45 protein-coding genes (2 of these 45 running past the window's edge) are annotated in these 57,671 nt (G+C 32.9%); 30 read left to right on the top strand and 15 right to left on the bottom strand.

Annotation, left to right across the window (positions count from 1 at the left end; genetic code table 11):
- Positions 1 to 562, bottom strand: the 5' portion of a protein-coding gene (locus tag ACZ2G2_RS15470; protein ID WP_470393189.1) for a universal stress protein. The gene continues 272 nt to the left of window position 1, outside the view; 562 of the gene's 834 nt are visible here — the first part of the coding sequence; its start codon is at positions 560 to 562; its stop codon lies off the left edge, out of view.
- 356 nt (positions 563 to 918) lie between these two features.
- Here ACZ2G2_RS15470 and ACZ2G2_RS15465 point away from each other — a divergent pair, with 356 nt between their 5' ends.
- From ACZ2G2_RS15465 to tssD, 22 genes are all read left to right on the top strand, one after another.
- Entirely contained in the window at positions 919 to 2,295 is a 1,377-nt protein-coding gene (locus ACZ2G2_RS15465) for a sugar porter family MFS transporter (RefSeq protein ID WP_470393187.1), read from the top strand.
- 410 nt (positions 2,296 to 2,705) lie between these two features.
- On the top strand, positions 2,706 to 3,068 hold the full coding sequence (locus ACZ2G2_RS15460) for a DUF6567 family protein (protein ID WP_090840383.1): 363 nt from the start codon (positions 2,706 to 2,708) through the stop codon (positions 3,066 to 3,068).
- 191 nt (positions 3,069 to 3,259) lie between these two features.
- Positions 3,260 to 3,619 (top strand): hypothetical protein, encoded by a 360-nt coding sequence (locus ACZ2G2_RS15455; protein WP_470393185.1) that lies wholly within the window; start codon positions 3,260 to 3,262, stop codon positions 3,617 to 3,619.
- A gap of 154 nt (positions 3,620 to 3,773) precedes the next feature.
- Entirely contained in the window at positions 3,774 to 4,895 is a 1,122-nt protein-coding gene (locus tag ACZ2G2_RS15450; protein ID WP_470393184.1) for a hypothetical protein, read from the top strand.
- 18 nt (positions 4,896 to 4,913) lie between these two features.
- Positions 4,914 to 7,283: a type I restriction-modification system subunit M gene (locus tag ACZ2G2_RS15445; RefSeq protein WP_470393183.1), complete on the top strand. Its 2,370-nt coding sequence runs from the start codon at positions 4,914 to 4,916 to the stop codon at positions 7,281 to 7,283.
- Complete coding sequence (locus tag ACZ2G2_RS15440) at positions 7,283 to 8,602, top strand: restriction endonuclease subunit S (protein WP_470393182.1); 1,320 nt, start codon at positions 7,283 to 7,285, stop codon at positions 8,600 to 8,602. The genes ACZ2G2_RS15445 and ACZ2G2_RS15440 overlap by 1 nt, the downstream gene beginning before the upstream one ends.
- Entirely contained in the window at positions 8,603 to 9,661 is a 1,059-nt protein-coding gene (locus tag ACZ2G2_RS15435; protein ID WP_470393181.1) for a toll/interleukin-1 receptor domain-containing protein, read from the top strand.
- A gap of 75 nt (positions 9,662 to 9,736) precedes the next feature.
- The gene (locus ACZ2G2_RS15430) at positions 9,737 to 10,381 is read left to right on the top strand and encodes a hypothetical protein (protein WP_470393179.1); all 645 of its coding nucleotides are present in this window, start codon (positions 9,737 to 9,739) and stop codon (positions 10,379 to 10,381) included.
- A 3-nt stretch (positions 10,382 to 10,384) separates the two neighbouring features.
- On the top strand, positions 10,385 to 11,572 hold the full coding sequence (locus ACZ2G2_RS15425) for a protein NO VEIN domain-containing protein (protein WP_470393178.1): 1,188 nt from the start codon (positions 10,385 to 10,387) through the stop codon (positions 11,570 to 11,572).
- Positions 11,573 to 11,575: 3 nt separating this feature from the next.
- Complete coding sequence (locus ACZ2G2_RS15420) at positions 11,576 to 12,940, top strand: DUF262 domain-containing protein (protein ID WP_281846769.1); 1,365 nt, start codon at positions 11,576 to 11,578, stop codon at positions 12,938 to 12,940.
- Positions 12,930 to 14,900 (top strand): DUF262 domain-containing protein, encoded by a 1,971-nt coding sequence (locus ACZ2G2_RS15415; RefSeq protein WP_470393176.1) that lies wholly within the window; start codon positions 12,930 to 12,932, stop codon positions 14,898 to 14,900. The genes ACZ2G2_RS15420 and ACZ2G2_RS15415 overlap by 11 nt, the downstream gene beginning before the upstream one ends.
- Positions 14,893 to 17,976 (top strand): type I restriction endonuclease subunit R, encoded by a 3,084-nt coding sequence (locus ACZ2G2_RS15410; RefSeq protein ID WP_470393174.1) that lies wholly within the window; start codon positions 14,893 to 14,895, stop codon positions 17,974 to 17,976. The genes ACZ2G2_RS15415 and ACZ2G2_RS15410 overlap by 8 nt, the downstream gene beginning before the upstream one ends.
- A 49-nt stretch (positions 17,977 to 18,025) precedes the next feature.
- The gene (locus ACZ2G2_RS15405; RefSeq protein ID WP_470393173.1) at positions 18,026 to 19,291 is read left to right on the top strand and encodes a hypothetical protein; all 1,266 of its coding nucleotides are present in this window, start codon (positions 18,026 to 18,028) and stop codon (positions 19,289 to 19,291) included.
- The gene (locus ACZ2G2_RS15400) at positions 19,273 to 19,770 is read left to right on the top strand and encodes a TIGR00725 family protein (protein ID WP_281846773.1); all 498 of its coding nucleotides are present in this window, start codon (positions 19,273 to 19,275) and stop codon (positions 19,768 to 19,770) included. The genes ACZ2G2_RS15405 and ACZ2G2_RS15400 overlap by 19 nt, the downstream gene beginning before the upstream one ends.
- On the top strand, positions 19,763 to 20,557 hold the full coding sequence (locus ACZ2G2_RS15395) for a polysaccharide deacetylase family protein (RefSeq protein WP_470393171.1): 795 nt from the start codon (positions 19,763 to 19,765) through the stop codon (positions 20,555 to 20,557). The genes ACZ2G2_RS15400 and ACZ2G2_RS15395 overlap by 8 nt, the downstream gene beginning before the upstream one ends.
- A gap of 18 nt (positions 20,558 to 20,575) precedes the next feature.
- The gene (locus ACZ2G2_RS15390) at positions 20,576 to 22,135 is read left to right on the top strand and encodes a carbamoyltransferase C-terminal domain-containing protein (protein ID WP_470393169.1); all 1,560 of its coding nucleotides are present in this window, start codon (positions 20,576 to 20,578) and stop codon (positions 22,133 to 22,135) included.
- Positions 22,132 to 22,854, top strand: a complete 723-nt coding sequence (locus ACZ2G2_RS15385) for an SAM-dependent methyltransferase (RefSeq protein ID WP_470393167.1) — start codon at positions 22,132 to 22,134, stop codon at positions 22,852 to 22,854. The genes ACZ2G2_RS15390 and ACZ2G2_RS15385 overlap by 4 nt, the downstream gene beginning before the upstream one ends.
- 2 nt (positions 22,855 to 22,856) lie before the next feature.
- Positions 22,857 to 24,722 (top strand): glycosyltransferase family 2 protein, encoded by a 1,866-nt coding sequence (locus ACZ2G2_RS15380; protein ID WP_470393165.1) that lies wholly within the window; start codon positions 22,857 to 22,859, stop codon positions 24,720 to 24,722.
- Positions 24,723 to 24,732: 10 nt separating this feature from the next.
- Positions 24,733 to 25,545, top strand: coding sequence for a M20/M25/M40 family metallo-hydrolase (locus tag ACZ2G2_RS15375; protein WP_470393164.1), 813 nt, complete (start codon positions 24,733 to 24,735; stop codon positions 25,543 to 25,545).
- 396 nt (positions 25,546 to 25,941) lie between these two features.
- A complete protein-coding gene (locus ACZ2G2_RS15370; RefSeq protein ID WP_470393162.1) occupies positions 25,942 to 26,301 on the top strand; it encodes a hypothetical protein in 360 nt (119 codons plus the stop codon).
- 158 nt (positions 26,302 to 26,459) lie between these two features.
- Positions 26,460 to 27,149 carry a hypothetical protein gene (locus ACZ2G2_RS15365; protein ID WP_470393161.1) on the top strand — a complete coding sequence of 230 codons (690 nt, stop codon included), beginning with the start codon at positions 26,460 to 26,462 and terminating at the stop codon, positions 27,147 to 27,149.
- Between the two features lie 45 nt (positions 27,150 to 27,194).
- Positions 27,195 to 27,596 (top strand): type VI secretion system tube protein TssD, encoded by a 402-nt coding sequence (gene tssD / locus ACZ2G2_RS15360; protein WP_090840353.1) that lies wholly within the window; start codon positions 27,195 to 27,197, stop codon positions 27,594 to 27,596.
- A gap of 202 nt (positions 27,597 to 27,798) precedes the next feature.
- Here the strand turns inward: tssD and ACZ2G2_RS15355 are convergent, their stop codons facing one another.
- Positions 27,799 to 28,194, bottom strand: coding sequence for a hypothetical protein (locus ACZ2G2_RS15355; RefSeq protein ID WP_090840351.1), 396 nt, complete (start codon positions 28,192 to 28,194; stop codon positions 27,799 to 27,801).
- A gap of 149 nt (positions 28,195 to 28,343) precedes the next feature.
- Between ACZ2G2_RS15355 and ACZ2G2_RS15350 the strand changes: the two genes are divergently transcribed.
- On the top strand, positions 28,344 to 29,336 hold the full coding sequence (locus ACZ2G2_RS15350) for a hypothetical protein (RefSeq protein ID WP_470393159.1): 993 nt from the start codon (positions 28,344 to 28,346) through the stop codon (positions 29,334 to 29,336).
- Positions 29,337 to 29,400: 64 nt separating this feature from the next.
- On the opposite strand, the gene ACZ2G2_RS15345 is transcribed toward ACZ2G2_RS15350, so the two are convergent.
- Genes ACZ2G2_RS15345 through ACZ2G2_RS15325 form a run of 5 tightly spaced genes read right to left on the bottom strand, consistent with a single transcriptional unit; the run spans position 29,401 to position 37,428 of the window.
- Positions 29,401 to 30,036: a response regulator transcription factor gene (locus tag ACZ2G2_RS15345; RefSeq protein ID WP_090840346.1), complete on the bottom strand. Its 636-nt coding sequence runs from the start codon at positions 30,034 to 30,036 to the stop codon at positions 29,401 to 29,403.
- Between the two features lie 6 nt (positions 30,037 to 30,042).
- Positions 30,043 to 32,010: a tetratricopeptide repeat-containing sensor histidine kinase gene (locus ACZ2G2_RS15340; RefSeq protein ID WP_470393158.1), complete on the bottom strand. Its 1,968-nt coding sequence runs from the start codon at positions 32,008 to 32,010 to the stop codon at positions 30,043 to 30,045.
- Between the two features lie 28 nt (positions 32,011 to 32,038).
- Positions 32,039 to 34,282, bottom strand: coding sequence for a tetratricopeptide repeat protein (locus ACZ2G2_RS15335; protein WP_470393157.1), 2,244 nt, complete (start codon positions 34,280 to 34,282; stop codon positions 32,039 to 32,041).
- A complete protein-coding gene (locus tag ACZ2G2_RS15330; RefSeq protein ID WP_470393156.1) occupies positions 34,279 to 34,938 on the bottom strand; it encodes a DUF1266 domain-containing protein in 660 nt (219 codons plus the stop codon). Before ACZ2G2_RS15330 ends, ACZ2G2_RS15335 begins: the two co-directional genes overlap by 4 nt.
- Positions 34,939 to 34,941: 3 nt before the next feature.
- The gene (locus ACZ2G2_RS15325; protein ID WP_470393155.1) at positions 34,942 to 37,428 is read right to left on the bottom strand and encodes a hypothetical protein; all 2,487 of its coding nucleotides are present in this window, start codon (positions 37,426 to 37,428) and stop codon (positions 34,942 to 34,944) included.
- A gap of 224 nt (positions 37,429 to 37,652) precedes the next feature.
- On the opposite strand from ACZ2G2_RS15325, the gene ACZ2G2_RS15320 reads away from it, so the two are divergent.
- From ACZ2G2_RS15320 to ACZ2G2_RS15305, 4 genes are all read left to right on the top strand, one after another.
- Entirely contained in the window at positions 37,653 to 38,558 is a 906-nt protein-coding gene (locus ACZ2G2_RS15320; RefSeq protein ID WP_470393154.1) for a DUF6892 domain-containing protein, read from the top strand.
- A 279-nt stretch (positions 38,559 to 38,837) separates the two neighbouring features.
- Positions 38,838 to 39,974 (top strand): hypothetical protein, encoded by a 1,137-nt coding sequence (locus ACZ2G2_RS15315; protein ID WP_470393153.1) that lies wholly within the window; start codon positions 38,838 to 38,840, stop codon positions 39,972 to 39,974.
- A 42-nt stretch (positions 39,975 to 40,016) separates the two neighbouring features.
- Positions 40,017 to 40,697 (top strand): hypothetical protein, encoded by a 681-nt coding sequence (locus ACZ2G2_RS15310; protein ID WP_470393152.1) that lies wholly within the window; start codon positions 40,017 to 40,019, stop codon positions 40,695 to 40,697.
- Between the two features lie 57 nt (positions 40,698 to 40,754).
- Positions 40,755 to 41,186, top strand: a complete 432-nt coding sequence (locus ACZ2G2_RS15305; RefSeq protein ID WP_470393151.1) for a hypothetical protein — start codon at positions 40,755 to 40,757, stop codon at positions 41,184 to 41,186.
- A gap of 150 nt (positions 41,187 to 41,336) precedes the next feature.
- Here ACZ2G2_RS15305 and ACZ2G2_RS15300 read toward each other — a convergent pair whose 3' ends face one another.
- The 8 genes from ACZ2G2_RS15300 to ACZ2G2_RS15265 form a co-directional block, all read right to left on the bottom strand.
- Complete coding sequence (locus ACZ2G2_RS15300) at positions 41,337 to 41,711, bottom strand: hypothetical protein (RefSeq protein WP_470393150.1); 375 nt, start codon at positions 41,709 to 41,711, stop codon at positions 41,337 to 41,339.
- Positions 41,712 to 41,802: 91 nt separating this feature from the next.
- Positions 41,803 to 42,423: a DUF1444 domain-containing protein gene (locus tag ACZ2G2_RS15295; protein ID WP_470393149.1), complete on the bottom strand. Its 621-nt coding sequence runs from the start codon at positions 42,421 to 42,423 to the stop codon at positions 41,803 to 41,805.
- Between the two features lie 218 nt (positions 42,424 to 42,641).
- A complete protein-coding gene (locus tag ACZ2G2_RS15290) occupies positions 42,642 to 43,631 on the bottom strand; it encodes a hypothetical protein (protein ID WP_470393148.1) in 990 nt (329 codons plus the stop codon).
- 58 nt (positions 43,632 to 43,689) lie between these two features.
- A complete protein-coding gene (locus tag ACZ2G2_RS15285) occupies positions 43,690 to 44,205 on the bottom strand; it encodes a GNAT family N-acetyltransferase (protein WP_470393147.1) in 516 nt (171 codons plus the stop codon).
- 192 nt (positions 44,206 to 44,397) lie between these two features.
- Positions 44,398 to 44,811: a hypothetical protein gene (locus ACZ2G2_RS15280; RefSeq protein ID WP_090840321.1), complete on the bottom strand. Its 414-nt coding sequence runs from the start codon at positions 44,809 to 44,811 to the stop codon at positions 44,398 to 44,400.
- Positions 44,812 to 44,931: 120 nt separating this feature from the next.
- On the bottom strand, positions 44,932 to 49,935 hold the full coding sequence (locus ACZ2G2_RS15275; RefSeq protein WP_470393145.1) for a DUF5724 domain-containing protein: 5,004 nt from the start codon (positions 49,933 to 49,935) through the stop codon (positions 44,932 to 44,934).
- Between the two features lie 236 nt (positions 49,936 to 50,171).
- Positions 50,172 to 51,503, bottom strand: coding sequence for an exonuclease domain-containing protein (locus ACZ2G2_RS15270; RefSeq protein ID WP_470393143.1), 1,332 nt, complete (start codon positions 51,501 to 51,503; stop codon positions 50,172 to 50,174).
- A complete protein-coding gene (locus ACZ2G2_RS15265) occupies positions 51,500 to 52,273 on the bottom strand; it encodes an XRE family transcriptional regulator (protein ID WP_090840314.1) in 774 nt (257 codons plus the stop codon). Before ACZ2G2_RS15265 ends, ACZ2G2_RS15270 begins: the two co-directional genes overlap by 4 nt.
- 52 nt (positions 52,274 to 52,325) lie before the next feature.
- On the opposite strand from ACZ2G2_RS15265, the gene ACZ2G2_RS15260 reads away from it, so the two are divergent.
- From ACZ2G2_RS15260 to ACZ2G2_RS15250, 3 genes are all read left to right on the top strand, one after another.
- Positions 52,326 to 53,540 (top strand): DNA polymerase Y family protein, encoded by a 1,215-nt coding sequence (locus ACZ2G2_RS15260; RefSeq protein WP_470393141.1) that lies wholly within the window; start codon positions 52,326 to 52,328, stop codon positions 53,538 to 53,540.
- Positions 53,540 to 56,497, top strand: coding sequence for a DNA polymerase III subunit alpha (locus ACZ2G2_RS15255; protein WP_470393139.1), 2,958 nt, complete (start codon positions 53,540 to 53,542; stop codon positions 56,495 to 56,497). Before ACZ2G2_RS15260 ends, ACZ2G2_RS15255 begins: the two co-directional genes overlap by 1 nt.
- A gap of 291 nt (positions 56,498 to 56,788) precedes the next feature.
- Positions 56,789 to 57,671 carry the 5' portion of a ShlB/FhaC/HecB family hemolysin secretion/activation protein gene (locus tag ACZ2G2_RS15250; RefSeq protein WP_470393137.1) on the top strand. It continues 2,681 nt past the right edge of the window, so the window shows 883 of its 3,564 coding nt (coding positions 1–883); it begins with the start codon at positions 56,789 to 56,791; its stop codon lies off the right edge, out of view.

Raw genomic sequence — 57,671 nt, 5'->3', positions numbered from 1 at the left:
AGATATGCACCACCTTAATTTTAGAATCGTATAATTTACTAAAGTCCTTTAAAGGCTGTAACTCGTTGCCAAAAAACCGACTATAATCCGTTGCAAACGCCATCTGTTTTGGTGGCACAAACGCATAACCATCCGGTATAATAACCATCGGGCAAAGCTTCAGTTTTTTTATAAGTGTAATGGTATTACTCCCAAATAAGATTTCTTTGGATTTAGAGCTTCCTTTGGTGCCCATAAAAACAAGATCTATATCATGTGCTTTAACCGCAGTGTCAACAGCATCGTGCAGTTTTTCGGTACTAAAAATAATCTCGAAAGTATGCTTAGACAATTGATCAATAGCATCCGCTTGATTTTTAAGGTCAAATAACTGTTTTTCAGCATCTGCTTTTAAAGTATCAATATAGTTTGTGGTAATATAAGTGCGTGTGGTTGACTTAACGGACCAGGCATGTAATAAATAAAAGGTACAGGCTTCATTTTTATATAAATTTAAAGTGTATAATAAAGCACTCCAAGCATTATCAGAAAAGTCAGTTGGAATTAAAATCGATTGTTTCATAACTAAAAAAAATAGGGTTTTAAATAGTGTTTTCGCTAGACACTAATTATACCTCGAAGGTAGATTAAAAGCCGAGTTCTAAAAATGATATAAGTCATATCAAACCATAAAATAATTATAAAAATAAGTACCGCATAGTATCGCAATTCAGGCCAGAATTTCACCTTAAAACAGCAAAAAAGTAATCAAAAACAACACTACAAAATCAGATTTTGGATACCATTTAGACGTGATTTGTCAAGTATAGCTCAAAAAAGGCAACAATACACCTATACAAAAACCATACAGGGCACATTTTTGACAAACCCCACACATTATAATTGGTATATTGATGTACTAACTAAAAACTAAACAACATGAAAAAAGGCGTTTTTTTACTTTTAATAGCTGCAGTTTCGGCATTAGGAGGTTTACTATTTGGATATGACACGGGTGTCATAAACGGAGCACAATTTTACTTAACAGAGCATTTTAATTTAAGCGCAGCCTTAAAAGGTTGGGTCGTAGGAAGTGCCCTTTTAGGATGTTTTGTCGGAGCCATCATAGCAGGACCTTTAAGCATTAAAATTGGTAGAAAATGGTCTTTAATAATATCAGCCCTACTATTTACATTATCCGCTTACGGATCAGGCTTACCAGAAATGTTTCCGCAGTCGGTAAGCATGTTAGTCTTTTTCAGGATTTTAGGAGGACTAGGTATCGGAGTAGCGTCCATGAACGCACCCATGTATATTGCCGAAATCGCACCATCAAACATCCGTGGGCGTATGGTAACCTATTACCAATTAGCCATAGTAATCGGATTTTTTATCGTGTTTTTAGCCACCTATTATATTGGTAACAACTTAACACAAACAGAGAATATCGCTTTTGGATGGCGTCGTATGTTCTGGTCAGAATTAATACCAAGTGGCTTATTTTTAGTCCTATTGTTTTTTGTGCCAAAAAGCCCACGTTGGTTGGCCTTAAAAGGAAAAGACGACGAAGCCTTAGTGGTACTAGAAAAAATTAACGAAGCCGATATCGCCTCAAAAGAACTACTACAAATCAAACAATCGTTAAACCAAGTAGACGCAGGCGTAAAAGTCAGTTATTTCTCAAAAGCCATATTAGCTATCATCGCCATAGGTACCGTATTATCTATGTTGCAACAATTTACAGGGATTAATGCGGTCATGTATTATGGCGCAGATATTTTCGAGAAAGCCTTAGGATTTGGAAAAGAAGACGTCCTAGCACAACAAATACTATTAGCCTTTGTTAATCTAGTATTTACGTTTGTAGCCATGTTTACAGTAGATAAATTTGGACGTAAACCATTATTATACATTGGATCAATAGGGATGATCGTCGGGTTTTTATTATTAGGCGTAACACTGCAACAAGAAAGCGTTGGGATGCTGTCATTAATAGGCGTGCTAATCTTTATTGCCTCATTTGCACTATCCATGGGACCAGTCGTTTGGGTCTTATTATCAGAGATGTTTCCAAACAAAATCCGTAGTGTAGCCATGTCCGTAGCAGTTGCGGCACAATGGGCAGCAAACTATGTGGTATCACAATCCTTTCCAATGGTTATGGGTAGCGAGACTAATAATAGTGCCCCATGGAACGGGTCATTGCCATACTTTATATTCATAGCCTTTATACTAGTAATCGTATACGTAACCTATAAATTTATACCAGAAACAAAAGGAAAAACACTAGAGGAGATAGAGCAATTCTGGGATTAATTGTTTTGGGCGTTACCCACGTTTGCTTTTAGTAGCAAACGTGCGTCAGGCTGTCCATTATATCTTTTTTACTAGTTGGTTTGGGCGTTGCTCATGCTTCACAACACCACCAACTTACGTAAAAAAGGATGCCATTTCCATCCTTAACGCGGGGCAAGCGTCGGTGGTAATAGTACCATTTGGTTTATAACGTAAACACAACTACTTGTCAGGAAAACAATAAAAAAAAAGGGCTTTGTCAAACAAGATAAAGACCCGTAAATCATAAATAAAATAACACAATCTACAAGCCTTACGGGAAACCGTAAGGTTTTCTTTTTTTAACACGGTATGTTTGACGCTTCAAGTCAGAATAAGCCGAAAACAGACTATAAAAAGGAGTAGGTTATTAAAAAATCAAATATTTATTTATGAAAAAAATGACTTTCTTATTACTCGTAATGACGTTGTTTCTATCCAGTTGTGCAACCCATTATGGTTTACCAAAAAACTACAACCAAAACACAACCGAAGTTGTACTAACTAAAAAGAATTTTAAAGTGGTACAAATCGTTAAAGGCGAAGCGCAAGCCACCTATATTTTTGGAATTGGAGGATTAGCTAAAAACGGATTAATAGCAGAGGCTAAAGCAAAAATGCTAAAATCAGCAGGTATGGAAGGCGCTGCTAGAACTGTAGTAAACGAGATTGTAGAGGTCAAAACATCTGGCTTTTTATTTGTAAATAAATATAAAGTGATCGTCTCAGGACAAATAGTAGAGTTTACAGAATAAAACAGTGCTATAAATCAATGCTATTAATCAATTAGATTTATACACTACAAAAGCCTTGCGTAACCAGAGCAAGGCTTTATTTTTTTAAGGTGTTTTGTAAATTACGCAAGCCTTACGGGAAACCGTAAGGTTTTCTTTTTTTAAGGGTTTAAGTTTACAATTAATAATATACCTAACAAATACATCTAACCATGAAAAAACTATTATTCGCCCTATTGTTTATGTTAAGCAGCTATATTGCTAGCGCGCAATCCTGCGAAGACATGATGGATTTAGTAACCAAAGATAATTATGGAAGCACTTATAGCAGTCCAACAAGTGATGCAATCTCTAAAGTCACATTTTATAGTAAACAAATAGAATATCAAAGCTACTATTTTGCAGTCGTCTGTTTTAAAAAGGAGTTTTCTTATAACTGTACAGAATATCTATATCAAGTAGCCTCAAATACACAGCTTAACTATTCATTACATTATTTAGATAGTGCCGGTAAAGCCTTTTGGGAATACATCAAAGCGTACAACAAAAATTTGCAATGTGCAACGGATTAGTGTAATCTGTTTTAAATCAAACAGTTGCTATTTATGTAAAAAAAACGGGCTGAGTTTATGACAAAGGTCTTATATTTAAACTCTCCCTTTAAGTACTGATTGATATATTTTATTGCACTAGATGTTTAATTATCTGGGATTTATTCATTTTAAGTTGAGTAAATCTTTATTATTTGAAATCTCTATGAAGTTAAGTAAAAACGAAGTAAAAAAAGCGTTATTAATTAGTAAGACAATACAAAAAACAATTGAATCAACAGGCAGTACAAACATGAGAAGCACAGATGTGTTTCCGTATTTAGTTAAAAAAGGACTATTTGAAGAAGATAGACATAATGGAGTCTATTTTAGACGCTTTTTAAATAGATTAGCTAAATTAGGAGAGCTGCAAAGCTTAATTCCACAATGTACAAGAGTTAATCCTGTAAAAGATGAAATTTTCAGCGAATGGTATTTTCATGATGCAAAAGACCAAATGCCAAAATCTAAATATAAAATAGAAACTAATTTAAATAGTGAAATAACCCAAGTACAAAGTCAAGATTTAGAGGAGGAATCCTTGATGTCTATTACAGAAGCTACAGATATTGTAAAAGCATTAATTGCAGGTGTAAATCCTATAACAGGTGTGTATTTAGATAATCAAGATGTTTGTTTAGATCCAATGGTTAGTGAGGCGTTAGAGGTGATTATTAATCCAGATAGTTATGACCTTTATAAAATTAGAGAAAAGGCAGCTAATAAGACGTTATTGTTAAATAAAGAAATTTGGTATAATCAAACCCAAAGTCAAATACTTAAATGGCCAAGTGATATAAGTGCAGATGTTAACAAAGCTAATATTATTGAAATTAGGAAATCGCACCCCAGAGCTTTTGAAAAATGGACAGATGCGGAACGTGATATATTAAAAAAGGCAAACGAGTTATTTGACGATAAAAAAAGAATAGCATGCCTACTGCTACGCACAGAAGGGTCTATTTTAGCAATGTTAAAACACTTAGAAGGACATAAAAATATATTAGAATACAACGATTCAAAAGCAGCGCCAAAAACGGAAACAGTTACAAAACAAAAGTTTTTATCGGCTACTGCTTTAGGTAAATTAAAAGATAAAAATTATCAAGATGTTATTAATACTATGATAAGTAAAGAATATATAGAAGATTCTAATATTATCACGTATATCGGGCAACAAATAGGATTAAAACACAAACACAACTCTAAAGGAGAAAAATGGATTGTTTATCCACACACTTTAGCAGATATATTATAAGACAATACAGTATATAAAATGAACAAATCATCACACAATAAATTAGTATCCTTCATTTGGTCTATCGCAGACGGCTGCCTTAGAGATGTTTACGTACGTGGTAAATATCGCGACGTTATTCTACCAATGATTGTTTTACGTCGTTTAGACGCACTTTTAGAACCAACAAAAGATGCGGTTTTAGAAGAATTAGCATTCCAACGAGACGAAGCTGGTTTTACCGAATGGGACGAAACAGGATTGCGTGAAGCCTCGGGTTACGTATTTTATAACGTAAGCACCTGGACACTTCAAAAACTAAAAGATACCGCTACCAATAGCCAACAAATATTACAAGCCAATTTTGAAGATTACCTAAACGGTTTTAGTCCGAATGTGAAGGAAATCATCGAGAAATTCAAATTACGCAGTCAAGTACGCCATATGGCTACTAAAGATGTTTTGTTAGATGTGTTAGAAAAATTTACATCGTCTTACATCAACTTAACACCTTTTGAAAAAGAAGATCCAGAAGGTAGAAAATTATCTGCGCTTTCTAATTTAGGCATGGGTTATGTATTTGAAGAATTGATTAGAAAATTCAACGAAGAAAATAACGAGGAAGCAGGAGAACACTTTACACCACGTGAAGTGATTGATTTAATGACACATATTATCTTCGACCCTATAAAAGACAACTTACCACCTGTAATGACTATTTACGATCCTGCTTGTGGCTCTGGTGGAATGCTTACCGAGTCTCAAAACTTCATTAAAGATGAAGAAGGAGACATTCGTGCAACAGGAGATGTCTATTTATACGGAAAAGAAATCAACGACGAAACCTACGCCATTTGTAAGTCTGATATGATGATTAAAGGCAACAACCCTGAAAACATCAGAGTGGGTTCTACCTTATCTACAGACGAGTTTGCAGGCAAGTCTTTCGATTTTATGTTATCCAATCCACCATACGGAAAATCATGGTCTAGTGAGCAAAAATATATCAAGGATGGTAAAGATGTGATTGATCCACGTTTTCAAATCAGTTTAAAAAATTATTGGGGAGTTGAAGAAGAAGCAGACGCTATTCCACGTTCGTCCGACGGACAATTACTGTTTTTAATGGAAATGGTAGATAAAATGAAATCCTTATCCCAAAGTAAAACAGGAACACGTATTGCTTCGGTACATAATGGTAGTAGCCTTTTTACAGGAGATGCAGGAGGTGGCGAAAGCAACATCCGTAGACACATTATAGAAAACGATTGGCTAGAAGCTATTGTGCAATTACCAAACAACCTGTTTTATAATACAGGAATTACCACTTATATCTGGATTTTAAGCAATAATAAAACTGCCAACCGTAAAGGCAAAGTGCAACTCATTGATGCAGGACAACTGTACCGTAAACTGCGTAAAAACTTAGGAAACAAAAACTGCGAGTTTTCGCCAAAACACATTTCTAAAATTGTAAATACGTATACCAACATGAGCGTTGCAGAGCGCGAAGGCGATCAAGGTATCTCAGCTCAGGTATTTGATAATACAGATTTTGGTTATTACAAAGCAACTATAGAACGACCAAAACGCCTAAAAGCACAATTTACAGCAGCACGTATAGTAACCTTACGTTACGACAGAGTTTTACAAGAACCAATGCAATATGCATTTGAAACTTTTGGAGATAGCATATACACCAATACCAAACAACATGAAAAAGAGTTGTTAGAATGGTGCGAAAAAAACGAGTTAAACTTATCATCTGCCAATAAAACAAAACTGACCAAGCCAGCAACATGGCAAAAACACTTAAACTTAGTAAAAACAGGAACTGTGTTGTTAAAAGCTATTGGTGAAACTGAGTATAATGATTTTAACGACTTTAAAACGTTAGTAGATGCCGAAATTAAAACCCAAAAACTAAGTATTTCTGCAAGCGATAAAAAAGCCATTTTAAATGCGGTTAGTTGGTATGATGCTGAAGCAGAAAAAGTCATTAAAAAAGTAGAGAAACTATCTGGTGATAAACTTACCAAACTCTTAGCACATTTAGATTGCGAAGAAAAAGATTTAGCAGATTTTGGATATTTTCCAAACTGTCACACTGAGCGCAGTCGAAGTGCAAAAGGAGAATACATAACCTACGAAACAGAAAGCGACCTAAGAGACACAGAAAACGTACCACTAAAAGACAACATACATAGCTACTTTTTACGCGAAGTAAAACCACACGTATCAGAAGCGTGGATACACCTAGACGCTACCAAAATTGGTTATGAAATTAGCTTTAACAAATACTTTTACAAGCACACACCATTGCGTAACATAGAAGACGTTACCAAAGATATTCTAAACTTAGAAAAACAAAGTGATGGTTTAATTTCTGAAATCTTAAACTTGGTGTAATGGTAGAAACTGAAACACAACGTTACGAGAGCTATAAAGATTCTGGAGTAGAATGGTTGGGTGAAATTCCTGAGCATTGGGAAGTTCATCGTCTTAAAAATCAAATAGATATGATAACCGGTTATCCTTTTAAGAGTGAAAAATACACCGATAAAGGAATAAAGCTGGCAAGAGGTATTAATGTGAAGGAAGGAGTGCTAGATTGGAAAGAAACAAGATTCTGGCCAGAAATAGAGAAACATTTAGTAGATTACTTATTAAAAGATGGTGATGTCTTAATAGCTATGGATGGCTCAAAAGTTGGAAAGAATTTTTGCCAAATTAAAGAATCAGATTTACCTATTTTATTACTTCAACGTGTTGCGAGGTTAAGACCTAAAGTAACATTAACCTCTAATTATCTCTATTTTAATATTGTTAATCGAAATTTTTTGCTTTGGGTTGAAATGACTAAAACAGATCCAATGGTTCCTCATATAGCACCAGCAGATATTAAAAATTTTCAAATATTAATTCCACCACTTTCAGAACAAACCAAAATAGCACAATTTTTAGACGATAAAACCACCAAAATAGACGAGGCTATTGCAATTAAACAGCAACAAATAAGCTTACTTAAAGAACGTAAACAAATTTTAATACACAAAGCCGTAACACGTGGTTTAGATGATAGTGCGACCTTGAAAGATTCTGGTGTGGAGTGGATTGGTGAGATCCCTGAGGGTTGGGAGGTGAAGAAAGTTACACATTTGTTTGATAGAATTGGAAGTGGTACAACGCCAACTTCTGGTGATAATAGATATTATGATGGTAATTACAATTTTTTACAAACAGGTGATTTAAATGATGATAAAATTACTTTCACCAAGAGAACCTTAAAAGAAAGGGCATTTAGAGATTTTAGTAGTTTGAAAATTTATCCAAAAGGTAGTTTAGTTATGGCAATGTATGGAGCAACAATAGGTAAGCTCGGAATATTGGATATTGAAGCTGCTACGAATCAAGCTTGTTGTATTTTTAGAAAATCAAATAAAATACGAACAGAATATTTTTTTCAAGTTTTATTAGCCTTTAGAACACAGATAATTTCATTTGGTTATGGAGGTGGTCAGCCTAATATAAGTCAAGATTTAATTAAATCACTTAGATTTCCAATTGCACCACTTTCAGAACAAAAAGAAATTTCAGAATATATAGAAACGGCTTCCCAAAAAATAGAAACCGCTATTGGTTTAAAACAGCAAGAAATAGATAAGTTAAAAGAGTATAAGAGTAGTTTAATAAATGGAGTTGTAACTGGTAAGGTAAAGGTTGTATAAATGGAAAAAGCATTGCATATTTTTATATCCTATTCTTGGGATAATGAAACTCATAAAGAATGGGTGTTAAAGCTTGCTAATTATTTAATAGAGCAAGGAGGTTGCGATGTAACTTTAGACCAATACGATTTAAGTACAGGAGGAAACATGACGCATTTTATGGAAAAAGCAGTTGCAGAAACTGATAAAGTATTATTAATTCTCACACCTAATTACAAGCTAAAAGCAGATGGAAGACAAGGAGGTGTTGGTATGGAATATTCCATGATTTCTCAAGGGCTTTATTCTATGCAAAATGATAACACCAAATTTCTGCCCATATTAAGAGAAGGTTCTTTAGTAACAAGTGCGCCAACTTATGTACAAACGACTTTGTACCATGATATGACCAATGATTTATTGTTTGATAAAACAGCATTCGATTTATTACGAGTAATACATGATAAACCAAAGTTGATAAAACCTAAAAGAGGAGCAATTCCTGACTTTACGCAATATAAAAAAACTACTAAAATTAATAATGTTTCAGATGGCTTTGTAGAAAGTGCTGGTAAGGTTTTAAAAGTGAAGAAGTTACGTAAAGAGTTAGATGCTTTATATAAATCTGAACAAGGTGTTAAACTAGTTGTTGATTCTGCAATAAGAATTTTTGCTGCAATACAACAGAAAGCAGCTGCTTACAGTTTAGAATTGAATTTGCCAATACACCAAGAGGTTTATAATAATTCTAATTCTTTAAGACTACAGGCAGAAGATTATTTTGTTATTGCAGATTATGTTGGTTTTACAGAAAATTCTGTTCGTTTAATTTCTTTAAAGTTAAGTTCTGGAGGAGACAAATATTATCAACCTAGAAATAGCAATAGCGTTGTAAATCTTATTGGAAGTTTGTATAAGAATGAAAATGATTTAAAATTCTTCCCTCAATTTAATGATGATAAAAGTGTAAGATGGGAATTAAATGAAATTGAATATACAGAAGATGATTTAGTAAAGAAGGTTTTTAGTTTGTTGTTGGAAGCTATGAGTAATGAAGGAAACGTGCAGGATCATGGGTAAAAGATTAGTTAATTAAATAGAATGGTAATCATAAAGTAAAGGTGTGTTAGTATGAAAGGTCGAAGTTACTTTAGTATGCAAGAAACTACTGTTATAGAGGAATTAATAGCGCAAAAATTAGTGGCAAATACTAGTAATCAAAAAAGTATCAGAGCAAAATTGAGACGCTTAGGATTTTATGCTTCAGATTTTGGATTGCGTGGTGGTTATACCGTTTTAGATTTTAGAATGGCTATTTCTTCTAATAACACCGAAAAGATTATTAAAAACACAACTGAAATTAATTTTAAGAAAGAAAAAACGATCTCTACAGAATCAAAACAAAATGATGAAGCTTATATCATAGATTTATGCGATACTGTTTTGGATTTAAAAGGATTAAGACAACACCGTTTCGATTTTTTACGAGGTGATACAGGAGTAAAATTACCTGTAGATTGTTATTACCCAAGCAAAAACCTTGTAATAGAATACTATGAACGACAGCATACAGAAAGTGTTGCTCATTTTGATAAACGTATTACAGCTTCTGGGATGTCTAGAGGGGAGCAACGAAAACGCTATGACGAAAAAAGAAGAATCGAATTACCTAAAAATGGAGTTAAGCTTATTGTTTTAGATTATTCAGAATTTAACCATAAGGCAAACAAGCGTTTGCTTAGAAATAAAGAGGAAGATGTTGAGGTGATAAAGAGAAGATTGAAAACGCTATTAAAATAATACATGAACCAACAACTAATTAAAACTTATCTAAAAGCCTATAAAGATCAATTTGCAACTATTAGCAAACAAGAGTTGTATAAATGGCAAGCGGTAAAGCAATTTCAAGACTATTGGGATATTGATGCAGAAGATTTTTATTTAATGCTTCAAGCGTCTCTAAGCTTAACCGAAAACTTGTTAACGTCTGGTTTATATTTCCCTAAAGGCATGCTGGTAGAAACAGCAGAAATACATCCAGAAGCGGTTCGTAATTTATTTAAAACACTCTATAACGAAGACGAAGATTTATTATATAGAATAGAGGCTTTTAGAGCTGGAATGAAGGAGCTTATTGCTGCTGATTTTGATGTTAAAAACGATTATCAAGACCATAGAGCAGTAGTTGTCTATTTAGTGTTAAAATATCCAGAGCGTTATTATCTATATAAATTTGGGATGTTTAAAACGTTTGCTTCAAAAATAAATTACACCTATACACCTATAAAAGGTAGAATAGAAAATGTATCACATTTTAATAATATGTGCGATATTTTAAAACCAATTATTGTTAAAGACCAAGAGCTGTTAAGGTTGCACAATGCTAGGTTAACTGCAGATTGTTATATAGACGAAGACTACAATATACTTACACAAGATTTTATTTATGCTGTTGCACAGCATTTAGATACCGAAACCATTATAGAATCTGAAAATATTACTGAAATAGCTATACAAACAGTTGCTACATCAGGCATAAACGTAACCACAACCAATGTTAGTTTTAATGGTAACATTACAAACCACATACAAAACAATAAAGAAAACAAACGCATTGGCGATTTAGGGGAGTTGTTTGTAATACAGCTTGAAAAAGACAAACTATTACAAGCCAATAAACCAAAACTAGCCAATAAAGTAGCACACCACGCTAAAGATAAAGGAGATGGTTTGGGGTATGATGTGTTGTCTTTTGATGTAGAAGGCAACAAAATGTTTATTGAGGTAAAAGCAACAAAAAGCACTAAAAACACACCTTTTTTTATAACAAGAAACGAGTTAGAACGTAGCAAGCAAGAACAAGATAATTTCTTTATTTATCGTGTCTATAATTTTAATGATGAAATCTTAAAAGGCGATATGTTAGTATTACAAGGTGATGCCAGTAATTTGTGTGTAGAAGCGGTTAATTATAAAGTTAAAATGCAATAGTGTATGACTAAGAATCCGCCAGAAACAACAAATGGTATTCAGCCTGTTATTATAACAGTGGAAGATTTGCTATTAACCAATATTTCTATACCAAAATACCAAAGACCTTATAAATGGTCTACAAAAAATATACATCAATTAATAGATGATATTTTAACCTTTAAAACAAAACCTGCTTATAGATTAGGTACAGTGGTTTATCATCAAGATAAAGAAGGAATTTTAAATATTGTTGATGGACAACAGCGTACGTTAACACTTATACTTATTGCTTTGGCAATAGAGAATAACGAAACGCTTTATAAAGCAGCTAAAAAAGTCTATTCGAGTATACCAAAATTAGATTTAGCAGATAATTTAAAGGTGTCCAATCAAATATCAAAACGCAATTTAAGAGACAATTATAGAGAAATAGCGCAAAGAATTAAAGATTTTGATGTGGAAACAACTTTGTTTTTCTATCAAAGATGTCAAGTAGTTAAAGTGGTTTTAAAAGATGTTTCTGAAGCATTTCAATTTTTTGATTCTCAAAATGCACGAGGAGTGGATTTAGCACCTCATGATTTATTAAAAGCATTTCATCTAAGAGAAATGCAAAATAATGTGAGTGAGGAAAAGCAAACCAAAATTGTTGAAACATGGGAAAACACAGCGCAAAAAGAATTAGAATCAATATTTGGATATCATATATATAGAATTAGAAATTGGACTAATGGTAAATCGGCTAGAAAATTTACTAAAAATGATGTTGCAATTTTTAAAGGAATAAGCCCAAATGTAGAAGAGCCATATCCTTTTGCTGCAATGTATAGAATAAGTCACTTTTATATTGAAGGTTATAATAAAGATTATAATAGAAATATTGATAAAAATAATATGCCTTATCCATTTCAACTAGACCAGGTAATTATAAACGGTAAACGTTTTTTTGAAATGATCCATCATTATAATAAAATGATTAATGATATTAAAGATAAAATAAACCCAAATGGCACAGCAAAAACTATAATTGACACATTAAAAATTTATGATGGAAAGCATAGAACAGGAGACAAATACGTTTACAATCTATTTAAATGTGCACTAATTTTTTATGTTGATAAATTTGGTTTTGTTGATGCTGATAGAGCAATAGAAAAGATTTTTTTATGGTCTTATAAGGTAAGATTAACACATCAAAATGTACAATTAGCTACTATGGATAATTATGCAATTGATTATCCTTTCGTATTTAAAAGAATTAGAGAAGCTTTAAAACCAAACGATTTTTTAAATATTAGAATCGATGCTATAAAAAGACAAGATCTTAAGGCTTCAAAAGTAGAGAAACTAGTAACAATTTTTGAAAATTTGAAATATGTTAATTAAAGATAATATACCAACATTTTCAATAAAACAACTTTTTGAAAATGGAGACGTTTATAGCATTCCTATTTACCAGAGAAATTATGCTTGGGGAGAAGGGCAAGTAAATCAATTAGTGCAAGATGTTTTTGATTTTGCATTTGATTCTAATAGAAATAAAAACAACTATTACATTGGTACATTAGTTATAAATAAAAGACAACAAGACAATAAGGTGTTTTACGATACTATTGATGGACAGCAAAGATTAACGACTCTCAACTTATTAATAGCAGCTTTACACAATACTTTTAGTCATACTATCACTGAGATTATAGATTATAAGTTGAACTTAACATTTTATAGTAGAAAAAAATCTACCGATACATTAGAACATATCTGTAAGCAAGACTTTAATGGAAGCTATCTTTTAAATAAAGAGCACAACACCAATATTCAAGAGAGATATCAAGATGTTGTAAAAACATTGAAGACATTATTAGTTGAAGAAAAAACAGTTAATATTTTTTATAAATATCTAACAGAACAAGTTAAAGTCGTACGTGTTGCAGTTCCCGAAGAAACAGATTTAAATCATTATTTTGAAATAATGAATAATAGAGGAGAACAACTAGAAAAGCATGAAATTTTAAAAGCAAATATGCTTGAAGTTTTAAAAGATGACGCAGATAAAGATTTATCTAATGCTTTTAATACTATTTGGGAAGCTTGTTCAGATATGGAAAGGTATGTTCAATATGGTTTTTCAGTAGACGAGAGACATGCAATTTTTGGAGAAAATCAGTGGAATGAATTTCATTGTAAGTCTTTAGAAGAAATTGCTCAACATTTAAAGTCGAATCAAGAAAATAGTAAAGAAAACAAAGTATTATCAATCAAAGAAATCACAGAATCCAATTTTGATTTTAACTTAAATAAAAACCACGATAAAGATGCGCCAGAACGTTTCAATTCTGTAGTGAATTTTCAAAATTTCTTACTTCATGTTTTAAAAATACAAACTTGCGCAGAAGATGCATCTTCTAAGTTTAAAAATATTGGAGGAGTTAGTTTAGATGACAAAAGATTACTCGATTTTTTCAAACCATATTATAATAAAAGCAATCCTAATAGAAAACAATTTGTTGTAGATTTTGGTTATAATTTATTAAAGTTAAAACATCTTTTTGATCAATTTATTTTAAAGAGAGAATTTAAAGGAGATAAAGAAGATTGGAGCTTAAAAAGAATGAAATGGTATAAAGATAATAGAGTAAATTATGTAAATGCTTTTGGAGATGAAGAAGAAGATAGTTTGACTAATCAAGAAATTATAATGTTACTTTCTATGTTCCATGTATCTACACCTACAATGGTCTATAAGCATTGGTTAAATGCTGCATTATACTACTTGTTTTATAATTCGAAAATTGATGCTGAGGATTACAGAGATTATTTAAAAGAAATAGCTGAAGCCTTCTTATTTGGTAGATATCTTATGAAAGGTAATGAGTTAGTTGATTATTATGATATTATTTATAATAGAGAAAAAACAGAGATAGAAAAAAACGATTTGGATGAGGATAAATTAAATAAAGGGACTTCTGTAGAAAACTTTGTTTTCAATTACTTAGATTATATTTTATGGAGAGACCTAGAAGGATATAAGAACTTTAATTTTACATTTAAAAGTTCTATAGAGCATCATTACCCTCAAACACCACCAGACAATCATCCTATTCTAAAAGATAAATATTTACACAATTTTGGAAATTTAAGCATTATGAGTAGTTCGAAAAATTCGAGATTTACAAATAATATGCCTCAAGCAAAACAAAATAATTTTAATATCGATAAAAATTCAGATAGTATAAAAATGCAAATCATGTTTAAAATAACAGCAGAGGAAGGTTGGAGAGAAACACAAATTAAAGAACATGCTGAAAAAATGATTGATATATTAAAACAAGGACATTATGCATAGACAAACCAACGAACAAGCTTTAGAAGCAGCCATAGAAAGAACTTTAACAGGTACGTGTATAGAAGACCTTAAACAACAAGGCACATCTGTAAATGCTGTAAACGAAAATACTGAGGTTTATAGAACAGGAAAAGGCTATTACATTGGTCAGCCTTCTAATTTTAATGCACAGTTTGCCATAGATGAGCAATTCTTTTGGGACTTTTTAGAAAATACTCAAAAAGAAGAACTAGAAAAGCTACAAAAGCAAAGCGACTGGAAATTAAAAATTCTAAACCGTTATGATCGTTTGGTTAAAAAGTATGGTATTCTATATCTGCTTAAAAAAGGCTTACAAGTAGACGATGCACATTTTACGTTGTTTTACCAATTACCATTGGCAAGTAGTAGCCAACAAGTAAAAGACAACTTTGCACAAAACCGTTTTAGTGAGACCAGACAATTACGTTATAGTATAGACAATCAAAGAGAGGAAATAGACATGGTTTTGTTTATTAATGGTTTGCCTATTGTAACCATGGAACTTAAAAATGCATGGACAGGTCAAAATGCCAGAGTGCATGGACAACACCAATATAAAACCCAACGCGATACCAAACAACCTTTATTACAATTTGCACGTTGCGTGGTACACTTTGCTGTAGACACAGATGAAGCGTATATGACGACGAAGTTAAATGGGAAAAGCACATTTTTCTTACCATTTAATAAAGGAAATAAACATGGTAAAGGTAATCCGGAACTAGAAAAAGGAGAGGTAGGTCATCGTACGAATTACTTATGGAATGAGGTTTTTACAAGAGAAAGTTTAGCCAACATTATTCAGCATTTTGTGCGATTGGATGGTAAAAAGAAAGATCCAATACAGACTAAAACGTTATTCTTTCCAAGATACCACCAAATGGATGTGGTACGTAAAATAATAGCCGATGCTAGTAAAAAAGGCGTAGGACAAACCTATTTAATTCAACATTCTGCAGGTTCTGGGAAATCGAATTCGATTACTTGGGCAGCCTATCAATTAATAGAAACTTATCCAGAAAACAATAGTGTACCTGGAATTACAGATGTGGAACGACCATTGTTTGATTCGGTTATTGTAGTTACAGACAGACGTTTGTTAGACAAGCAAATACGCGATAATATTGCGAGTTTTTCGGAAGTGAAAAATATTATTGCTCCTGCATATTCATCCAAAGAACTAAGAGATAGCTTAGAGCAAGGCAAGAAAATTATTATTACGACGATTCAGAAATTCCCATTTATTATAGATGGCATTGCTGATTTAAGTGACAAGCGTTTTGCAGTTATTATTGATGAAGCACACTCTAGCCAAAGTGGTTCTGCTCATGATAATATGAATAGAGCGATGGGACAGCAATTTAATCAAGACGATGAGGTTGATGCGCAAGATAAAATAGTACAAGCGATGAAGTCACGTAAAATGAGATTAAATGCTGATGGAAGTACCACAGGAAACGCATCTTATTTAGCATTTACAGCTACACCAAAATCAATTACTTTAGAAAAGTTTGGTGTAAAAGATAGTGAAGGTCAGTATAAACCGTTTCATCTATACTCTATGAAACAAGCTATTGAAGAAGGCTTCATTTTAGACGTATTGGCGAATTATACCACCTTAAAAAGCTATTACGAAATAGAAAAATCTATTGAAGATAATCCGTTATTTGATTCCGCTAAAGCGCAAAAAAAATTACGAGCGTATGTAGAACAGCACCAGCAGACTATTAATACTAAGGCCGAAATAATACTGGACCATTTTATTCCTAAAATAGTCAATCAGAAAAAACTTAAGGGAAAGGCGAAAGCCATGGTGGTCACACAGAGTATTGAATCTGCTATTCGCTATTATAAAGCCTTACAAAACATATTAAAAGACAAAGGACGTCCATTTAAAATAGCCATTGCCTTTTCTGGAACTAAAGAAGTCGATGGTATAGAATACACAGAAGCCGAAATGAATGGCTTTGCAGAAAAAGACACACGCATTAAGTTTGATGAAGACGAGTACAGAATACTGGTAGTTGCTAATAAATACTTGACAGGTTTTGATCAGCCTAAATTGTGTGCCATGTATGTAGATAAAAAACTACAAGGTGTTTTAGCTGTGCAAGCCTTATCCCGATTAAATAGAGCAGCAACTAAATTAGGGAAGAAAACAGAAGATGTATTTGTGTTGGACTTTTTTAATGCGTCTACAGATATTAAAGCGTCATTCGATCCTTTTTATACTGCCACGTCATTAAGTGAAGCTACAGATGTAAATGTATTACATGAGTTAAAAGAAGTATTGGATGATGTTGGTGTTTATGAGTGGAGCGAGGTAGAAGATTTTAATATTAAGTTTTTTAATAAAGAAGATGCACAAGTATTAAGTCCTATTATAGAAAGAGCAGCAGAACGTTTTGTTAACGAACTAGAATTAGAAGATGATGACAAAGCAGACTTTAAAATTAAAGCAAAGCAATTTGTGAAAATATATGGTCAAATGGCGTCTATTATGCCTTTTGAAATTTTGGATTGGGAAAAACTGTATTGGTTTTTAAAATTCTTGATTCCTAAATTACCTATAAATAATACGGAAGTCGATGCTTTAGACGAGCTTTTAAGTTCAGTAGATTTATCCACCTACGGTTTAGAACGTGTGCGTTTAAATGAAGTGATAGGATTGGATGAATCGGAAAGTATGGTAGATCCTCAAAACCCTAATCCAAGAGGAGCCCATGGTACTGATGAGGAGCTTGATCCTTTGGATTTAATTATACAAAGTTTTAATGAGCGCTGGTTTCAAAACTGGGAAGTAACACCAGAAGACCAACGTGTGAAGTTTATCAGTCTAACTAAATCCATACAAGCGCATCCAGATTTTTTACAAAAAGTAGTTGAGAATAATGATGAACAAAATAAGAATTTAGCTTTTCAGAAGATTCTTGATGAGGTCATGTCTAAACAGCGTAAACAAGAGCTAGACTTGTATAGATTGTACGCTAAAGATGACGCGTTTAAAACCGCGTTTTTTGATACTATGAAGCGTATGAGTAGTGTAGGGAAATAATTATAAAGGAATAGATTAAAGTTTAAGAAGAAGTCACTAATAAGATTGAATGAATAAAAAGATAATAAACATTATATTCTCAACTACTAATTTAGAAAACACAACTAATCTTATAAGTAGTATTTATAAAATAAAGATGTTAAATAAAGAAAGAAATTATTCTTTATTTATAACGGTTTTTGATAAAACGTTAGATCAAAACATAAAGAGTAATATTGAAAATTTTGATTTAAATATAAATGTAATTAACAGGTCTAAAATTTTAGAATTAGAAGCTACTCACTCTGAGTTACTTAACTCTGCGCATTGTAGCCTTATAGTAGATAGTATACAAAGAGCCAGAATACAGCAACAAGTGTACATTATTGATAATGTTGAGAAGTTTAATAATTCAATCATTTGGCAAGTAGATGATGATATTCTTTTTGGAAAAAGTAACTATATAAATAATCAGCATATCGTTACATTTTCTAAAGATTATTTTTCGGACATAGTAACGTTTTATAACGAAAACAAAAGTGTGGATGCTATTATTTCTCCTACATCTTATGTGCCACCAATACCATCCTTATTATATTGTAATACACAATTAGAAGATGTTTTTAATAGAGAATACAACTTTAAATTTCCATTTGATGGGATGGAATATCATGATTATTATAATCAGTTAAGTGAGGAAAAATATTATTCCCTTTTTCTTTCAGAATCAGACGATAGAAATCGAGTAGTAAAGGAGATTTTAATTGGTAAGCCAATAACTAAAGTTACTTCTAATGAAAAGCAAAGTGTTAAACCTGAATTAAAAGAATCAAAACTATTACGCGGTGGTAATTTTATTGTTTTTAATATGGATATTTTTAGAGTACCGCATTTAGGTTTTTCAGAATATGATAATATTCCAGCAAGACGCAGTGATATGATACATTCTCAATTGTTAACCGAATTAAACTTTTCCATTAAGGATGTTAATTATTTCAGTTTAGTACATAATCGTACATTCAAAGAGGTGTCAATTGAAAGTGCTACTCAAAAATATTTCTCAGATATGATAGGAGCGTTGCTTATTCAGTATTTGTATAAAGGAAAAAAAGAATTTGACAATCGTTTAGAGTTTCATCAAAAGCACATAAAACACACATTAAAATTGTTAAATGACAATATTAATGAAAGTGAATTCAGAAATGAAATAGACAAATTAAAAGAGTTAGATTTTCAAATTAATTCTTTTGATAAAGACTATTTTATAAGTGAATTTGAAGATTTTAAAGTAAATAAAAACCAATTAATATTAAAGTTATGCAAATTGGCATCATAGGATCAAACGAAAGTCAATGTTCTAAAGAATTATATGAATTTGCCCACCGTTTGGGAGCTTTTTTAGGAGAAAAAGGATGTACCGTTTTAAATGGAGGTATGCAAGGTACAATGGAAGCGGTTTCAAAAGGAGTGAAGTCTATTGAACATACAAAAAGTAAAGTTGTCGGTATTCTGCCATTTGAAGATAGTAAAAAAGCTAATAAATACTTAGATATTACTATTCCAACAGGAATAGGATTTGCACGTAACTCTGTTTTGGTTTTATCATCGGATGTTTTAATAGCTTTAGGCGGTGGAGCAGGTACTTTAAACGAAATTAGCTATGCTTGGCAATTTGGTAAAAAAGTATATTGTTACACAGGAGTAGAAGGGTGGAGTAAAAAATTAGCAAATCAAAACTTGGACGATCGTAAAGAAAATCTACTTATAGGATTTAAGTCTATAGACGAATTATCTAAATTGTTATTAGATGACTGAGATTTTAATGTTTCATAGGGTGTTGCCTAAAAAAAAAATAAATATTAATGACGCCTATTTTATTAGAGGTACACTTGTTTCTCAAGAGCGATTAGAAAATGTAATTATTAAATATTTAAAAGAAGGATATACTTTTAAAACTATTTGCAATCTGGAAAAGGATCTTGATTTAAAACAAGTTGCATTAACTTTTGATGATGGCTATTTAGACAACTATTTATATGCAAAGCCAATTTTAGAAAAGTATAAAATCAATGCTACGTTTTATCCTATTATAGGTTATTGTATAGAGCAAACAATAGCACCTTTAGATTATTATTATCATTATGTAAATGAAAATATAGAGGAGAGAACTAAAGAAGATTGGGTTCTTGGTAAACAAAAAAAAGAGTTTTTAAATTTTTCGATCAAAGCGCAACAAGCAATTATAGATAAGCTGTTTTTAAATAAACCCAAAACAGATGTATCTTATATGTCATGTACTCATTTGCAAGCGCTTCATGGGTTAGGTCATGAAATAGGAGGTCATTCATATTATCATGATATTTATACTAAGCTAACAGAAACAGAGGTATTAGCAGATATTCAAAAAACAAAAAAGGCTTTATCTCAGATAGGTGTAAATATAAAGTCTTATGCTTACACAGACGGGCAATATAATTCTAATGTAATAGAAGTTTTGAAGAAAGAAAATATTGATTATTGCTGTGCAATAATATCTAATCAGCTTGAAAAGGATGACAATTATGAATTAGAACGACAGTTTGTAATTGAAAAATTAAATTAAAGAATAAGAAATTATTAAATGAATATTATATCAATACATACACAGCATGATGCTAATTTAAGTGTGCAAATTAATAATAAAATTGTTCTTGTGTTAGAACTTGAAAGAATCTTCAACCAACGTTATTTCTCATGTTCTGATGATCTAATTACCTTTAGAAAAGAATGGGAGAAAGTGATGAATAAAGTGTATGCTACTGTTGGTAGTATAAATTTTAATTACGTTATAACTAATTGGGTAGCACCTAGTAAAGTTAGAATATTAAAATCAATTATAAGTGCTGATAAGTGGGTTAAATGCAGTCACCATATGGCGCATGCTGCTTTAGGTTACTACACGTCAAGTTTTAAAAATCCATTGATTTTAAGTGCAGATGGAGGAGGAGATGATGGGATTTTTAATTTTTATGAAATAAAAAAGGATGAGATTACATTAATTGAGAGAAAATTGTTAAATCTTGGCACACCTTATAGACTTTTAGCAACCTTGATGCCTGAGATAACTCATAATAAGCAACAACCAAGAATAGGGCATCTATCACTCTCGGGTAAAATTATGGGTTATTCTGCTTTAGGTAAGGTTGTTACAGAATGGATTGAGCCTCTTAAAGAATACTATCTTTTCTATCAATATCCTATCCAAGCCTTATATTCATTAGGTAATAGAATTGGTTTAGAGTTAGAAGAAGGTTATTGTCTTAAAAAAGAAGATGCTGTTAATTTAGCAGCAACCTCTCAAAGAGTCTTTGAACTAATTATTATTAATGAGATTGGAGCAAAGCTTAAAGAGAACAAATACGATGGAATAATACTATCTGGAGGAGTAGCACTAAATGTATTAGCGAATACCCAAATTAAAGAGACGTTTAAATTAAAAGTTCACGTGCCTTCAGCTCCAAATGATAGTGGTATTTCTTTAGGAAGTATTTTTTCTCTTTTTCCTCCACTAGAGCAACAAAATATCACATATAAAGGCCTTCCGTTAATTAATAATTTGCCTACTAATATCAATAAAATAGGTAAAACTTTTTTATTATCAGAAATAGCGAGGTTACTTGTTGAAGAAGATGCTATTATTGGTGTTATTCGAAATAACTCTGAAGTAGGACCAAGAGCATTAGGTAACCGATCTATAATATGTTATCCCGATTCAATTGGTAAGAAAGAAATTATTAATAATAAAATAAAATTTAGAGAATGGTTTAGACCTCTAGCTCCTATTGTACAAGAAGATAAAACAAGTGTTTTTTTTAAAGATAATGTGTCCTCACCATTTATGAGTTTTGCTTACCCGATTAAAAAAGAATTAGAAGGTATGTTTCCGGCGATTGAACATCTTGATAAAACAGCAAGATTACAAACAGTTACTATTAATCAAAATGAATGGATTTACAATTTATTAGAAGAAATTGAGTATTTAACTAGTTATCCAATTATTTTAAATACATCATTCAATACAAATGGAAAACCATTGGTTTCGAATAGTAAAGAGGGATTAGAAATACTAAAAGAAACAGAATTAACACATGTTATTATAAACGACAAACTTTTTTGTAAAAAAGAATTATTTAAAGTATGATATATATTATAGGTATTGGTCCTGGTGGCGATTTGGATTATTTAACTTTAAGAGCGAATAAGGTTATAGAGCAAAATGTAGATTTAGGTATTTATGTAGGGGAAATGATTTGTGATGATATCAAAGATTTATTTCAAAAAAAAACTTTAATTACAGGTAACCTTAATAAAGATTATGTTCTAGACATTATAAATGAATCTATTTCTGAAAATAAAAATTTGGCTATTCTTATGCCTGGAGACAGTGCATTTTATTCAGGACATTATGGCGAACAATTTATGTTACATGAATATGTTAAACTCTTAAAAAGTAAATCGTGTGAATACGAGATAATCCCGGGTATTACTGCACTTAACGCTATTTGTGCCAAAATAAGTATTGATATAACTTCTTTCTCAACAAATCAAAATGTTTTCATTACGAGTATAGAAAGGATTAGGGATACGAAACAATATTTTCCGGAACAATTAAAAAAGGTGTTTGCAACTAAGCCCAACATAGTTTTATATCAGTCATTCAGAGATTGGTTACTTGTTAGAGATTTATTATTAAGGGAAGGTTTTAATAAAAATACTAGAGTTGTTTTTGCTTATAAAGTATCGTGGATTGATCAACAAATAATTGATACAACCTTAATGAATATCGATAAAGATATTGAAGGAAAGGATTTAAGCTGGCATACCATCATATTAATTCTTCCAAATATTAATCATTTATAGGTATGCTTAGATTATTATGTGATACTAACCAAATGGCATTTGGTTCAAGTTCAGCACTACTTGCAGTGTTAAAATATTTATCTAGTGTTAATACGGCTTTTGCTTATGGTATTACGGATGAGGTACTTTCTAAAAGTGCTTTAATTCATAATATAATAAAATTGGATAATAAACAACATCAACTTGTAAGACAAGAAATAAATTTAATAAACTATGATGCTGTACTCGTAGTATCTAACCTTACAAATGTTAATTGGTATTTAGATTCTAAAATCCCTGTATTTTTTGTAGATCTCCATAGTTGGTGGCATCCAAATTTCAAACATAGAATAAAAAAGGAAGCTACTCTGTATTTCACGGAAAGATTTCTTGAAATTGATCAAACAAATGAGAAGGATTTTATTAAAGTTGGACCCATAATTACTTTTAGTCATAAAGTAGAGGCTAAGCATAAATTAAAACGAATATTGATTAATTTAGGTGGAGGACAAAATAGATGGATTAAGCCAGGTATTAATTCAAATTATGCTAGTATTATATCAAATATTATTCTGAAAATTCAAGATTTAATCAGTGGTTATGAAATTTATATTGGGGGAGGTGCTCTAATCATTGAGCAAATAAAAAAAAATCTACCTAAGAATAAATTTGTTATAAATAATTATAGTCAAGACGAGTATCTAAGAATTCTTGAATCTTCGGAAATATTAATATCTAGTCCTGGTCTAAATGCTATTTTTGAAGGTATTTATTATGGTGCCAAAATAGTGATGTTACCTCCACAAAATGCTAGTCAGGTTATCCAATTAAAGTACTATGAGAAATTTGGACTGATAGATGGGGGTTTAAATTTGGATAAATTTTACAGTTTCCCAAATTTTGAAGAAATGAAGTCTTTAGATGAAGAATATTTTACTAATAAAACGTTAGAAGCTTTAAAGTATGTTGAGACTTCACCATTAGCGCAAAAACAAATTTATAACCATATAAAAAATCAGTTAAAAGATATTTTTCGTGAAGAGTATAATCTTAAAATTAATTTAGCTAAAGAGGTTTTAGGAAATCCGGGTGCCGAAGAAATATCAAAACATATTAATGGTTTGCAAAACAAAAATATACTAGATACAACTGTAGTGATTCCTACAAAGGGAAATAGAATGAGGTTATTAGATAATGCGATAAAACATATTTTGAAAAACACAAAATTGCCAAAAGAAATTTTAATTGCTGTAGATAATAATAAAGTAGGTTACAAAAAGCTTAAAATATATTATAAATTTTGTAATTATATTAGAGTAGTGCATAATACACGCAGAAAAGGAGTTTCTGCTACTAGAAATTTTGGTGTAGATTTTACAAAAACGAGTTTTATTTCATTTTTAGATGACGATGATTATTGGGAAGTAAATTATCTTGAAAAGATATTTTCAGGAAAATCATTTGATGTTGCTCTTGCTGCATTTAAGAAAAAAAAAGATGAAGATATTTCAATAGAAAAGTCTCCACCAATAGAATTAAAAGAGCATTTGTTTTTTATAAAAAACCCAGGAATAAGAGGGTCTAATATTACTATTTCAAAGAAATTATTTTTAGAGATAAACGGTTTTAACGAAGAACTACTTTCCTTTAATGATATAGATTTTGGTATTAGGCTTTCTAATAAAAAAGATGTAAAATATAAGTCTATACAGGAGCATCTTGTGGTTTTTAATTCTCATGAAGGGAAAAGAATCTCTACAGCAGGAAGTAAAGAGAATAAACAAGGGCTTTATAAATTTCTGGAATTGTATAAAAATAAAATGTCAAAGCAAGATATTGTTGCTTTTAGAAAAAGATCAATAAGTATTTGGGGAATTGACCCAATTTAAAAATGGAATTATGAAATTTAAAAAAGATAAGTATTTAGAAGAATTATCTTCATTAGTAGCAAATAATGGTTTTACAAATAATGATAAAGGATTATTAAATAGCCTAAGTTTTTTTAAGGATAAATTATTAGAGTTAAATTTTAGCATTAGACTATTAGGAGGAAGTACTACAAAAACACCTGTGCTATATGCAGTTAGAAAAAGTAAAGTAAAATCTGGTTGCATTGGCTTATATGGTCACTATGATGTAGAACCAACAGATGATTTAAAATGGAAGTCTCCTCCAACTGAGTTAACTTTGAGGGATGATCGATTATTTGGAAGAGGAGTTGGTGATAATTTAGGAATTCTATTATTAAGAATTCATGCTGTTGAAGCATTGGTTAATAGTGGTTTGCCAGAAATTCATTGGCTCATTGAAGGTGAGGAAGAGAAAGGTTCTCCTGTTGCGCATAAAGAGTTTCCGTTGTTAGAAATTCCTAAAATAGATTTATGGCTTGAAGAAACTGGTTTTTTTGATTTAGGTACTTCCCGTCAACGATTTTTAACACTAAATGAAGATTCAAAACTAGTAAAAGCAAAAGATGTTATTTTACCTGCTTTAGCTGAATATGATTTTACAACATATACAGAGAACAGAAGTCTTACTAAGTTTGATGCCTGTCCTTTTTTAACACATATCTTAAAGGATCAACCATATTTAGCTATTGGACCAAATGATGAGTATTCAAAAATTCATGAGCCTAATGAGAGCTTATCTATGCCTTTAATAGAAAAATCATTTGAACAGTTTAAAGAGTTGTTAAAGTATTATGCTAAATAATATTGACTAAGCCTTTCTAAAGTAAAAACCATTTATGATTATAACCCAACGACTAGGAACATACAACATCATAGGAAGCAACCAAGGTTAGGAGGCACAAACCTTGGTTACTTTATTAGAGTTAATCTTAAACTAAAATAATAGAATAAACGCTAAATGTGTCATAAATGATAACCAAGTACAGCAGCAGCAGCTTTAGTTTCAGGGCGTTCTGCAAATGGTTGGACGTTTGGAAAGATAAAAACGGTAAAACGTTAGATGCGTTGAAGCGGAAGTAAACCGTCAACATAAAACACGAATAATACTGTCACTGCGAGGCACGCGGTAGACTCATGAAGCTAAGAAAAACAACAAACAGATTGCTTCGCTACGCTCGCAATGACATAACAAATAAAAATGCAACTAACCCAACTACCAGGAACTTACAACATAACAGGAAGCAATCAAGACCAGGAGGCAGTAACCTATAAAGGCACACTAGAGTTGACATTAGACCAAAACAATAGGATTAATGCCAAGTGGACCATTAACAACAGTCAAGAACAGTTAGGTACCGGGTTTTTTAAGGATAATATTTTGGTTATTAATTTTAATTACATTGGTGATGACGATGTTATTTATAAAGGCGTTGTGGTATATAAATGCATTACTCAAGACCTTTTAGACGGGTTTTGGTCCGAGAAACATGGTAATCCGCTATATCTAGGCCAGGAGCGTTGTTTTAGGCAAGGCGCACAGCAAGAGGTGATTAATTAATTTTTAACCCCATTTATACTAGTTTAAAACCCTACTATTAATACCATGTATTGGATAATGGGCGTTGTTTTTTAACGACTTATAAATATCACTGAAAACCGTTACTAAACTTCATACATAATATATCAATTTTGTGATCTAAGCAAATAGATAGACTTATGGATTATAAAACAATGTTACAATTGCCTGCACTAGATATTAGTGAGGTGGTAACACTACTACAACAGATAGCAGATAAAGAAAGACATCAAGACAAACCTAATATGCCAATGGTAACCATTACCACGCATACTAGCAGCGCGTCTGGTATTTTTGTAAACTATGATAGTACAAAAGGTGTGATTTTGCTATGCGAATTATACGATCGTAAAGCCCAATTACAGTACTTACAATCTAGTAGTATCGCTTCGGTTTCCATTCGTAATATAGAAAGTTATGCTTACCTGTTATCAGACGGAACCATCGCGTTTACGCCACCAGCAGGTAAAATACCAACCATGCTTCAACTTAAAAAAGAAATGAATAGTGTGGCGCTAGACCTAAAAGCAGCCTTAAACAAACAGATTGCTGTAACTTATAGTTATCAGGACACCCCTAACGATAACCAAAAATACTACGCACATAGTGCCATAACCTTACTAAAAGATACGATGGCTAATATAGCAAAGGATAACTTATCCAAAGCAGCGTTTACAGAGTCAGTATCTACAATTCAATTTAATTTAGATACAACAAATGCGGTAAGCTTAGCAGCCGGAACCTTGTCCATAACTTTAGACGTATCTAAAAGTTTAAAAAGTGTAGCGTCTGCGCACCAATTACAAGAACTAATCGAAGCATGTTTGTAGTTAATCCTGCAACATAATAGTATATAATCAATAATAAATTCAACTATGGAAACATCAGATAATAATACCAAAATAGAATTACTAATCAGAAAAGATAACACTACAGAAAAACTATTTGCACTAAGTCAGTGTGATTATAATTTTTCGACACATTACTATCAAGAGGAGCAAGACCGTATGCCTATTGAGGTTAATCTTTCTGGAGGCATAAAAGAGGCTATAGATCCTTTATTTATCCAATGGATATCTAACCAACCAGGAAAGTGGTCTGGTAGTCTTAAAATCTATCATGACAATAGTGACCAACCAACTATTGAGCTTGTCTTTGAAGAGGCTGTAGCAACAGGATGTAGTCAATCGTTTACGGAGTATAACACACAATTAAACGAAGCCTATTTTAATACTATTTTAAAAGGTGTGGTTTATAACAGTATACCATTAAGTTAATAGCTAATTTAGATTGTTAGAATTAGCCTTTAAGCGTGGCTGCTTAAGGGCTTTTTCGTGCGCTAAAGTCAGCGTAATCTTTGCATTATAAGTAGTGTTAATAGTAGCAACAGTACGACTAAAAAAAGCAGAACATAAAAGGCATAAAAAAAAGGAAAACGATAGGGTTTTCCTTTTTTTAATTCTAATACGGTTAGTATGTTTATAACGTGTTTTCTAAGTAATCGCGAATTACTAAATCCGTATAATAGCCACTGTGGTGTCCGCCCCAACACGCTGTTAAACTAAAGACACCAGCGTCTAATGTAAGTGCTTTGTTGTCTTCTGCACCTTCGTTAGGGATACAAAATACTTCAATAGTATTAATCCCTTCCTGCACAGCTTCCTTACCCATAGCATCATTACAAACTTCTTTTAAACCATCTGTAAGACGTTGTAAACACACACTTGGTACAAATTTAATAGAATCGATATCAAACGTATCCCAGTTAATAGTTACAGGAACTGGTTTACCCACGATGTCATTAATTTCTTTTTGGTAATCTGCTAAATATTGATCTTCAATAGATTTTGCTGCTTTTCTTTCTTTTAATCCCATGATACCTATTTTAAGTGTTATTGATAGTTCAAAGGTATTTTAACACCACATAAATAAAACACCTCATTTAAGTGAATGTTAAATCTCACTGAATTCCGTGAGGCACCCACTTTTAAATAGGTCTAATTTTATTGTATAAATAAAGGACTATGAGAATTGCAATTATATTAGGGATTTGTCTGTTGGTTATCGTGCTGCTAGTTGCAAATTTTACGCGACTAGTGGGTGGCATTTCAAAGCAACACGCCACCACTAATTTAGAGGCGTATTTAAAGATTAAGTATCAGGATGAGGTGCGCTATAAATGGTTAAAGCGCTTTTTTAATAGCGGAAACATGGATCCTAATATGTTTACCGTCTTGTTATATAATACGGATACTCCTGAAATCGAATTTTATTGTCATATTAATCTAAAGACCATTTTAGAAGACAATGCTGTAACAAGTGGAGACACGGAACAAAACACGATTAATGCGCCTTATTTGGCAGCCACAAAACGTTACGATACTAGACAAGCCATAAAGCGCCTGTTTAAAACCGAATGCCCCACAATAACATTTAATACTAATACTATTGACTTGACTTTAGAGGCCAATTTAGAGCCGGACGCCTTACAGGAATTAGTAAAACGTTTTATAGTGCGTTTAAATTATTTTTATCAAGATTTGGGCATCTACTCGGATATTGCCATTGTTATAAAAACACCTGAGCATCCCGACGGGTTTCTGGAAGTACCATTGGAGGTGTTTGATAGTAAATGGCATAGCGCCTTTTTTATGTTATCGGAAAAAGCATCAGGTCTAAAAACGGTGGAAACTTTTATTATAAAAAAGGTAAACCAGTATTTAAGGCAGTCACAACCTAACTTTAAAATTTATAACGCACAAAAGATTTTCTTGGATAAAACTACATTGTCAAGAGCTGCTTGGGTGCATTATCTTAGTGATACAACCATTGTTAATGGCGGAAACACCAAATGGCAAAACCCCTTAAAAGGTGTGTATGTAACGTATTTTGATTTTGAAACACATCATATTTATAAAGGCGATTTACTTACGTCTAATTATGATACATTGTCTTACGACGAAACCCTAGTACAATTAAAGGAAGCCCTCCAAACAGAAGGTGTTTTGGCATGGTAATGCAACCCTGTATTTTTGGGCGCGTTTCCAAATGAAGCCAATGCAATTACTTTAAACGTTGTAATTAATCGAATAACCCAGATTCGATTGCATATTTTACAGCACCAGTCGTGGTTTTAGATCCCGTTTTTAGTAAAATGTTTTTGCGATGCGTTTCTACAGTATTAACAGAAATAAATAATTTTCCTGAAATTTCTTTAGAGGTTAACTCTTCAGCTAAAAGCGCTAAGACTTCTTTTTCTCGTGGTGATAGCTCAATGTTTTTATACTTTTTGCGTTCAAAAACGCTTTCCATATAACGCTGTTTTATAATTTCAGAAAAATACTGTTCGTCACCAAGTACTGTTCTAACGGCTTTTTGTAATTCGTCTTTACTAGTAAACTTAGGCACAAAACCATCCGCTCCTTTTTGTATTACTTTATGAACCGTTCTGTGGTTATCAAGCATGCTTAGCATAATAATTTTTACACTGCTGTGTTTTTTCTTGATTTCAGTAAGCAACTCAATACCATCCATTTTTGGCATATTAATATCGCTAATAATTAAACCAATTTCAAATTGATTTAGTAATCTAATCACTTGTTTCCCTTCGGTAGCTAAATGGACTTCACCAATTTCTTCCATATCACTTAATATGGTATTAATGCCCTCTAAAAACATTAAGTGGTCGTCTGCTATAATGATGTTTGTTTTCTTCAAAATGATTTAGTTTATAGGAATATCTATGGTAATTGACGTTCCGTTTCCAGAGCCACTATCTATATCTAAAGTCCCTTGAACTTTTTGTAAGCGCTCTTTAATATTACGGAGTCCTATTCCTTGTTTTTTATTGGTTTTAAACCCTTTTCCATTATCATGCACAACAATGTTTAAATAGGCGTCATGTTTTGTTAATTGGACGTCTGCTTCTGTTGCTTGCGCGTGTTTAATAATGTTGTTTATTAACTCTTGCACAATTCGGTAAGCATCTGCTAATAGGTCTTCTGGTAGCTTGTCAATGTCTTCCTCTGGAAAGATAAAGGTTTGAATGGTTAACGTTGTGTTGTTAGTAATCTGATCTACAAAATCGTTTAAAAAACTAGTAAAGCCTATTTTAGAAAACGATAACGGATGTAATTGATGCGATAAGCTACGGATGTCAAAACAGGCATTGTCTATGGCTTCTCCAATACGTTTGGCCTGAGAGGCATCTTCATGTTTTTCAGAATAATGCTCAAATGCTAATTTTATACCCGCCAAATCACTTCCAATACCATCATGTATGTCACGTGCTAATCTAGCACGCTCTTCGTCTTGACCTTCTTGATAACGCTCAATAACAGATAATTTATGATCTTGAATCATTTGATTAATTTTCTGTTTTGCATTTTCTTCTTGCTGCAGGTTTAATTCCTTTTGTACGCGTAAGCGTTGGATATAAAACAGTCTTAAAATAATTAGAGTAATTAAAACCAATACAAAGCCACCAATAAAAGCATTTCTAACAAAGCGTTGACGTTTTAAAGTCAGTTCTGCTTTTTGTAACTCGGCATCACTTAATTTTTGTTCTTTTTCTAATAATGCAATTCGTGTTTCTTTTAACTGTGTTTCATACCGTTCTTGGATTTTAGCAACGTACTTTTCTTTATCTAGAGAGTTTTGTTCGGCGACAGTCGTTACCCCTTTTTGATAGTATTTTAGAGCATTTTCATAATCGTCTGCTTCTTGATATAACTGTGCTAAGTTTTTATAAATATCAGACTTATAACTTAACAACGATTGTGTTTCGCCTATGGCTAAGGCTTCCTGGAAATAGTTAATAGCGTCCTTGGTACGTCCCAATTTACTGTTACACAAACCTAAATCGTTAAGCACAATAGCAATATCAGAATTAAACTTAAGTGCTTTTAATAAGGTCAACGTCTTTTTTAAAGCGACTATGGCTTCTTCGCAACGTTCTTCTTCCACAAGCATTTGCGAAAGGTTAATGTTTATATACGCTATAACTGCTTTGTTGCCTTCTTTTTCGCGGTAACCAAGCACGGTTTTATAATGCTTTCTAGCGTCGTCAAATTTATCTTGTTCTTTTAAAATATTTGCAAAATTGAATAGGGTAGTCAACACACCATCGTCATTTCCTAACTCGCGATACAAGTTAGCAGCACGATCTAAGTTTTCAGTTGCTTTTGTAAAGTCCTTTTGTAGCACATACAAGGTTGCTATATTTTGATACGCATTGGCCTCTTGCATTTTATTATCATTGGCCTCAGCGAAACTTAAGCACATCATAAAACTATCCATAGCCTTAGGGTATTCGCCTAGGTTTTTATAGCCTAAAGCCAGTATATTGTAACAGGCAGCCAAGCCACTTTCAAGGTTTAGTTTTTTTAATAAAGTAATCGCTTCTGTAGTTTTACTAATGGCACTTTTATAGTCTCCAGAGATGTTTCCTAAATTCCCTAAAGCATAAAGCGCTCTAACCGTTTGAAGATCGATATCTAAACGTTTACTTTCTTTCAACCACTCTTCAGCAGCTTTTTTAGCGACAATAGGATTGGTGTATAGGTTTTTACCATAGACTACGGATAGCGAGTCTATTAATGGGGTATTATTAGAGTTTTGAGCTATTACCACGACATGGAACCCTAAAAATAGGAGTAGCGTGAGTAAGGTCTGTTTTAAGAATCGTGTCATTTATAAAAAAAACGTAAATTTAAGAGGTTTAGACAAAATAAGAGGCGCTTATTGTTGTTTTGATTTGTAATAATGCTTCTTTTTCGACGTCTGTAAGTCCGCATTCTAATCTACTAGCATATTCTAATAAATTATGTCTTAAAAATAAGTCGTTTGTATAATGCTGATCCGCATAGGTTTGTTCTTCTTTTGCTATAAATACACTAGGATTGTCATTGCTTAAATGCAGCGCTGTGTACTTATGAAACGCCGATATATTATCAATACCTTTGGAGCAATCTCTAAAAACGCTAGCAAACATATTATTAAAAGCTCTTGGAAAGGCGTAAAAAGAGGTTTTTGGATAGCTTTGTAATAATTCTGAAAACACCTTGTAGGCTTCTTGATAATTGTCTTTGTCTAATATTATTTGACCGTAGTCATAATCTGTTCTCCAGTTTCGGGCTTCGGGAGTTTCTGTTTTGAAAATTTCACAAAGGATTTCACTTTTATCGTAATTAAACCCTTCGTTAGCACAAGCTATCGCTAATCTTAAGTATAAGGCTTTATTGGTAGCTAAATTGGCAGCTTGTTGTAAAGCATCGGCACCAGCGACTTTGTCTCCTAAGATCCAATAGATTAAACCATTGTTTCTGTAGTCGATAAATGTTGACGGTTCGGTTACCAAGTCGGCTGTAGTCACATCTTCTAAATCATCTGGTTTTTGAAGCGCAAATTCATAAAAACATACCCATTGCAACACAGGATAGAGGTGAGGATATAATTTGCCTTGTTCATGATTATAAATGGCGTAGTTATAACATTCTTCATAATCTTCCTTTTCAAAAAGGGCTTCGACACCACAATTTATAGTTTGGCAATAATCGTTATCACCCGTTTTGTAAAAGCCAACTTCTTTATGTAAATCTTCTAAAAAAGCGTCGTAATTATGGTTTTTTCTATGGTATTCCATACGCATATTATACAACCAAGGCGCGTAGGAATGTGCTGGGTGTGGAAAATCCTCAAGCGCTTCATTTATAACCTCAAGCGCAGCATCGTGTTGTTGTAAATTAACTAAGGCACGAGCTTGAAAAAATAAGGTTTTTAGTGTTGGGGTTTGTCCTTTGTGGAATTGCTTTACAATGTCTAAAATACCTTGCCAGCTTTTAATACGGTTATTAACTTCTAGAAGATAAAATAGATATTCGCTTAAGCGTAACCCATTTTTAAAGGCTTCATGATATGCGGCACCTGTTTGATTATAGTCTTCTTTTGAGTAAAAATATTTAGCTTTTAAGACTAATAATAAGGGGTTTTTAGGGTTTTGTGCTAAACCTTGTGTGACACAAATATTAAAAATGTTGTCATCTCCAGTATGATAATAAGCCGAATTACCAACAAGTAAATAATGGTGTTGTGCCAATTGCCAACCTGAGTTTGCTAAATCTTGCATGTAGACTTTATACTGGTCAAACGTACTAAAATTATCCTCGGGGAATTCTGGTGTTTTTGGCGCTCTTAAAATTTGTGCTACCAAATCATAACGCATAAATGATTGGGCATAATCTGCTAACAAGTAACGTGTGGTTGGTGTTAAATCCAATAGTTTCCATTCCGTTTGCCAACGTTGCGCAATCTCTACAGATTTGCTATTCCAAATAGACAGTTGAATGTGGATTAAGGTTTTACTTTTTGGATCTAAACGTGGATCCATTTCTAATCCTGTTAAGGCGTCTAGATTGTGTGTTGCTGAAGCTAGTGCTAATACGTCGTTATAATGGGCAGCTTCCTCAGAGGTGCATAACTTTAGTAATTGTGCAGTTTGTACGTCATGTAGTAAAAACCGAACTTCGGTTAAGGCAGGATAACATTCTAAAATGTATTCTAAAATTAAAATAGCATCAGCATAACGTTTGTCGTGTTGTAATTTTAAAGCATAATGCAGATGTAAGGTATCGTTATACGGAAAAGCGACTACTGCTTTTTTGTATATAGACGCATCGCATTGGGTGTAGTAACTACAAATCAATTCGTAATCTGAAGCTTCGACTTCACCAATACTTTCTAAAGCTTCTAAATACGATTCCATAACTGGCATATTTACGTCTTCAAAAGCGCAGATGTACAACATGACAATGCGGTAAAACCTTGCGTAATCTGTTTCTTCAAGTTGTTCAAAATGTTCTTGAACTGCAGTAATATGGGACGCTAAATGGGAATATAGATTGGCTGCATACAGTTGTTCTGCACGCGTAATATGTTGTATCAGGTCTTTTCTTGTTATCATCATTTGTTCCATGTTTTAAACCAATCGGCATGTTTTACATAAAGACGTTGATAGTGCTCCCAAAGGGTTTTAGAGCCTGGAAATTTGCTATTGTCTTGCTCTGTGGCACCCAAAACAAATTCGTCTCCCAAACACACATTACGATGGAATGCTCCCCAACTAGAAAAAGTCGATTTAATAGTCTCATTAGCATCTTCCATGCGCAGTAGTAACTCGTCTGTACCTATAAAGCCAACGACTGTTGCTAAGCGCATCAGATAAATGTAGTAGGATAACTCATACCCAATTAGTAGGTGCTCTTTTAAAGTGAAACGGTATTTCCATACCATTTTATAGTTGTGTTTAAGCCTTGGGTGTTCTTGTGCATTATATTTGGCATCAAACGATGTGGTGGTATTCATTCTAAATTCGGCTGCCAATTTAGAAAAAGTATGAGACACCATTTGTCCACTTTGGTAACGTTGTAAGCTATTGCGTAAATGCAAACCCGAGGTAATGCCATTCAGTTTTAAAAGTCTTTTGGCTTGCTTGACTTGCATTTGGTCTTCACTATTAAAACCAGACCAAGTGCTGAGGTCTGCAGTATTATAATTTTTTTTAAGTAGCAAAGCCGATAAATTTAATTGCTCTTGTATTTGTGGTGTTATATCTGCTGTCATTATCTACGTGTTTAAATCGGTTACAACTTGTAATAGAGTCGTTTTTAAAGGATCAGCATAGGCTCCAGAATGTGCAATAGCTTTTAACCCCAAAGCGTAGGACATAGCCATATCGGAACCTTTGGCTAATTGTACAAATAACTGTCTACATAAGTTACCGTAGGTTTCTAATGGTGTTTCTGGTGCTAAATCTGGATCTAGTAATGTCATGTATAATGCTTGTATATATTGGGTTTCTATACCTGAATCATTTTGCGATAACCACGATTTTAAAGCATCTATTTTGGTGTGTAAAACTTGCAAAAGGGTAGTGTCGCAAACGCCTTCCGTTTTATAATGTTCTAAATTGTGTAATACTGTTGTAATGGTTGTTTGGTCTATTGGGATGTCTTTTGTGTCTATTTTTGATAACTGACCATGTTCCCGAAGTATATTAATTTCTGGTGTTGGAGCTTCCTTAAAGTGAAAGCTATAACAACTTTGAATTATAGTACTTAAAGTCGTGTTATTTTTAAATCCAAAGGTTTCATCACAGCTATAATTCTGTAAAAACTGCACTGTATTTTGGTCTAGTTTATCTTTTTTTAATATTTCAAGAACATCAGCTAGATAGGTTTCAATTTGCGAAGCAATCGTGGTGAAAACGCTATTTTGAACTTGTTTTTGCTTGCTTTTTTTATGAAAATGCACAATACGATTAATGGCTTTATTTAAAAAGAAGGTTGTATCATCTTCAAGACTATTAAAATAAAGTCCTGTGCGTAAACCTTGCGTTTTTAACATGTCAGATACCCAAACAGCTTCTGTGGTTAGACTGTAATAATAATCGCCCAAAAAGTTATACCACGCTTGTATGACATTAAGGTGTAATGGCGTTTCTATATTTATATAATGCGATTGCGCAAACGTATTACATTGGTCTATTATAACCCGATCAATATTTTTAAGCGCCCAAATCTCGTTAACACGCGTATAGTTTCCTGATTGGACACACAATGTGCTTAAAATACTAACCAATAATGGTAGATTATTGGTTTTTATAGTGTCTGAAGCTTCTGTTGCAGTGTGCGCTAATGCTAGAGCATAGGTTTGTAAGACCTCACAATCGGCTTCGTTATATAGCGTTAATAAAGTTTCTCTAGCATCATAAAAGGCAAGGACTAAAAACTGATTTAAAGGATTTTCTATTCCTGATGTTTTAAAAGGTTCCAACCACGCTTTTAAATTATGTTGAATCTGAAATACGGTTGTAATTAGAAATTCTCCAGTAATTTGAAAGTCACTATGATCCAACCGTAAAGTTGGTAGCGTATGTTTTGTGTTTGCAATTAGTAATTTATAGAATAGAGCATTATAAGCTTCAGTTTGACTGACAACACCCGTTTTTGGATGACACTTTTCAAACCAAAACGGAATACATTCTGCAGGAAGCGTTGCAGTGTTACTGTTACTTAAAATAGTGTTTCCGTGGTCTTTAAACGCTTCGGTATAAAAATTACTACTACCATCTACTGTTAACCAATCTAGGAATCTTAAATAACATGCATCTACTTGAGATTGTGGGATGTGTGTATCAAGTGTACTAAACACTAAAACATCACCAGAATCCCATGTTTTACTACCTAAAGTCTTAATTAATGGATACAAACCTTCAGTGGTTTTAATGTGTAATAAGGCAGTGCAGTGGTCTTCAACAAATAAAAAGCGTTCTTTAATGGCACGCAATGCAGCTGTGGCAAACTCTAAATTAGTTGCGTAAAATTGCGCTAAATCAAAGCTAAACCAAGTTGCAACTAAATTGTAAGCACCCGGTTTTTGTGGTTTTCCAACTGGAATAATATTGTGGATTTTGGTTATTAATGCTTCCCAATTACCCTCTTGAAAATGATTAATAAAGGACTGCTGTATAGTAAAATAATGTGCTGTATACGTTTGATTTTTATCACAAACGTAGTAAAGTCCGTTTAAAATATCATGTTTTAAACACTGTTGTACCATAAACGCGGAGCTGTTACTGTCTCTAGTATCAAACACAGTATCTATTAAAAATTGCGTGAGCGGAACAGCAGCAGCAGACGGACTGTGTACTAAAAGTTTTATAACATCAAAAACACGAGTTTTAAGCTGTTCTGTAATAGTATTAGAAGTAAATAAGCTTAAGCTGAATTTTAAAAAAGTAACCAACAGTTCGCTACTTTTTTTATCAGGATAATAAGCATTGTCTACCAAAGGAAACCAAGAGGCTACAAATTCTAATCCCTGAGTTTGATCTGCATAAATCTCAGGATGGTAGTATAGTTTTTGAGCCAATGCATTTGTAAAAACAGGGGTTGTTGATTGGTTGGTTAAGCTGTTTTTTGTGCGTGTATAGGTTTCCGTATCTTGATAGTTTAATAATTCTAAAGTGGTCGCTAATGCTTTTGCTTCACTCGGATTTAAAGCATTTGTGTTTATTTTGGCGTCTATTTTTGTTTTAAAAATCACTGACATTATTTGTTGTTCTTTATTAGCAATACCATGGTTTCGGTATCAAAAACGAGTTGAATAATTAGTTTACAACAAAGTTCCAATTAACATTAGGTTTTTTTATCCCTGAAAAGGGTGATTTTTTGTTTTTCAGATAACAAATACCCTTAAATAATTATAATATCACGGAAAACAACGACTAGATTTTATACCGTAGTAAGTATCTTTGTCGTACTTAAAATACAGGTATGATAACATTACGATTAACACCAACTAGTTTTGAAATTAATGCGGTTTCTATAACATTCCCGGTCGCTATAAACAGTTTAAAAGATTGTCTTAAGGCTAATTTTAGACAGACTAACACCAAAAACAACACCTTGTTTACTTGGGACGATTTAGGGATTATAGCTTATTCTGAAAATGGTGAGTTGGTAGATTCTTTGACTTTAGAGTTAGAACCTGAAGCTTACGATTTTAGTCCAAAAAGTATATTTTCTGGAGCGTTTTATTTTAAAGATGAAGACATTTCTAAATATTACAACAGTCACAAAAATGAGCGTGTCGAGTTGTTTGATGGCGATGATGGCGGCGCTTTGGTCTTAAATAATATTAGTGCTTGGTTTGATGTTAATGACGATGCTATAAGTGCTATCGAAATTAGTCCATACCAATCCTATACAAGAGGAGAAGGAATTCCTAAAGATAAATACACTATAAAACCGTTGGATGAAGCAGTGCTCCATTTTACCGATTTTGGATTCAAATTATCTGTTATTGAAACGCTGATGTACGAAAAAGAAGTGTTGTTACCTAAGTTTGATCTTTACGAATTTACGAATTGGTACCAACCACGAAAGATAGATATTGACGCGGAAGGCTATGATCCTATTCCAGAAGCAGAACAGTATTTTAAAGACTTGCCAATACCGTTGCGTTTGGCTTCAGAACTAACTGATATCTATCAAGATGGAGGGAATGATATTTATATGAATCTAGCACCTTTTTCTGGTGGAGCAGTAACGTTTTGGGATATTGAAAGTACTGAGGACGCAAAACAGTTTCCTAATTTAAAAACGGTAACATTATGCTACGCAAAAGAGAAAGCTTATAATGAGTTTATAGAAATGGGAATTAAAACCGAGTGGTTGTAACACCATAAAAATAAAAGAAATACAATGTAAAGCACGCTAATATAGCGTGCTTTTTTGTGTTTTAAAATCTGCTGAATACCCAGAGTCTACAATTGAGTATTTATGGATATCATTAATTTCAGTGATAAAGCGCAGCATCCTAAAATCTAATTTTGTCATGTACAATTAAAACAACAAGATCATGCGATTACAAATTACAAGTAATACAGCTATTCTATTTAATTAAACACCACAAGATTAACCCGCTATTTATATACCATTTCAAAACACGCTTTTACTATGAAAAAACCAATATTTTTTTTCGCCTTATTATTAGTTTTATTAATGTCTTGCAACCAAAAAAGTTACACGGTTATGCATGCTGACACTTCTGTTTTAACAGGAGATGAGGTGGCTTACCACTTATCAAAAGACCTATTAAAATTAGAGATTATTTATACTTTAAACGAGCCGAAATTGTATAAAACTAACGCCAATCATCCGCTTATAAGTAATAACGCTAAAGTGACTATTGAGGATCCTATCAAAATCACAAAATTATTGGTAGCAGATACATCACAAACTTTTTTTATAACGGGTCAAAAACTATCAGATGCCTTTTTTGTAAATACGGGAGAAACTGCACAAAATAGTATTGCAAAAGACACAGTAATAATTGATGCTAATCACATAAAAAATGGTAATACGTTATCCTTTTTAACGGATTCTAATATTGAAGTAGGCGCGTATAATTCGGTTTTAGAAATAAAGAATAATATTTCAAAAATCACCACTAAAGATGAAGCTGAGTTTACATTAGAGCTATTGCATTTATACAAAAAACAATCGATAAGAACAGGTCATGACGTAAAGCGCTACATAAAAAAAACAAAGCTGAAATATACTGTCATTATTGATCCGTCACAGCGATACGCCAACCAAGGTCACTGGTCTGAAATAAACGGGGGTAAAATCTACCACACCATCGCACCCGATTATCTTTTTGGAGAACAAGTGACGTTAAACGATGTGGTGACGCTAGAGTTTCCAATGCCTAAAACGGATAGTTTACCATCAGTAAGTACTCAAAAACCATTAGAAGGCGTGGTGTATCGTAGTTTACCTGCTGTAAATTTTACGCTTTCGCTGAATGATACTCGTGTGGCATCAGATTCATTATCACTAACACAATTGGGTACGCTTAAAACCATGTCTGTAAAAGATTTAGAAAGATCTAACGAAGCTTCGGTCTTGTTATTTAAATCTACAAAACAAGAAAAAACATTTAAAACCGAAGAAAAAATGGAGCAATTGGAGTACGATTCTAGTAAAGCAATTGAAGCGTCTCAAAGAGCTATTAAAAGTGAATATAAAGCAAAATTGAATGACATAGATGCTCTTATAAAAACAATAGAAACACGTAAAAGTGACTTGTAGTTAACCTTAAGTAAATTTTAAAAGTATTTATACCCTAAACCAATGTCAATACACAAACTAACAGTACTACTTATTTTAATTGTTTTGACGTCTTGTAATAATCAAATGGTTGATTCTAAAACTTCAAAAAAGACTTTAGGGTTTCAAGAGAAACAAAATAGTGTAGTGCAAGATTTACAAGGTTTTATTCCAGAAGGCTATGCCATTATCAGGTCAGGAGGTAAGTTTAATAAAGTCAAAGCTGATCTAAATACGGACGGAATTTATGACTACGTCGTGTTATTGTCTAATGGGACGGAAAGTAAAGATTATGCTGATGCAACACGTGTGACGCTTGCCATATTTGAAGGACAAACGGATGGTGCGTTTAAGCTTAAAAACCAAACGGGTAATTTGACCTACGCTTTTATTTACACTGTTGTGGAACAACGGTTAAAAGTTTTAAATAACACCGTAATTACTTTAAGGCATCAATCCATGAGACATGATTACGAGTTAAAGTTTAAATATGAAGCAGACTATGATGACTATATGCTAATTGGATCAGACTATAATAACTACGGAAACGCCATGCATATTGGTGCTGGCACCGTCAGTACCAATTTTGTGTTTGGTGTCCGAAACGAAACAATTGACTATATAAAAACCACGTATTTAAATACAGTATTACAACCTATATCAGTGGTTAATGGAGACAATGTATATGATTTGATTAGTGATTAGTCTGTACAGTAAAAACGAATAATGAATTAAAACGAACAAGCATTTTAAATAATACAAATGGAAACAAATTTAATTATAGAATCAGTTGAAGACGCCGGAAACTTGTTTAATAAAAAGTATAAAACATTTATTACAGAGCAACCACGAACAGTCACTATTGTAGATGATACATTTACACTGTATAGCTTTGAAAAAATGATTGCATTAACTAACATAGACGGTTTAGAAGTTAGCGAAGCGCGCGCTTTAAAAGGCTATGTTAAGACTTTAAAAACTATTTTAGGGCCTACTGTTTATGATCAAAAAGGAAAAAAATGGTCCATGTTAATGTTGTCCAGCAGCATCACTATTGGTAATAATGCATCAGGAGATTTATTATTTATAGATAGACATGATAGTAAGACGCTTTATATTTTTCGTCATGATGATGGCAGCTTGTTTAAAACCAAATGGACCTTGAGCAAATTAATTAAAGCCTATTCTGAATAAATTTTAAACTAATAAATCTCAAGTTTAAGCATATAAAAAAGACCAACTACAAAGCTGTAATTGGTCTTTTTTTTGAGTTATAGTTAAAAAAATAATGCTGTTATAACTGTGTTTTTTAGAATTTAAAAAGGTGAAATTAAAAGGTGTTGTTTAGACCGCAATACGGTTAATAGCGTCCATCTTTTTAAGTATGATAGGCACAAATAAAGCAAACTTAGCATTAAACTCCTCTTGTGTTTTTGAAGTGTTTAAATTATTACCCATAGTGACCCAAGTTGCGTATAAAGCATCTTGAAAATCAACATTATCTGTGTCAATATTTAAGGCTTTAATCAGGTTAAAATTTTCATCTTGATTATAAAACCCTGTGGCATTAACTATTTCAAACACCAACTCAAAGATACTCCTGGTTTCTAAAAGCTCGTTAATTTTAAGTTGTGGTTCTTTGGATCCACTTATGGCATCAAACACATCAACCATTAAGTTTTGGATTCTGCCATTAATACTAAAGTCTAAATATTTCAAATCTTTTAATTTTAAATTATTAAAAAGTATTTACCGTTAGTTGGTTTTAAATAGCGGTAAATACTTCTTGTTTTTCTTTTTTTACGCTTCTTTATTCTGATAATGGAATATGTCCTGTAATACGTCCTTCTTTTACAATAAATAAAATATCAGAGATCTCTGCATTTCCAAAACTGTCGTCATTCCAAGTGTACTCATGTAGGTATACAAACTTATTTAGTAATTCCTGATCTGCATCTCTAGAAATAGCCATCATACACGTACGTCGTGCTAATGATACAAGTAACTCATCTGCTTGTAACATCTCGTGCGCTTTTAGCATGTGTGAAACGGATAAGATTCTTTCGCTAGAAAAATCATTACCGCTAGAGGTGACTACTTTGTTATCAAATGTTTCAGAATATTCAAATACGGTTTCGTAATTTTCTAAGTTTTGAAATGCTTGTTGCGTGATTTGTTGACCATCCATAGTTTCTAAGTGTTTTTTTGTTAAAAACACAAAATTATCTGGAGTATCTATACCGTAACCAATAACAACCTTAGGTCCGTTATCAGAATTGATTAAATTAGAATTTAAAGCGCCTGCTTTAAGACCAACCCAATGTCCTGATTTTAAAATTGGATAGATTTTTTGATCACTTTGCTTTGTTTGCTCAATGATTTTTTCTAATTCTTCTTGAGATTTTTCTTTTCCGTGAATGACTTTGCTCATAATACTATTTGTTTAATTATTTACTACAAATTTATAATTGAACGCTGTTTTTATTATCACGGTATTCAGCCATTTACAGATTTAATGGTTTGCTTTTTGAACATAAAAAAAGGTGTAATACGCTTGTAAACACCTTATGGTTATAAAAACTTATGTATGAATTGTAGTGTGTAAAAAGGCACTGTTTTTTTTAAGCACAAAGCTGATCTTTTATGTTTTTAGTGCATTAATTTAGTTGCATTCTCTGTTAAATCTGTTAAAAATTTATCTGTATCTTTATAGAGCATCTTTTTTTTAGGGTATGGATTATGTAATGCTACTGTTGGTAATTTAGCTTCAAGTATTTTATTCATATAATCCAATTTTTCTGGATATTCATAGAATAATTTTCCTTTTGGGAAATCATTTTTCTTTTGCCATAATTCAAATTCTTCAGAAAAGCAGTTATGATTTGGTCTTGTTATTTTCTTAAATAAATCCTCATCAATGATTTTAGCAAAACGATATAGTCCATGTATTTCCGAAGCGAAACATTTTGCAAGCATATTATGACGTTTGGAAACTGAGTGTTTCATCTTTTGATATGCTTTGCAAAGTTCTATCAGACAATTGCTAGCATCTATTTCGTTTTTATTTATTAAAGCTTTAAAATATAGAATTACATGTTTTTCCCAAGCGGTAATTTTTTTGACAAGAAATTTGTCAGCCTTTTTTATAGCTTCATTTTTCAAATCGAATTGTTTGTAATAAAGAATTTTTAATAAATTAACTGAAACCTCTGTGTAATAAGTTCCTTTAGATTGCGGTAGGTTTTTTGGAAAAAATGAGTCAATAATTTCAAAATCATTGCAAGAAAAAGAGTTAAGTGCATTAAAAAGAACATTGCAATGGTCAGTTCCGCTTGCTAACATGCCTCTACTTATAATAATTTGTCTCGATGTTTGATATAGAACATTATTTAGGAACTGGTAATCACGTTTTTGAAAAGCAATGTAAAACCCAAAGTCATTTATTGATTTTAATAAGGAGACATAAGATTTTGTCTTTTTATTATCATCCTTTTTATCTTTCAAGTATTTTTCAAAAGACTTTGTATCCCAAGCAAATAATTGGTCCCAAGTTTTTGGTGGATAAGAATACCCCCATTTATCCAGACTTTCCTGAGAAATTTCTTCATAAAGTTTTATGTATTTTTCTGTAAACTTCATTAGTATTCTACATTTTGCTGATTTAGTTCAAATTACTGCTAATTTTGAAATAATAATATTAATACTCTAAAAACATGACGTGATTAGGATTACTATGTGTTTTTGAAATATTAAAATTATAAGCTCCAGCTATTTTAAAGCCCATTTTATTATAAAACTGAATGGCTTTTTTGTTTTCTACCCAAACGACTAACCACAACCCCTTTTGATTATGTTGTTTAGATAGTGCAATATTAAAATCCAACAAAGTAACACCTAATTGTTTGCCTTGAAAAGCCTCTAAAAGATAAATCCTGTCTAATTTGGTGATGTTTTTGTCGGTAATATTATCGTTAGGCGTTTCTAATTGAATTTTAGAAAATCCTGCCAATTGGTTATCGTAATACAGTAAATGGTATAGCGCCTTTTTGTTTTCAAACTCTTTGAAAATAGCGTCTGTATTGTAGGTGTTTAAAATAAAACGGTCAATATCTTCCTTTGGCGCACTGTTGCCATGAGACTCTCTAAAGGTCTGTTGTCCTAATGTTGCAATTATTTCTGAATCTTCAGAAGTTGCTTTTATAATTTTAATCATTTGCTTTAAAAATGCTAAACTGTAGTGTGTATTTTATTTTGCAAAATTAGGTGTTTATGTAATATGAAATCTAAATTATTTGTCTAGAATTAATGTTTTAAGGTGAATGGTTTTAGTATCAATTAATTGAAAGAGCCTTTACCTAAAAGGTTTTTGTGTGTGAAAGTGAAACGTCTACATCAAATATAGTTTTTACCAATAAGTACCAACTAAAAAGGTTAATCTTATAAAAGCAATGACGCTTTCTGAGGTTAATTGTAAAGGAGCTTTTAAGTCGGTAATCTCTTGATCATCCACAAATACAACAAATAATCCGTCTGTAAAGGCTAGTAATACATTGTCTATTGCTAGTTGTTGGTTGGCCAAATTAGTATTGGTAATTTCTCCAAAATCAACTTTACCGCTTTGGGCTTGTTCTTGAATTTGTCTAGGCGTTAAAAATCCAATGACATTTACAGTTGTGCGCTTTGTGTTAAAAGCATCGACTTGATTTTTGACACATGCGATTAATAATTCTTCTAAATTTTTGGGTGTATGATCTAATGTAAAAGGGACTTCCTTTACTTTTTTCTTACCTAATCTTTTTAGTTGTAACGTGAATATCATGCTATACTTATTTTTTTTGCGTTAGGGATTGTCGTGGAAAGCCCACAGTGCGATAGCACGAGGACTTGCAACAGAAAGCCCGACCTCGCCTAAGCGAGGTAACGCCCTAATAATTTAAAGTTAACTATTTATCTGTGCTAAAATAGTTGGATCTTGGATTTTGTTATCTTCTGACAGTAGTTTCATTTTTGAAATAATCTCAGCAGATTTTGGATCGTCGTCAACAAATGGTAAAAATAATCGACCTCTATGCTGACTGTGTACTGGAAGGATGGATAATGATAGTCCGTTTTTGCTGACTTGACCACTTCCTAAATGAATACTATAGTCTCCTAAAGTCCCTTTTATAAACAGGTGACGCTCTTTTATAGTAATATTTTTTAGTTTGAATAATTTTGCAGAAGCCTCGGCTAAAGCAGCTCGCATTTGCATAGTACTGTGGCTAGCTTCAGGGTCGACACCACCAACGTGAGCGACGCTTATAACTAGGTCAATATCGCGCATGATTTCGCTGAAAATAACTTCAGGAATTTCTGTTAACGGAATACGATTGTAGTTGTCTATAGATTGAAAACAAATGTCTTCCAATGTTGGCGCTTCTGCATCAGAAGGCGAGTACCAGTCTGCCATAGCGTACATTGTGGCAATAAACCCGTGTTTGTGATATACTTTTTGCAAACCATCTTCCATGCTTACTGTCCAACCACGACTTCTTAAAAGTGCGACGGTTTTTTTAGGTTGTATTTGATGACCTTGGTAACGTTCTGAGCGGTTACTATGTTCACGCTCATCCGCAGTAATTAAATACAATTCTCTAAACACTTGCTTAAATGGTTGCGTAATACGCGCTGCAAACAACTGTTTTTGGTAAAGATCCCATTGTACTGCTTGGTATAAATGCGAAGCATGTGCAATAAGTAACACGTCGTCTTCTTTTAAAGGATGCGTTGTTCCGGTTGCATCTGTTAAGTTACCTGAGTTGTAAAATCCTGTGATTTCTTTTTCTGGCACAATCAGTACTAATTTAGTTAACATCGCTTTTACAATAGGATGTTGCATCATATTATGAATTTCGAGTGCTGTAAATTGGTCTTGATTAACCATCGCGTTTTCTAATGATAAACGCGTACGACTGTACTGTTTTGATAAGTACGTTTTATTGTCTTTTAAGGCAATTACTTGTTTGTCTTTGCGCAGTTTAGCAGGAATGTTTTTTAAGACTTTATCTGCTTTTGTTACTTTGATTGTAGTTTTACCAAGATCTGTAATTATAAGCGCTATTACCGTGTCATCAATAGTAACAATTGCTTGTTCCATAATGGCTTTTGTGGCTTTGGCTTCCATTGCCCAGCTAAATCGGACGCGGTCTTTGTAACCTGCATTACGAGATAAATTGTCTAATGCTATTGTGACTGCAGCAGTTTCGCTTTCTTGACGTTGGGCACCAAATTGTTTGCTTTCTTTTAAAAAATCTTGGAGTAGGTTAAAGCGTTTTAGTAAATCTTTTTCAGGAATGGTTTTACTTAACGGAATTAATCCCAATGCACGTACGTAATCTTTATCGCGCTTGTCTTTAATTTTTTTAAGTGTTTCTGTGATTTTTACTTCGCCTAACATGACGCTAGAATATAGTTTTACTTGTCGGTGTCCATTACCATCAGAGATATATTTAGCAGCATCATGAAGCAGTTTCCAATTGGCTTTTCCTAATGTTTTATATACTTTATTAAACCAATCAATATCTATAGCGCCCAAAGCGAAATCGCTTTTTGGAATGTTAGAATAACGCGAAATAATGGTTTCTTTTTCGCTGTTCATATAATCTGAAGCATGTGCTTGAAACCACCAAACTGCATTGTTTAGACTTTCTATGTTAAGATATTGGCCAACAACTTCCGCCCATTGCGTGGCATAACACGCTAGTTCTATTAATCGTTTTTTAGGTAAATTAGCTTGGTCTGCCAATCTTGCAAAATCGGCATAGCTTTCCGTGTCTTTAAAGGTTGTCTTTTTTAAGATATTACTAAAAATAGTTTTTTTACTGTCTCCGTAATAACTGTAACCACGTTCAAAATTATCTTTGCCTAAACGTTCTAAAACTCTAAAAACATAGTCTACACCTTCAACTTTATGGATGGAATTTATATATTCTGTAGCAGGCGTAATTAAATCACCACGCTCTAATTCGGTTTCTAATAAATTAGTTTTTAAAGGAAGAAAAACGTGCTTAGGTACCATGTCACGTTCAAAGCCATTTTTGTAATTCATCCTGTAATTAAAACCACCATCAATAACCGTCATTAATGATTTTGAATGTAGGGCTTGAAACAGTAAGTCGTCGTCTTTTATTAAGCCTTTTTTATAAAGATTTAAGGTGATTTCTATATTAGGGAATTCTAAATTACGTGGCTTTTTATTATTTTCAGTAATGACTTTTATATCTGTAGCAACATCCGGATGAGACATGTTTTGAGCAATTAAATACATGTTAAGACACCAATATTTTAAAAGCTCTTTATTAGAAAATTGATTTAAATAATTAAGACTAAAACTTGGTGTTAAGGGAAGTATAATACTAGTCCAATGGTATGTTGTTGTATAGTATTTGTCGCTGTCCTGAAAAGTTTTAAGCTTGTATTTATTAGGGAAATTAGCAATCATGTCCTCAAAAATGGAAAACTTGAAAGATATCATAGTTTTGGTGTCTGCGTAAACCCTAAATAAACGTTTTAAAATAGTGTTGTAAGTATTTAATCTGTTAGAATAGTTTTTTGTAACACCTAGATTTAAACCGTTTAAATCTGGGTAATATTGCCTTACAAAAGGCTCTAAAGCTTTATAAGTCCCAAAAGGATAACTAGGGTTGTTTATGTAGCGTATTGCAGCATACATTTCAAAATCATTAAGTTGACTTTTTTCATACCATTCTATCCATAATTTTGCCAACGGAATATTGTGTAAATGCTCCTCAGGTGTTGGAGATTCGCCTAAACGCTTCATGTCATACAATCCTTTTTCTAAAAAAAGTGTACGTGTTTCGCCTTGATAGCTTTCCATTTGATATTCGTAGTTTCCATTTTCAGAAACTAGCCTAATTAAATGATTAACTTGAGTAATAATTTTACTAGTATCTATAAATTCTTTGAATTTAAATTCAGAAGATTTTGACGTAGAGATTCCTAATTTATCAAAGAAACTGCTCTTCTTTGTTTTAAAATGTGCTTGTGGTTGGTAAAGTGGTGTTAGGTTGTTATAATCAATGACACCAAAACCATTACTAAAGTTATACTCTTCTGTAGTGTCAGAAAACTTATCTAAGTAAACTTGTTCGTTTTTAGTGATTTTAGGTCGTTGATTGTAGTCTTTTATGTGTTGTTCAATAAAATCGGGTTGCCTATTATCGTCGTGTAAAACCGTTAATATTTCTAAACCAGCAATACGTTGTTCTACATTTTTTGAAGTGATTAAATTTGTAGTACTATGTCTTAAACGATCAACAGGTAGTTTAACTATTAAATGTATCAAGGCAGTACGTAAGCCTTTGTTTTTACGTCTTAGTAAATCTTCCGCAATCTCTAAATCGGCATCATAAAGGTGCATTTTACTAAAGATATTTAGTCCCGTAGCCATAACCAGCTCATTTCTGTTATAAATGGCTTTTCTAGCTAAGGCTCTTTTCCATGAGTTTTGATCAAACTTTAAACGGACTTTACTTTCTTGACTTTGTTTGTAATTGTAAAAGGAATAACTGTAATGTTTAGGAAAGACTTTACGGATGTAAGCTTCTCTATATTCTGTAGGGAATGCCTCAAAATCAGTAGCCATTAACTCTAATTGCTGCTCTGTAGCGCTATTAATTAAAAACTGAAAGAAGTATGTTGGACCAGGAGTAAATGACCACCAAGAGAAAATTTTGCTTTCAAAGGATGTTCCTTTTTCTGTAACGTTTTTTGCTACGTTTAGTAGTTTGTCAAAAGTTGTATTATCTAAAGTCGTTGATGGTAAATTAACTGCCATCCAATGGTCTAAAGCGTAATCTTGTCCTAAATTTTCAATAAAATAAGGTGCTAAAGCGTCGTTTGTTTTTTCTGTTGTCGAGATAAAATACAAGGCTAAAATTTTCTTGTTTCTATCTTCAGAAGCAAAAACAAGGTCTAATGCTTTTCTGTTTGCAGTATCTACATCCAAAATTCCAATAGACCATAACGCTACTAAAACCTCTAAATTATCTTTGCTTTCAAGCAATGTGTCTACTGATTTTAGATTCAGAATTAAAGATTGTGCTAAATCCAACACACGATTAATTACTGATTTTTTAGGTGTTTCCCAATTTAAACCAAACCAAGTGCTTACAGCTCTAGTAACACTACTAAAGCGGGTAAGGTCGTTTTCTAATACAACATTAATTATATATTTAAGTGCACCAAGACTGGAGTGGTCTAAGGCTTCTAGGATGGTTTGTCGTAAGCCTTCTTGGCGTTGTGCTGCTAATAGTAATTTAGCGACTAGTTCCCAATGTTTTTCGTCTTCAGACAACAGCAATGCTTTTATAATATCTGCACTAACACCACCAATCTCATCTTCTGCTTGAATAATGTCGTCTAATAACGGATCAAACATAGTTCCGGCATTATGTAATACAGTAGCTAAAAAAATACTGTTTGCATTAGGATGATAGACACTATATTGAAAATGCTCTTGTAATGATAGTCCGCAAAAACCCATACGGCTAAACTGTAAAAACCGAGTAAAATAGTTTAGTTTATTAATTAGAACAGTTTTAGAAGGTTTAGATCTAAAGGCTTTTCTGTTATAGTTTGTTTGATAGGGTAGCGTGTTCATAAAATCCCACATGGCAGCCAAATAAGGAGCTTGTACAACACCATAAAGTTGCATGGCTAAACGCATACCTTCCTGATTAGCCCAAGGATTAACAGTGATTGGACTGTCAAAAGCCTCCATAAAATCTGTTACATTATACCAAACACGTTTATCTTTTTCTACACCACCTAAAATTTTCCCTAACACTCTATATGGCGTAGAAAATTGTCTAAAGTCAAAACGATCAACTTTTGGTTTTTGGTGTTTTTTAATGTGTTTATTAGCGTCTTCTATTGGAATCATATGTTGTAGTCCTTTATATCTGTGGTCAATAGTAATTATTTGCTTTTATTTTAAAAGGTTCAATAATTGACTGCAATATAAAAGTAATTCAACTTTTTTTTATCACTGTATTTGGTGATATTTTTTGTTTAAATATAATGCGATTGCATTGCATCCAATTGTTTAACCCATTAGATCTAAAATAAGAATGTTGTCTTTAAATAAATTTACAACAGACTTTCAAGTCTCAATACATATTACTTTAAAACGCCACGTAATATCTTCTGTACATCTAAATTATCTTTTTGTGGAATCAAAAAGGTTTCTAGATCTTCTGGGGAGTTAATTTGTTCTGATTTGTCAATAAAGCCATATCCTAAGTAGACACTATTTTTAATTAAAACAAAAGCTTCTTCTTGGCTATGTCTCCCTTGTTGTTTTAATACTACGTTTTCTTTGTTGTTATTAATGTGATCAATTGCGGAGGTGACACGTAAATTATAATCTGTCACATGTTCTTTATTAGCACAAACACCTTTGCAAGTTGTTATTTTATAATGCGAACATTGTACAACACCATCTTGTAAGTGGCAAAATTTTGGACACAATTTAAATTGAGCACACATTTTTTCTAAATATTGTCGGCAATCGGTAATACTGGAAAAGGTTTGAATGCTGTTTGGCGTTGCTTTTAGAGTGTTGTACGCTAAATGCTTTATGCCTTGTCTATCTTCGTAACTAAATATAGCATAGGCTTTTGGTGCGCGTTTAGAAATAACATTGTATTCAGGATAATGTTGCTTAATTGCTGCATCTTCCATTAATAAGGCAATAAGCTCGCTTCCGGATAGTTCAAAGTCAATATCGGAGGTCTCACGACAAAGGTCCAACGATTTTTGCGCTTTACTGTAAAAATGGCTTAAAACACGTTTTTTAATGTCTTTTGCTTTACCAACATATATAATCTGTCCTTTTTTATTTTTAAAATAATAGATACCGGCAGTATTGGGTAAATTATTAAAGACAGCAGTCGGTAAATGAGAAGGTAAAGTGGCTTCTTTGGATGTCTTTTTTAGAAAGTCAGCAAAAACAGTTTCAGCATCCTCTTGATTTAATAATATATCAAACAAAACAACGGTTGCTTCAGCATCACCACGTGCTCTGTGTCTGTCTACAATATTAATATGCAAATCGGTACATAGTTTACCTAAACTATAGGATTTATGACCGGGTAATAATTTGCGAGATAAGCGGACCGTACAAAGCTTTTTTCGATTAAAATCAATGCCCAACGCCTTAAATTCGTTTCTTATAACATTGTAATCAAAGTTAACATTATGGGCTACAAAAATGGTGTCCTCTGTAATGGATAAAACGTCATTGGCAACCTCGGCAAACGTGGGTGCATTCGCAACTGTTCCGTTATCTATTCCTGTTAAAGACGTAATATAATCAGGGATTAAAACCTCAGGATTAACAAGAGAAGTAAACTCGTCAATTATCTGTTTACCATCGTATTTAAAAACAGAGATTTCAGTAATTTTGTTACTTCTACCACTAGTTTCAACATCAATAATTGTATACATCATCTTAACGTTTTTTCTAAAGCTTTTAATTCGACACCCAGTTCATTAAACATGCCTAAAATACTGCTGATTTTTAGCTCTTCTTCTGTGTATTCTTGTGTGTTAATACTGCAGGTAAATTCCCAAATCTCTAAAACTTCATTAATAGGGACACTATAACCGTTATAGGTTTTATTGTCCGATACTAGCAATAAAGAGTTGTTTAAATCGATGTTATTATAAACACGCTTGTAAACCATACCATCATTTAAAGTGACTAATACGTAGGTGCGACCACTTTTAATTTCGCTTCTATCTTCTACAAAACGTCCAATAACAAACGCCCCATCTTTCATGGGTAGCATAGAGTCTCCTTTAATAGGAAATGCACGGTGTTTTCCGGTGGGTAAAAAAGGCAATTTTATTTTTTGTAGTTGCTCAATATATTCCGGATCGTCATACCCAGCTAAATACCCGGCAGAGGCTTTTACAGGGACAACTTCAATTAAATTTTCGTTATCATTATCTACTGTTATCGGAAACAGCACCCGTTGGTTATTCAGCTCGATAAACGAGAAGTCTTTGGCTTTAGTCAAGTCGTTACGCAATAAAATATCTATAGGTATTTTAAAGTAATCGGAAAACGCAATTAAAAACTCGATAGTAGGCGCAGAGCGGTTCTCCTCGTAAGAGCCAATACGTGACCTAGTTACCTGTAACTCTTCAGCAATACCTTCTTGAGATAGCTTTTTGAGACTTCTTAAGTGTTTTATGTTTTTAGATATATAATTCATAATACTACAAATGTAAGCAATAATTACTTAAATATGTAGCTAATTTTGTAGCATGCAGAATAATATTTTACATCTAGATTTAGACACGTTTTTTGTCTCTTGCGAGCGACTAATAGATAGTCGTTTGCAAAACAGACCATTACTAGTTGGAGGGACAGGAGATAGAGGTGTGGTAGCTGCGTGTAGTTATGAGACTAGAGGCTTTGGTGTGCATTCTGGTATGTCTATGAAAGTGGCAAGACGTCTATGTCCGGAAGCCACAGTAATTAGAGGAGATGCGTCCATTTACACCAAATATTCGCATTTAGTAACCGAAATTATTAAAGACAAAGCACCCGTTTTTGAAAAAGCGAGTGTGGACGAGTTTTATGTTGATTTATCAGGCATGGATAAGTTTTATGGGTGTTATAAATACGCGTCAGAATTACGTCAAAGCATTATTAAAAATACGGGGTTACCAATTTCGTTTGGATTATCAGCCAACAAAATAGTATCTAAAGTGGCTACGGGAGAAGCAAAACCGAATAACCAATTACAGATAGATTCAGGATTTGAAAAAGATTTTTTAGCCCCATTATCCATTCGTAAAATACCATCTGTTGGCGAGAAAACGTATCAGGTGTTAAGAGGTTTGGGGGTTGATAAAATTAGTGTCATCCAACAAATGCCATTAGAAATGATGATAAGTGCGCTTGGCGCGAATGGACGTACCATTTGGAAAAGAGCTCATGGTATTGATAATCCACCATTGGTCCCGTTTTATGAGCGAAAATCCTTGTCTACAGAACGCACGTTTGGAAAAGATACTATCGATATGGTTAAGCTTAGAACCACCATTTTTGCTATGGCAGAAAATTTAGCCTTTCAATTAAGAAAAGGCAATAAACTAGCCGGAACATTAAGTGTCAAAATCAGGTATTCGGATTTTAATACGTACACCAAACAGGTTAAAATCACTTATTCTAGTGCAGACCATGTTATTATCCCAAAAGTATTAGAGCTGTTTGAAAAACTATACCAACGCCGATTATTAATCCGTTTGGTAGGCGTCAAAATTAGCGATATAGTGACGGGAAATTATCAAATTAATCTTTTTGATGATACCGAAGAGATGCTAAATCTATACAATGCAATGGACGCGATAAGAAACCGATATGGCGATTTAAGTATTATGAGAGCCTCTGCAATGGGCGCCAAAACCATTGGTAGGTTTAATAACCCGTTTAATGGCGAACCTCCCGTTTTATTAGCACACCGTAATCAATAATGTATTTAAACTGTCACTCATATTACTCTTTGCGTTTTGGAACATTTTCTGAAACCGATCTATTAGATTTAGCAGAAGCTAATGCTATGGAGGTTGTGGCGTTGACGGATATTAACAACACCTCTGCGTGCTTAAATTTTGTGCGTCATGCTAAAAAACGCAATATTAAGCCTGTAATTGGTATTGATTTTAGGACTGGTGCACAACAGCATTTTGTAGGTCTAGCCAAAAACAATCAAGGATTTAAAGCTTTAAACGCCTTTTTGTCTCAACATTCTGAACACAAATTACAATTACCAGATGTGGCACCACCACTTGCTAATGTGTTTATTATTTATCCTTTTGAAAACGTCTTACAATTAAATAAAAAAACGTTTGCTGATCACGAGTTTATTGGGGTGTCTATTACCGATTTGCGGAAGCTTAGATTTTCGACCTTAAAACAACAGCAGCATAAAATTGTCTTATTGCAGCCTGTAACGGTAAGAGATAAAAAGGATTTTAATGCCCACCGGTTATTAAGAGCCATAGATAATAACACGCTATTAAGTAAACTGGAAAAAACGGAGGAATGTAATCCTTTGGATACAATGTGGTCTTTAGACGAATTGAATATAGCTGTAGCTGAATTTCCTTTTATCCTAAAGAATACAAAAGCGTTGCTAGACCAATGTGAGGTTGAGTTTGGTTTTGACGATCAAAGAGACTCCCAAAACCAGAAATTATACACAGACTCGTTTAAAAATGATTGTATCCTATTAGAACAATTGTGTCGGGACGGTTTACCAAAACGGTATGCTAATCCATCACCAAAAGTACATGCGCGTTTAAAAACAGAATTGGACACCATCAAATCCATGCACTTTGTATCCTTTTTTCTTATCAATCATGATATCGTGTCTTATGCTAAAAGCCAAGGCTATTTTCATGTGGGTAGAGGTAGTGGTGCCAATAGTATTGTAGCCTATATTATTGGAATTACAGATGTAGATCCCATTGAGCTAGATTTGTATTTTGAACGCTTTATCAACCCTTTTAGGGCGTCTCCACCAGATTTTGATATCGACTTTTCTTGGAAGGATAGGGACGATGTGACCGCCTATATTTTCAGAAGATTTAAGCATACCGCATTATTAGCAACCTATAACACGTTTAAATATAGAGCGGTTGTTAGAGAGTTAGGTAAGGTGTTCGGTTTACCGAAAGAAGACATAGACAAGCTAAGTAAAAACAGTTACACCGCTTCTAGTTTAGACGATATTTCAAAATTGGTTTTAAAATATGGTAAGTTAATTGAAGGCTTTCCAAACCATTTAAGCGTGCATTCCGCCGGAATCTTAATTTTGGAGCATCCCGTACATTGTTATTCGGCAACAGATTTACCACCAAAAGGCTTTCCTACGGTGCAGTTTGATATGAATATTGCCGAAGATGTCGGCGTCTTTAAATTTGATATTTTAGGACAACGTGGTTTAGCAAAAATTAAAGAAGCGCTAGAAATTATTGCAGAAAACAGACCAGAATTACCACCAATAGATATTACCAATGTAGCTGCGTTTAAAAAAGATCCAAAAATTAATAATCTATTAAAATCAGGAGGTGCTATTGGCGCGTATTATGTAGAGTCTCCTGCAATGCGTGGGCTAATGCAACAATTACAAACGCAAGACTATTTAGGTTTAGTCGCAGCAAGTTCTATAATCAGACCTGGCGTGTCGGGGTCGGGGATGAAAGACGAGTTTATTAAACGCCATCGGATGCCCGAAAAACGAAAAGAGGCACATCCCGTATTGTACAATATTATGCCAGAAACCTATGGTGTGATGGTTTATCAAGAGGATGTGTTGAAGGTGGCTAATCAGTTTGCAGATTTAACTTTAGGCGAAGCAGATGTGCTTAGACGTGGTATGAACGGTAAGTATAGGTCCCTAAAAGAGTTTGAAGCTGTCGAAGAAAAATTTATTGCTAATTGTAGAAAAAAAGGATATGCTGACGACTTGATTTTTGAAGTCTGGAACCAAATTAAAAGCTTTGCTGGTTACGCTTTCGCGAAAGGACATTCGGCGTCTTATGCTGTAGAAAGTTATCAGAGTTTGTATTTAAAATGCTATTTTCCATTAGAGTTTATGACCGCTGTACTTAATAATGGTGGTGGTTTTTATAGTGCAGAACATTATTTTCATGAAGCTAGACAACAAGGCGCAACCATTTGCTTGCCTTGTGTAAATACTAGTGATCATCCCAATAGGTTGATTGATACCTCCATTTATTTAGGATTGGGGTATTTGAAAAATTTGGAAGCTTATACCATTAAGCGCCTATTAACGGAACGACAGTTGCACGGACCGTTTAAATCTTTAGACGATTTTATTGATAGAATTCTTATTAGTATCGAACAACTAACCATTTTAATTAGAAGTAATGCGTTTAGATTTACCAATATCCCTAAAGTAGAATTGCTTTGGAAAGCTATTTTTAAATTGAATGCCAAAGGAAAAGACACCATACAATCTAAGCTGTTTAAAACGGAGCATAAACAATTCACCTTACCAAAATTAGATAATAATTGGATTGAAAATGCTTATGACGAAATGGAATTGATTGGATTCCCGTTATGCAATTATTTTGATTTAGTAAGTGAAGCAATGCAAGACGATGTGTTGGCCTCGCAAATGCACCTATTTGTTAATAAAACAATACTTATTTACGGAAACCTGGTGACCACACGTTTTAATAAAACGTCACAAGGCAAATTGATGCGCCTAAGTACGTTTGTCGATAAAAATGGAGACTATTTTGATGCAGTACACTTTACAAATGTGGTCCATCAATTCCCTATTAATGGATTGGGGATTTATGCGTGTTATGGTAAAATTTCTGACCGGTTTGGCTTTTATAGTATGAGTGTTGTTTGGAGTAAAAAGCTAGCTATACTACAAGATCCAAGAAATAGTTAAGCTATTGTTTTTAAAAAGAAATAGCCCGTCTGTTAGGTTTTTAATTTATTGCGTCTAAATCCTCAGTACCATTTAACTAACATGGTATAAAGTATATAGAGCGACTGTTTTTTTGAAATGTTATTTAAATTATTTGTAAATTAAAGACGTATTACAAAAAAAACACAGTCATTTTGGACTAACCGCTAGCTATGGTTATAAACAAAATGCAATCCTAAAACTGAGGTGTTTTTATAATAATACCAATCCCCTTAAGATTGATTCTCTAATAACAACCAAAATAACTAACACATGAAGAAAAGATTATTTAATTCGTTATTGTCCCTTATCATTGTAGGTTTTGCCTACGCTCAAGAAGAAAAAAACCTACCTAACACACCAATTTCTCACACCTTTTACGCCACAGGGAATTTAGCAACATCTAATACTGCCAGTAGTAATACTGTGGTAACAGCACTTGCTAAAGCATTAGAAAAAGATAGTAATTCGACTTTATTACTTCTTGGTAATAATGCGTCTACCACAGGTTTTTCAGAAAAAAAGAGTTCAGCCAAATTAAATTTAGATAGTTATGCTGCAGTTTTTAAACCGTTTTCTGAGCGCATGTATTTTATTCCTGGATATTCAGACTGGAAACACGGACTAAAAAGCTTAAAAGCACAAGAAGACTATTTAGAAGATCTGTTTGATAATAAAAATGTTTTTCAACCAGAAAAAGGTTGTCCAATCGAAAAAATTGAAATTAATGACAACATAGATTTGTTGATTTTAGATTCGCAGTGGGCATTATCAGATTGGGATAAAATTCCTAATATTAATGACCATTGTGAGATAAAAAATAAAACAGAGTTTTATGTCGAGGTCGAGCATGAAATTATAAAAAGTCAAGGAAAAACGGTGCTAATTGCAATGTATCACCCTATTGCTTCTTATGGTAAACATGGAAATTCTTATGCATTTGGTATCGGGTCTCAAAATCTAAATAATACGTATTATAAGGAGTATAGCAAGCGCTTATTAACTATTGCGCAACAATCTACAAACGTTGTTTTTCTTTCAGGACATGAACAAAACATGCAATTTATTGTAGAAAAAAATATACCAACAATTATTAGTGGCGCTGGAGGAAAAATTCAAAAAGCAAAACAAGGTAGTAATAGTTTAGCAGCCATTA

It is taken from the genome of Olleya sp. KKT75, assembly GCF_055635485.1.
The sequence above is the reverse complement of the archived record's forward strand: the minus strand, read 5'-3'. Positions and strand labels throughout refer to the sequence as shown.

Coding starts and splice junctions, on each gene's coding strand:
- ACZ2G2_RS15255 (WP_470393139.1), top strand. CDS start 53,540: ATGTATTTAAACTGTCACTCATATTACTCTTTGCGTTTTGGAACATTT.
- ACZ2G2_RS15305 (WP_470393151.1), top strand. CDS start 40,755: ATGGAAACAAATTTAATTATAGAATCAGTTGAAGACGCCGGAAACTTG.
- ACZ2G2_RS15365 (WP_470393161.1), top strand. CDS start 26,460: ATGGATTATAAAACAATGTTACAATTGCCTGCACTAGATATTAGTGAG.
- ACZ2G2_RS15295 (WP_470393149.1), bottom strand. CDS start 42,423: ATGAGCAAAGTCATTCACGGAAAAGAAAAATCTCAAGAAGAATTAGAA.
- ACZ2G2_RS15430 (WP_470393179.1), top strand. CDS start 9,737: ATGCAAGAAACTACTGTTATAGAGGAATTAATAGCGCAAAAATTAGTG.
- ACZ2G2_RS15405 (WP_470393173.1), top strand. CDS start 18,026: ATGAATAAAAAGATAATAAACATTATATTCTCAACTACTAATTTAGAA.
- ACZ2G2_RS15375 (WP_470393164.1), top strand. CDS start 24,733: ATGAAATTTAAAAAAGATAAGTATTTAGAAGAATTATCTTCATTAGTA.
- ACZ2G2_RS15290 (WP_470393148.1), bottom strand. CDS start 43,631: ATGAAGTTTACAGAAAAATACATAAAACTTTATGAAGAAATTTCTCAG.
- ACZ2G2_RS15340 (WP_470393158.1), bottom strand. CDS start 32,010: ATGACACGATTCTTAAAACAGACCTTACTCACGCTACTCCTATTTTTA.
- ACZ2G2_RS15280 (WP_090840321.1), bottom strand. CDS start 44,811: ATGATATTCACGTTACAACTAAAAAGATTAGGTAAGAAAAAAGTAAAG.
- ACZ2G2_RS15385 (WP_470393167.1), top strand. CDS start 22,132: ATGATATATATTATAGGTATTGGTCCTGGTGGCGATTTGGATTATTTA.
- ACZ2G2_RS15335 (WP_470393157.1), bottom strand. CDS start 34,282: ATGATGATAACAAGAAAAGACCTGATACAACATATTACGCGTGCAGAA.
- tssD (WP_090840353.1), top strand. CDS start 27,195: ATGGAAACATCAGATAATAATACCAAAATAGAATTACTAATCAGAAAA.
- ACZ2G2_RS15370 (WP_470393162.1), top strand. CDS start 25,942: ATGCAACTAACCCAACTACCAGGAACTTACAACATAACAGGAAGCAAT.
- ACZ2G2_RS15410 (WP_470393174.1), top strand. CDS start 14,893: ATGCATAGACAAACCAACGAACAAGCTTTAGAAGCAGCCATAGAAAGA.
- ACZ2G2_RS15465 (WP_470393187.1), top strand. CDS start 919: ATGAAAAAAGGCGTTTTTTTACTTTTAATAGCTGCAGTTTCGGCATTA.
- ACZ2G2_RS15350 (WP_470393159.1), top strand. CDS start 28,344: ATGAGAATTGCAATTATATTAGGGATTTGTCTGTTGGTTATCGTGCTG.
- ACZ2G2_RS15310 (WP_470393152.1), top strand. CDS start 40,017: ATGTCAATACACAAACTAACAGTACTACTTATTTTAATTGTTTTGACG.
- ACZ2G2_RS15390 (WP_470393169.1), top strand. CDS start 20,576: ATGAATATTATATCAATACATACACAGCATGATGCTAATTTAAGTGTG.
- ACZ2G2_RS15440 (WP_470393182.1), top strand. CDS start 7,283: ATGGTAGAAACTGAAACACAACGTTACGAGAGCTATAAAGATTCTGGA.
- ACZ2G2_RS15355 (WP_090840351.1), bottom strand. CDS start 28,194: ATGGGATTAAAAGAAAGAAAAGCAGCAAAATCTATTGAAGATCAATAT.
- ACZ2G2_RS15460 (WP_090840383.1), top strand. CDS start 2,706: ATGAAAAAAATGACTTTCTTATTACTCGTAATGACGTTGTTTCTATCC.
- ACZ2G2_RS15275 (WP_470393145.1), bottom strand. CDS start 49,935: ATGATTCCAATAGAAGACGCTAATAAACACATTAAAAAACACCAAAAA.
- ACZ2G2_RS15270 (WP_470393143.1), bottom strand. CDS start 51,503: ATGATGTATACAATTATTGATGTTGAAACTAGTGGTAGAAGTAACAAA.
- ACZ2G2_RS15395 (WP_470393171.1), top strand. CDS start 19,763: ATGACTGAGATTTTAATGTTTCATAGGGTGTTGCCTAAAAAAAAAATA.
- ACZ2G2_RS15400 (WP_281846773.1), top strand. CDS start 19,273: ATGCAAATTGGCATCATAGGATCAAACGAAAGTCAATGTTCTAAAGAA.
- ACZ2G2_RS15380 (WP_470393165.1), top strand. CDS start 22,857: ATGCTTAGATTATTATGTGATACTAACCAAATGGCATTTGGTTCAAGT.
- ACZ2G2_RS15260 (WP_470393141.1), top strand. CDS start 52,326: ATGCAGAATAATATTTTACATCTAGATTTAGACACGTTTTTTGTCTCT.
- ACZ2G2_RS15325 (WP_470393155.1), bottom strand. CDS start 37,428: ATGTCAGTGATTTTTAAAACAAAAATAGACGCCAAAATAAACACAAAT.
- ACZ2G2_RS15435 (WP_470393181.1), top strand. CDS start 8,603: ATGGAAAAAGCATTGCATATTTTTATATCCTATTCTTGGGATAATGAA.
- ACZ2G2_RS15420 (WP_281846769.1), top strand. CDS start 11,576: ATGACTAAGAATCCGCCAGAAACAACAAATGGTATTCAGCCTGTTATT.
- ACZ2G2_RS15445 (WP_470393183.1), top strand. CDS start 4,914: ATGAACAAATCATCACACAATAAATTAGTATCCTTCATTTGGTCTATC.
- ACZ2G2_RS15285 (WP_470393147.1), bottom strand. CDS start 44,205: ATGATTAAAATTATAAAAGCAACTTCTGAAGATTCAGAAATAATTGCA.
- ACZ2G2_RS15265 (WP_090840314.1), bottom strand. CDS start 52,273: ATGAATTATATATCTAAAAACATAAAACACTTAAGAAGTCTCAAAAAG.
- ACZ2G2_RS15415 (WP_470393176.1), top strand. CDS start 12,930: ATGTTAATTAAAGATAATATACCAACATTTTCAATAAAACAACTTTTT.
- ACZ2G2_RS15455 (WP_470393185.1), top strand. CDS start 3,260: ATGAAAAAACTATTATTCGCCCTATTGTTTATGTTAAGCAGCTATATT.
- ACZ2G2_RS15315 (WP_470393153.1), top strand. CDS start 38,838: ATGAAAAAACCAATATTTTTTTTCGCCTTATTATTAGTTTTATTAATG.
- ACZ2G2_RS15320 (WP_470393154.1), top strand. CDS start 37,653: ATGATAACATTACGATTAACACCAACTAGTTTTGAAATTAATGCGGTT.
- ACZ2G2_RS15425 (WP_470393178.1), top strand. CDS start 10,385: ATGAACCAACAACTAATTAAAACTTATCTAAAAGCCTATAAAGATCAA.
- ACZ2G2_RS15330 (WP_470393156.1), bottom strand. CDS start 34,938: ATGACAGCAGATATAACACCACAAATACAAGAGCAATTAAATTTATCG.